Source organism: Pseudomonas sp. MF6755 (assembly GCF_016405635.1).
In the GTDB taxonomy this organism is placed as follows: domain Bacteria; phylum Pseudomonadota; class Gammaproteobacteria; order Pseudomonadales; family Pseudomonadaceae; genus Aquipseudomonas; species Aquipseudomonas haemolytica.
This window is the reverse complement of the sequence record NZ_JAEKDA010000011.1, coordinates 112,999-170,669: the sequence shown is the minus strand read 5'-3', so window position 1 is coordinate 170,669 and position 57,671 is coordinate 112,999. Positions and strand designations below refer to the sequence as shown.

The 57,671-nt window shown below is 61.0% G+C and carries 51 protein-coding genes (2 of these 51 only partly in view); 30 read left to right on the top strand and 21 right to left on the bottom strand.

Features of this window, described 5'->3' with window-relative positions; genetic code table 11:
* Positions 1-392, bottom strand: partial view of an orotate phosphoribosyltransferase gene (gene pyrE / locus JFT66_RS16620; RefSeq protein WP_003195489.1) — the 5' portion only. The gene continues 253 nt to the left of window position 1, outside the view; only the first 392 of its 645 coding nucleotides appear in the window; its start codon is at positions 390-392; its stop codon lies beyond the left edge, outside the window.
* 82 nt (positions 393-474) lie between these two features.
* Between pyrE and JFT66_RS16615 the strand changes: the two genes are divergently transcribed.
* Positions 475-1,254: an exodeoxyribonuclease III gene (locus JFT66_RS16615; RefSeq protein WP_003195493.1), complete on the top strand. Its 780-nt coding sequence runs from the start codon at positions 475-477 to the stop codon at positions 1,252-1,254.
* A 58-nt stretch (positions 1,255-1,312) separates the two neighbouring features.
* Here the strand turns inward: JFT66_RS16615 and JFT66_RS16610 are convergent, their stop codons facing one another.
* Both JFT66_RS16610 and rph read right to left on the bottom strand, forming a co-directional pair.
* Positions 1,313-1,681 (bottom strand): DUF4870 domain-containing protein, encoded by a 369-nt coding sequence (locus tag JFT66_RS16610; protein ID WP_198859653.1) that lies wholly within the window; start codon positions 1,679-1,681, stop codon positions 1,313-1,315.
* Between the two features lie 22 nt (positions 1,682-1,703).
* Positions 1,704-2,426: a ribonuclease PH gene (gene rph, locus JFT66_RS16605; RefSeq protein ID WP_016975928.1), complete on the bottom strand. Its 723-nt coding sequence runs from the start codon at positions 2,424-2,426 to the stop codon at positions 1,704-1,706.
* Between the two features lie 228 nt (positions 2,427-2,654).
* On the opposite strand from rph, the gene JFT66_RS16600 reads away from it, so the two are divergent.
* From JFT66_RS16600 to JFT66_RS16575, 6 genes are all read left to right on the top strand, one after another.
* Positions 2,655-3,518 (top strand): YicC/YloC family endoribonuclease, encoded by an 864-nt coding sequence (locus JFT66_RS16600; RefSeq protein ID WP_198859652.1) that lies wholly within the window; start codon positions 2,655-2,657, stop codon positions 3,516-3,518.
* Between the two features lie 10 nt (positions 3,519-3,528).
* Positions 3,529-4,149 (top strand): guanylate kinase, encoded by a 621-nt coding sequence (gmk, locus tag JFT66_RS16595; protein WP_034116420.1) that lies wholly within the window; start codon positions 3,529-3,531, stop codon positions 4,147-4,149.
* A gap of 167 nt (positions 4,150-4,316) precedes the next feature.
* On the top strand, positions 4,317-4,580 hold the full coding sequence (gene rpoZ, locus JFT66_RS16590; RefSeq protein ID WP_003176920.1) for a DNA-directed RNA polymerase subunit omega: 264 nt from the start codon (positions 4,317-4,319) through the stop codon (positions 4,578-4,580).
* Positions 4,581-4,640: 60 nt separating this feature from the next.
* The gene (gene spoT / locus JFT66_RS16585; RefSeq protein ID WP_034116421.1) at positions 4,641-6,746 is read left to right on the top strand and encodes a bifunctional GTP diphosphokinase/guanosine-3',5'-bis pyrophosphate 3'-pyrophosphohydrolase; all 2,106 of its coding nucleotides are present in this window, start codon (positions 4,641-4,643) and stop codon (positions 6,744-6,746) included.
* Between the two features lie 39 nt (positions 6,747-6,785).
* Positions 6,786-7,166 carry a RidA family protein gene (locus JFT66_RS16580; protein WP_034116422.1) on the top strand — a complete coding sequence of 127 codons (381 nt, stop codon included), beginning with the start codon at positions 6,786-6,788 and terminating at the stop codon, positions 7,164-7,166.
* A gap of 56 nt (positions 7,167-7,222) precedes the next feature.
* A complete protein-coding gene (locus tag JFT66_RS16575; RefSeq protein WP_153837353.1) occupies positions 7,223-7,963 on the top strand; it encodes a hypothetical protein in 741 nt (246 codons plus the stop codon).
* Positions 7,964-8,090: 127 nt separating this feature from the next.
* Here JFT66_RS16575 and JFT66_RS16570 read toward each other — a convergent pair whose 3' ends face one another.
* Positions 8,091-8,942 (bottom strand): SDR family oxidoreductase, encoded by an 852-nt coding sequence (locus JFT66_RS16570; protein ID WP_153837352.1) that lies wholly within the window; start codon positions 8,940-8,942, stop codon positions 8,091-8,093.
* Positions 8,943-9,130: 188 nt separating this feature from the next.
* On the opposite strand from JFT66_RS16570, the gene exbB reads away from it, so the two are divergent.
* From exbB to JFT66_RS16540, 6 genes are all read left to right on the top strand, one after another.
* Complete coding sequence (exbB, locus tag JFT66_RS16565) at positions 9,131-10,114, top strand: tonB-system energizer ExbB (protein WP_034116425.1); 984 nt, start codon at positions 9,131-9,133, stop codon at positions 10,112-10,114.
* Positions 10,115-10,120: 6 nt separating this feature from the next.
* Positions 10,121-10,546 carry a TonB system transport protein ExbD gene (gene exbD, locus JFT66_RS16560; RefSeq protein WP_003176926.1) on the top strand — a complete coding sequence of 142 codons (426 nt, stop codon included), beginning with the start codon at positions 10,121-10,123 and terminating at the stop codon, positions 10,544-10,546.
* The gene (locus JFT66_RS16555) at positions 10,543-11,292 is read left to right on the top strand and encodes an energy transducer TonB family protein (RefSeq protein ID WP_034116426.1); all 750 of its coding nucleotides are present in this window, start codon (positions 10,543-10,545) and stop codon (positions 11,290-11,292) included. The genes exbD and JFT66_RS16555 overlap by 4 nt, the downstream gene beginning before the upstream one ends.
* Before the next feature lie 159 nt (positions 11,293-11,451).
* Positions 11,452-12,372, top strand: a complete 921-nt coding sequence (locus JFT66_RS16550; RefSeq protein ID WP_032878710.1) for a hydrogen peroxide-inducible genes activator — start codon at positions 11,452-11,454, stop codon at positions 12,370-12,372.
* 22 nt (positions 12,373-12,394) lie between these two features.
* Positions 12,395-14,470 carry an ATP-dependent DNA helicase RecG gene (recG, locus tag JFT66_RS16545; RefSeq protein WP_034116427.1) on the top strand — a complete coding sequence of 692 codons (2,076 nt, stop codon included), beginning with the start codon at positions 12,395-12,397 and terminating at the stop codon, positions 14,468-14,470.
* Between the two features lie 77 nt (positions 14,471-14,547).
* Positions 14,548-15,948, top strand: a complete 1,401-nt coding sequence (locus JFT66_RS16540) for an aminoacyl-tRNA deacylase and HDOD domain-containing protein (protein WP_198859651.1) — start codon at positions 14,548-14,550, stop codon at positions 15,946-15,948.
* 132 nt (positions 15,949-16,080) lie between these two features.
* Here JFT66_RS16540 and JFT66_RS16535 read toward each other — a convergent pair whose 3' ends face one another.
* The 13 genes from JFT66_RS16535 to tagH form a co-directional block, all read right to left on the bottom strand.
* Entirely contained in the window at positions 16,081-16,455 is a 375-nt protein-coding gene (locus tag JFT66_RS16535) for a hypothetical protein (RefSeq protein WP_032803751.1), read from the bottom strand.
* 124 nt (positions 16,456-16,579) lie between these two features.
* Entirely contained in the window at positions 16,580-17,506 is a 927-nt protein-coding gene (tagQ, locus tag JFT66_RS16530) for a type VI secretion system-associated lipoprotein TagQ (protein WP_198859650.1), read from the bottom strand.
* Between the two features lie 84 nt (positions 17,507-17,590).
* Positions 17,591-19,303, bottom strand: a complete 1,713-nt coding sequence (locus JFT66_RS16525) for a formylglycine-generating enzyme family protein (protein WP_198859649.1) — start codon at positions 19,301-19,303, stop codon at positions 17,591-17,593.
* Positions 19,296-20,480 carry an FtsX-like permease family protein gene (locus JFT66_RS16520; protein ID WP_198859648.1) on the bottom strand — a complete coding sequence of 395 codons (1,185 nt, stop codon included), beginning with the start codon at positions 20,478-20,480 and terminating at the stop codon, positions 19,296-19,298. Before JFT66_RS16520 ends, JFT66_RS16525 begins: the two co-directional genes overlap by 8 nt.
* Positions 20,480-21,184, bottom strand: a complete 705-nt coding sequence (locus JFT66_RS16515; protein ID WP_198859647.1) for an ABC transporter ATP-binding protein — start codon at positions 21,182-21,184, stop codon at positions 20,480-20,482. Before JFT66_RS16515 ends, JFT66_RS16520 begins: the two co-directional genes overlap by 1 nt.
* Positions 21,184-24,162 (bottom strand): serine/threonine-protein kinase, encoded by a 2,979-nt coding sequence (locus JFT66_RS16510; protein ID WP_198859646.1) that lies wholly within the window; start codon positions 24,160-24,162, stop codon positions 21,184-21,186. The genes JFT66_RS16515 and JFT66_RS16510 overlap by 1 nt, the downstream gene beginning before the upstream one ends.
* Complete coding sequence (locus JFT66_RS16505; RefSeq protein ID WP_034116434.1) at positions 24,159-24,878, bottom strand: PP2C family protein-serine/threonine phosphatase; 720 nt, start codon at positions 24,876-24,878, stop codon at positions 24,159-24,161. Before JFT66_RS16505 ends, JFT66_RS16510 begins: the two co-directional genes overlap by 4 nt.
* Positions 24,879-25,532: a type VI secretion system-associated protein TagF gene (gene tagF / locus JFT66_RS16500; protein ID WP_034116435.1), complete on the bottom strand. Its 654-nt coding sequence runs from the start codon at positions 25,530-25,532 to the stop codon at positions 24,879-24,881. It abuts the gene before it with no gap.
* On the bottom strand, positions 25,529-29,029 hold the full coding sequence (gene tssM, locus JFT66_RS16495) for a type VI secretion system membrane subunit TssM (protein WP_198859645.1): 3,501 nt from the start codon (positions 29,027-29,029) through the stop codon (positions 25,529-25,531). The genes tagF and tssM overlap by 4 nt, the downstream gene beginning before the upstream one ends.
* A complete protein-coding gene (locus tag JFT66_RS16490) occupies positions 29,026-30,315 on the bottom strand; it encodes a DotU family type VI secretion system protein (protein WP_034116437.1) in 1,290 nt (429 codons plus the stop codon). The genes tssM and JFT66_RS16490 overlap by 4 nt, the downstream gene beginning before the upstream one ends.
* Positions 30,316-30,321: 6 nt before the next feature.
* Positions 30,322-31,656 carry a type VI secretion system baseplate subunit TssK gene (tssK, locus tag JFT66_RS16485; RefSeq protein ID WP_034116438.1) on the bottom strand — a complete coding sequence of 445 codons (1,335 nt, stop codon included), beginning with the start codon at positions 31,654-31,656 and terminating at the stop codon, positions 30,322-30,324.
* Positions 31,657-31,674: 18 nt separating this feature from the next.
* A complete protein-coding gene (gene tssJ, locus JFT66_RS16480) occupies positions 31,675-32,190 on the bottom strand; it encodes a type VI secretion system lipoprotein TssJ (RefSeq protein ID WP_034116439.1) in 516 nt (171 codons plus the stop codon).
* A 57-nt stretch (positions 32,191-32,247) separates the two neighbouring features.
* Complete coding sequence (gene tagH / locus JFT66_RS16475; RefSeq protein ID WP_034116440.1) at positions 32,248-33,585, bottom strand: type VI secretion system-associated FHA domain protein TagH; 1,338 nt, start codon at positions 33,583-33,585, stop codon at positions 32,248-32,250.
* Between the two features lie 392 nt (positions 33,586-33,977).
* Between tagH and tssA the strand changes: the two genes are divergently transcribed.
* The 15 genes from tssA (at position 33,978) to JFT66_RS29795 (ending at position 52,557) form a co-directional block, all read left to right on the top strand.
* Complete coding sequence (gene tssA, locus JFT66_RS16470; RefSeq protein ID WP_034116441.1) at positions 33,978-34,997, top strand: type VI secretion system protein TssA; 1,020 nt, start codon at positions 33,978-33,980, stop codon at positions 34,995-34,997.
* Positions 34,998-35,051: 54 nt separating this feature from the next.
* Complete coding sequence (tssB, locus tag JFT66_RS16465) at positions 35,052-35,558, top strand: type VI secretion system contractile sheath small subunit (RefSeq protein WP_010168268.1); 507 nt, start codon at positions 35,052-35,054, stop codon at positions 35,556-35,558.
* A 2-nt stretch (positions 35,559-35,560) separates the two neighbouring features.
* On the top strand, positions 35,561-37,057 hold the full coding sequence (gene tssC, locus JFT66_RS16460) for a type VI secretion system contractile sheath large subunit (RefSeq protein WP_034116442.1): 1,497 nt from the start codon (positions 35,561-35,563) through the stop codon (positions 37,055-37,057).
* A gap of 174 nt (positions 37,058-37,231) precedes the next feature.
* Complete coding sequence (locus tag JFT66_RS16455) at positions 37,232-37,720, top strand: Hcp family type VI secretion system effector (RefSeq protein WP_034116443.1); 489 nt, start codon at positions 37,232-37,234, stop codon at positions 37,718-37,720.
* 81 nt (positions 37,721-37,801) lie between these two features.
* Positions 37,802-38,242 (top strand): type VI secretion system amidase effector protein Tae4, encoded by a 441-nt coding sequence (locus JFT66_RS16450; RefSeq protein ID WP_153837344.1) that lies wholly within the window; start codon positions 37,802-37,804, stop codon positions 38,240-38,242.
* A complete protein-coding gene (locus JFT66_RS16445; protein WP_198859644.1) occupies positions 38,239-38,685 on the top strand; it encodes a hypothetical protein in 447 nt (148 codons plus the stop codon). Before JFT66_RS16450 ends, JFT66_RS16445 begins: the two co-directional genes overlap by 4 nt.
* Positions 38,679-39,194 (top strand): type VI secretion system baseplate subunit TssE, encoded by a 516-nt coding sequence (gene tssE / locus JFT66_RS16440; RefSeq protein WP_034116446.1) that lies wholly within the window; start codon positions 38,679-38,681, stop codon positions 39,192-39,194. The genes JFT66_RS16445 and tssE overlap by 7 nt, the downstream gene beginning before the upstream one ends.
* Positions 39,191-41,050 carry a type VI secretion system baseplate subunit TssF gene (gene tssF, locus JFT66_RS16435; RefSeq protein WP_034116447.1) on the top strand — a complete coding sequence of 620 codons (1,860 nt, stop codon included), beginning with the start codon at positions 39,191-39,193 and terminating at the stop codon, positions 41,048-41,050. Before tssE ends, tssF begins: the two co-directional genes overlap by 4 nt.
* Entirely contained in the window at positions 41,014-42,057 is a 1,044-nt protein-coding gene (tssG, locus tag JFT66_RS16430; protein WP_198859643.1) for a type VI secretion system baseplate subunit TssG, read from the top strand. The genes tssF and tssG overlap by 37 nt, the downstream gene beginning before the upstream one ends.
* A complete protein-coding gene (gene tssH, locus JFT66_RS16425) occupies positions 42,050-44,722 on the top strand; it encodes a type VI secretion system ATPase TssH (RefSeq protein WP_198859642.1) in 2,673 nt (890 codons plus the stop codon). Before tssG ends, tssH begins: the two co-directional genes overlap by 8 nt.
* 157 nt (positions 44,723-44,879) lie before the next feature.
* Positions 44,880-46,826 carry a type VI secretion system Vgr family protein gene (locus JFT66_RS16420; protein WP_034116450.1) on the top strand — a complete coding sequence of 649 codons (1,947 nt, stop codon included), beginning with the start codon at positions 44,880-44,882 and terminating at the stop codon, positions 46,824-46,826.
* Between the two features lie 15 nt (positions 46,827-46,841).
* Positions 46,842-47,276: a DcrB-related protein gene (locus JFT66_RS16415; RefSeq protein WP_034116451.1), complete on the top strand. Its 435-nt coding sequence runs from the start codon at positions 46,842-46,844 to the stop codon at positions 47,274-47,276.
* A 14-nt stretch (positions 47,277-47,290) separates the two neighbouring features.
* Positions 47,291-51,637 carry an RHS repeat-associated core domain-containing protein gene (locus tag JFT66_RS16410; protein WP_080752864.1) on the top strand — a complete coding sequence of 1,449 codons (4,347 nt, stop codon included), beginning with the start codon at positions 47,291-47,293 and terminating at the stop codon, positions 51,635-51,637.
* Positions 51,637-51,969, top strand: a complete 333-nt coding sequence (locus JFT66_RS16405) for a barstar family protein (protein WP_034116452.1) — start codon at positions 51,637-51,639, stop codon at positions 51,967-51,969. Before JFT66_RS16410 ends, JFT66_RS16405 begins: the two co-directional genes overlap by 1 nt.
* A 201-nt stretch (positions 51,970-52,170) precedes the next feature.
* Positions 52,171-52,557: a hypothetical protein gene (locus tag JFT66_RS29795; protein ID WP_233097108.1), complete on the top strand. Its 387-nt coding sequence runs from the start codon at positions 52,171-52,173 to the stop codon at positions 52,555-52,557.
* Positions 52,558-53,005: 448 nt separating this feature from the next.
* Here the strand turns inward: JFT66_RS29795 and JFT66_RS16395 are convergent, their stop codons facing one another.
* From JFT66_RS16395 to JFT66_RS16380, 4 genes are all read right to left on the bottom strand, one after another.
* Entirely contained in the window at positions 53,006-53,611 is a 606-nt protein-coding gene (locus JFT66_RS16395) for a type III secretion effector protein (protein ID WP_332875118.1), read from the bottom strand.
* Positions 53,612-54,415: 804 nt separating this feature from the next.
* Entirely contained in the window at positions 54,416-54,691 is a 276-nt protein-coding gene (locus JFT66_RS16390; RefSeq protein WP_003195589.1) for an HU family DNA-binding protein, read from the bottom strand.
* Positions 54,692-54,880: 189 nt separating this feature from the next.
* Positions 54,881-56,029 (bottom strand): NAD(P)/FAD-dependent oxidoreductase, encoded by a 1,149-nt coding sequence (locus JFT66_RS16385; RefSeq protein ID WP_034116454.1) that lies wholly within the window; start codon positions 56,027-56,029, stop codon positions 54,881-54,883.
* 36 nt (positions 56,030-56,065) lie between these two features.
* Positions 56,066-56,233, bottom strand: coding sequence for a rubredoxin (locus JFT66_RS16380; protein WP_003213373.1), 168 nt, complete (start codon positions 56,231-56,233; stop codon positions 56,066-56,068).
* A gap of 195 nt (positions 56,234-56,428) precedes the next feature.
* Between JFT66_RS16380 and JFT66_RS16375 the strand changes: the two genes are divergently transcribed.
* A complete protein-coding gene (locus tag JFT66_RS16375) occupies positions 56,429-56,992 on the top strand; it encodes a chorismate--pyruvate lyase family protein (RefSeq protein ID WP_034116455.1) in 564 nt (187 codons plus the stop codon).
* Positions 56,992-57,671 carry the 5' portion of a 4-hydroxybenzoate octaprenyltransferase gene (ubiA, locus tag JFT66_RS16370; RefSeq protein WP_198859641.1) on the top strand. The gene runs 211 nt beyond the window's last position, so the window shows 680 of its 891 coding nt (coding positions 1-680); the start codon lies at positions 56,992-56,994; its stop codon lies off the right edge, out of view. The genes JFT66_RS16375 and ubiA overlap by 1 nt, the downstream gene beginning before the upstream one ends.

The window sequence follows — 57,671 nt, the reverse complement described above, 5'->3', positions numbered from 1 at the left end:
GTGCCGGCGGTGATCACGTCATCGATGATCAGCACATCGCCAGTCAACGGAGCCCCGACCAAGCTACCGCCTTCACCGTGGGCCTTGGCTTCCTTGCGGTTGAAGCACCACGGCAGATCCTGCCCGTGATGCTCTGCCAACGCGACCGCTGTAGCCGCAGCCAGGGGAATACCCTTGTAGGCTGGGCCAAAGAGTACGTCGAAGGAAATACCGCTTTCAACGATGGCTGCCGCGTAGAAACGACCCAGCTGAGCCAGGGCCGAACCCGAGTTGAACAGGCCCGCATTGAAGAAGTACGGGCTGGTGCGCCCGGACTTGAGAGTGAACTCGCCGAAGCGTAAAACGCCGCGATCGATGGCAAAACGAATGAAATCGCGTTGATACGCCTGCATGAAAAAAGCCTCAGATACCACGGATTTAGCTAATTAGGTGGACGGCGTGTATCATACACGCACGCGATTTTTGGGGCCATTTATGCGGATCATCAGTGTGAACGTTAATGGTATTCAGGCTGCAGTCGAGCGTGGTTTGCTCAGTTGGCTGCAAGCACAGAATGCCGACGTCATCTGCCTGCAGGACACCCGCGCCTCCGCCTTTGAACTGGACGACCCAGCCTTCCAACTGGATGGCTACTTCCTTTATGCCTGCGATGCCGAAGTGCCCACCCAAGGTGGCGTGGCTTTGTACTCGCGGTTGCAACCCAAGGCGGTCATCAGCGGCCTCGGCTTCGAGACAGCCGACCGCTACGGGCGCTACCTGCAAGCCGATTTCGACAAGGTCAGCATCGCGACCTTGCTGCTCCCTTCGGGGCAGAACGGCGATGAAGACTTGAACCAGAAATTCAAGCTAATGGACGATTTCGCCCGTTACCTGGATAAACAGCGACGCAAACGTCGCGAGTACATTTACTGTGGCTCGCTGTACGTGGCGCAACAGAAGCTGGATATCAAGAACTGGCGCGACAGCCAGCAATCCCCGGGCTTCCTGGCGCCGGAACGGGCCTGGATGGACGAGATTGTCGGCAACATGGGCTATGTCGATGCCCTGCGCGAAGTCAGCCGTGAAGGCGACCAGTACAGCTGGTGGCCGGATAACGAACAGGCCGAGATGCTCAACCTGGGTTGGCGCTTCGACTACCAGCTACTGACGCCGGGCCTGCGCCGGTTCGTGCGCAGTGCACGCCTGCCGCGCCAGCCGCGTTTCTCGCAGCATGCGCCACTGATCGTGGACTACGACTGGACATTGACCATCTGAGGTCTTTCTCCAGATACAAAAAAACCGACAGCGATGTCGGTTTTTTGTGGCCGCCCGGTTACTTGACCAGGCGCCAGGTCCACGGATAACGATAGGCAATGCCTTTGTTGGCCTTGATCCCGGCGATAATCGTCAGTATCAGCGCCCCAATCACCAGCACGGTCATCAGCAAAAAGCCGATTATCACGAAGCCCAGCACCAGGCACACCAGCCAGGCGATTGCCACGGTGATCTGAAAATTCAGGGCCTCCTTGCCCTGATCATCAATGAGCGGGTCTACATCCTTCTTGAACTGCCACAGGATCAGCGGCCCCAACAAACTACCGAAAGGAAATACCAACCCCGCAAACGCCGCGAAGTGACACAACATTGCCAACTGGCGTACTTCCTTGGAGGGTGCCGGTACCGGCAACTGGCTGTCACTCATGGCGCTTCTCCTTGTTACCGGCTTAGTCAGCCAGTGCGGCGTTCTGCAGTTCGAAGATTTCTGTCATGCCTTTCTGGGCCAAGGCCAGCATCGCGTTCAGCTCAGCGGGCTGGAATGGCGCGCCTTCAGCCGTGCCCTGTACTTCGATGAAACCACCGGTGCTGGTCATGACTACGTTCAGGTCGGTCTCGGCGGCCGAGTCCTCCAGGTAGTCCAGGTCCAGCACAGGCTCGCCCTGGTACATGCCGACCGATACAGCGGCGATCATCTGCTTGAGCGGGTCGCCGCCTTTGAGGCCGCCGCGTTTCTTGATGACTTTCAGCGCGTCAACCAGGGCCACCATGGCACCGGTGATGGACGCGGTACGCGTACCGCCGTCGGCCTGGATCACGTCGCAGTCGACGTACAGGGTCACGTCGCCCAGCTTGGACATGTCCAGGGCGGCACGCAGGGAACGGCCAATCAGGCGCTGGATTTCCAGGGTACGCCCGCCTTGCTTGCCACGGCTGGCTTCACGCTGGTTACGCTCGCCAGTGGCGCGCGGCAGCATGCCGTATTCAGCGGTCAACCAGCCCTGGCCCTGACCCTTGAGGAAGCGCGGCACGCCATTTTCGACGCTGACGGTGCAGATCACCTTGGTATCGCCAAACTCGACCAGTACGGATCCCTCGGCGTGTTTGGTGTAGTTGCGGGTGATGCGGATCGAGCGGAGCTGATCGGCAGCGCGACCACTTGGACGTTTCATAGGGGATACCTGTACTGAGGACGAAAAACTGCCGAGCATTATAGAGCCGCCAGCTGATTCGGGGCACTTCTAAAAATTCGGTTACGAATGCGCGACTCGTCGCGCTTTGTGAGCGCCAGGGTTTGGGGCCTTGCGCCCCACTGCGCTACACTCCTGCGCCTTCGCAGCCTGTCGGCTTCAATTTACTCATCAGCCCGTATTTGCGGGACTGCATCGCGAGGTACCTCCATGGTGCACAGCATGACCGCCTTCGCCCGTGTCGAAAAAGCCGGGGCCCAAGGCACCCTCAGCTGGGAATTGCGCTCGGTCAACAGCCGTTACCTGGAGCCGCATCTGCGCCTGCCGGAGTCGTTCCGCGATCTCGAAGGCGCCGTGCGTGAAGCGCTGCGCCAAGGCATTTCCCGTGGCAAGCTGGAATGCACCCTGCGCTTTACCGAAGAAACCACCGGCAAGCCGCTGCAGGTCGACCGCGACCGCGCCGCGCAACTGGTCGCTGCCGCAGAAACCATCGCCGGCCTGATCAAGCAACCGGCCGCGCTGAACCCTCTGGAAGTGCTGGCCTGGCCTGGCGTGCTGGTGGCCGATGCGACCGACCCGCAAGCTCTGAACGCCGAAGCCCTCGCCCTGTTCAACCAGGGTTTGAAGGAGCTCAAGGCCGGCCGCGAGCGCGAAGGCGCCGAACTGGCGCGCCTGATCAACGAGCGCCTGACCTCAATCGAAGAAGACGTAGTCACCCTGCGCGAACTGGTGCCGCAAATGCTTGCCACCCAGCGCCAGAAGGTCCTCGACCGCTTCGCCGACATGAAGGCCGACCTTGACCCGACTCGCCTGGAACAGGAAATGGTCCTGCTCGCACAAAAGAGCGATGTGGCCGAAGAGCTCGACCGCCTGAGCACCCACATCCTTGAAGTACGTCGTGTGCTCAAGTCTGGCGGTGCCGCCGGTCGGCGCCTGGACTTCCTGATGCAGGAACTCAACCGCGAAGCCAATACACTGGGCTCCAAGGCGTTCGATCCGCGCAGCACCACGGCGGCGGTCAACCTCAAAGTGTTGATCGAGCAGATGCGCGAACAAGTACAGAATATTGAGTAAGGCAACCTCCATGACCCACAGCACCGGCACCCTTTACATCATTTCCGCCCCTTCGGGCGCGGGCAAGAGCAGCCTGGTCAAGGCCTTGACCGACGCTGACGAGCAGATCCGCATCTCGGTGTCCCACACCACTCGCGCCATGCGCCCGGGTGAAGTGAACGGCGTGCACTATCACTTCGTCGAGCGCACCGAGTTCGTCAAGATGATCGAGCATGGTGACTTCCTCGAGCGCGCCGAAGTCTTCGGCAACCTCTACGGCACCTCCCAAAGTCACCTGCAACAGACCCTGGACGAAGGTCACGACCTGATTCTGGAAATCGACTGGCAGGGCGCCGAACAAGTGCGCCAGCTGATGCCCAAGGCACGCTCGATCTTCATTCTGCCGCCATCGCTGGAAGCGTTGCACCAGCGCCTGACCAACCGCGGCCAGGACAGCGACGAGATCATCGAAGGTCGCATGCGTGAAGCCGTCAGCGAAATGAGCCACTATGTCGACTACGACTACCTGATCATCAATGATGATTTTGCTCAAGCCCTGGACGATTTGAAGGCGATTTTCCGCAGCAACCAGCTCCAGCAAAAGCGTCAACAGCAGCGTTTCGGCAAATTACTGGCCGAACTGCTCGGCTGACTGGCTCTTTCCAAAACGTCTGCAAGGGCCTTACATTGGCACTTGTAGCGGTTTTGCGAGAGCCTGCGAAAAATCAGCGCTTCCCTAAACGCTGGTGATTTTTTAAACTGCTCAGTCCGCTCGCCCAACCGGGCAGCGCGCATCTTGCATTCGCTCCGAGGAATACCATGGCCCGCGTAACCGTTGAAGACTGCCTAGAACACGTGGATAACCGCTTTGAGCTGGTCATGCTCTCTACCAAGCGTGCCCGTCAACTGGCCACTGGCGGCAAAGAGCCCCTGGTCCAGTGGGAAAACGACAAGCCTACCGTTGTAGCCCTGCGTGAAATCGCTGAAGGCCTGATGAGCTATGAGTTCATCGCCAACGCCGAAATCGTTGAAGACGAACCGCTGTTTGCAGCGTTCGAGGACGAGTCCAACGAGGCCGTCTAAGCCTATGCCTGGTCGACGTAGCACGGCGCGGGGTCACAATCTTCGGCAGGAGTTCATACTTTGCCGAGCATAGACGCCCTCGCCGATCGCTTATCGACCTACCTCGGCCCAGACCAGGTCAACCTGGTCCGCCGAGCGTATTTCTACGCCGAACAAGCCCACGACGGCCAACGCCGCCGTAGCGGCGAGGCGTATGTCACCCATCCTCTTGCGGTGGCCAATATCCTGGCCGACATGCACATGGACCATCAGAGCCTGATGGCCGCGATGCTGCATGACGTGATCGAAGACACCGGCATTGCCAAGGAAGCGCTCAGTGCGCAATTTGGCGAAACCGTGGCCGAACTGGTCGACGGGGTCAGCAAACTGACCCAGATGAACTTCGAGACCAAGGCCGAAGCCCAGGCGGAAAACTTCCAGAAAATGGCCATGGCCATGGCCCGCGACATCCGCGTGATCCTGGTCAAGCTGGCCGACCGGCTGCACAACATGCGCACGCTGGAAGTGCTCTCCGGCGAAAAGCGCCGGCGCATCGCCAAGGAAACCCTGGAAATCTACGCGCCCATCGCCAACCGGCTGGGCATGCACGCCATTCGTATCGAATTCGAAGACCTCGGCTTCAAGGCCATGCACCCGATGCGTTCGGCGCGCATCTACCAGGCGGTCAAGCGCGCCCGGGGCAACCGCAAGGAAATCGTCAACAAGATTGAAGAGTCCCTGAGCCATTGCCTGGCGATCGATGAGATCGAGGGTGAGGTCAGCGGCCGGCAGAAACACATCTACGGCATCTACAAGAAGATGCGCGGCAAGCGCCGGGCCTTCAACGAGATCATGGACGTTTACGCGTTCCGGATCATCGTCGACAAGGTCGACACCTGCTACCGCGTGCTGGGCGCTGTGCATAATTTGTACAAACCCCTGCCCGGCCGCTTCAAGGATTACATCGCGATTCCCAAGGCCAACGGCTACCAGTCGCTGCATACCACGCTGTTCGGTATGCATGGCGTGCCGATCGAGATCCAGATCCGCACCCGCGAAATGGAAGAAATGGCCAACAACGGCATCGCCGCCCATTGGCTGTACAAATCCAGCGGCGACGAGCAGCCCAAAGGCACCCATGCCCGCGCCCGCCAGTGGGTCAAGGGCGTGCTGGAAATGCAGCAACGTGCCGGCAACTCCCTGGAATTTATTGAAAGCGTGAAGATCGATCTGTTCCCGGACGAGGTCTACGTGTTCACGCCCAAAGGCCGCATCATGGAGCTGCCCAAAGGCTCCACCGCGGTCGATTTTGCCTACGCGGTGCACACCGACGTGGGCAACAGCTGCATCGCCTGTCGGATCAATCGTCGTCTCGCACCGCTGTCCGAACCGCTGCAAAGCGGCTCCACGGTCGAGATCGTCAGTGCTCCAGGCGCGCGTCCGAACCCGGCATGGCTCAATTTCGTGGTCACCGGCAAGGCACGCACGCATATTCGCCACGCCCTGAAACTGCAGCGTCGCTCCGAGTCGATCAGCTTGGGCGAACGCCTGCTGAACAAGGTGCTCAACGGCTTCGACAGCGCCCTGGACAAGATTGCGCAGGAGCGCGTGCAAGCGATGCTCCACGAGTACCGCCAGGAAACCATCGAAGACCTGCTGGAAGATATCGGCCTGGGCAACCGCATGGCCTACGTGGTCGCCCGCCGCCTACTGGGCGAAGGCGAACAACTGCCAAGCCCGGAAGGCCCGCTGGCAATTCGCGGCACCGAGGGCCTGGTGCTCAGCTACGCCAAATGCTGCACGCCGATCCCGGGCGACCCGATTGTCGGCCACTTGTCTGCGGGCAAAGGCATGGTGGTGCACCTGGACAACTGCCGCAACATCACCGAAATCCGCCACAACCCGGAAAAATGCATCCAGCTCTCGTGGGCCAAGGATGTTACCGGCGAGTTCAACGTCGAGCTACGGGTGGAGCTGGAGCACCAGCGCGGCCTGATCGCCCTGCTGGCCAGCAGCGTCAACGCTGCCGACGGCAATATCGAGAAAATCAGCATGGACGAACGCGATGGTCGCATCAGCGTGGTCCAACTGGTGGTCAGCGTGCACGACCGCGTACACCTGGCTCGCGTGATCAAGAAGCTGCGCGCCTTGACTGGGGTCATCCGCATCACCCGTATGCGTGCATAGCTCTTCAGATAACTCATCACCCATTACAAGGAGTCACTCATGACCAAGACAGTTATCACCAGCGATAAAGCCCCAGCCGCTATCGGCACTTACTCCCAAGCGATCAAGGCGGGCAACACCGTCTACATGTCCGGCCAGATCCCACTGGACCCACAGACCATGGAATTGGTTGAAGGCTTCGAAGCGCAAACCGTACAGGTCTTCGAAAACCTCAAGTCCGTGGCTGAAGCTGCTGGTGGTTCGTTCAAAGACATCGTCAAGCTGAACATCTTCCTCACCGACCTGAGCCACTTCGCCAAGGTCAACGAGATCATGGGCAAGTACTTCGAACAACCCTACCCAGCCCGCGCCGCCATCGGCGTTGCCGCCCTGCCAAAGGGCGCACAGGTTGAGATGGACGCCATTCTGGTCATCGAGTAAAACACCCGGCGCAGCTCCAACAGGCTGCGCCGACTTCGTTTCAGAAGGATTTCGTAATGCGCAAAGCGCTTGTAGCCTCTTCGTTGCTCGCCCTGTTGCTGGGCGGCTGTGCCAGCAACCCCGCCGACCTGGATGTGAGCGGCACCTGGATCAACCAGGCCGCCATCGACGCGGCAGCCAAGGGCGGCCCTTTGCGTGAAGCCCTGCAATCCTATGGCCCCAACCTTGAGTGGGAGGTCAACACCAAGGCTGCGCAGGCACGCTACTACAACGGTTTTGAAGTGGCCGAAGGCAAGCTGACCGGTGAAAATTCCGGCGCCTGGAGCGTCGACTTCTATGGCAGCGCCGCGACCGAACTCAAGCGCAAAGGCAAACAACTGCTGCAAGTGGCCAACGACAATGAGCCGGAGCAACTGTTTGCCCGCGCCAAAGAGCCCGCACCCGAAGGCGCGCCAATAGGTGCCAATTTCGAACGGGCGCTGTACGCGGCCTACATGGGCGGCGACTGGAAGATCACCGACGGCACCGGCAACGGCGCCACCGTGCAGTTCCAGGCCGATGGCAAGGTCGCGGGCCTGCCTGGCGCCGACCGCTACTCACTGTGCCTGGCAGGCGATTGCGCCTCCATGAGCGGTGGCTACGACAGCATCTGGCTGCAACTGAACGGCCAGGGCAACCCGTGGATCTTCGCGCGTAAGGGCGGGCAACTGGAGATCTTTCAGGCAATCAATACCGCGCGGGCGGATGAAGTGCCTCAGTTCACGCCGGGACCGCGCCAATGGCTGCTTGAAAAGTAATAACAGCTTCACCTGAATCTAAATGTGGGAGGGGGCTTGCTCCCGATAGCGGTGAGTCAGCCAAAGAAAATATGGGCTGATGTAATGCTATCGGGAGCAAGCCCCCTCCCACATTTTTGACCGCGTTTCAGCCTTTCAGGATCGCGGCGTAGCCTTCCCGGTAAGTCGGATACTTCGGCGCCCAACCAAGGGACTTAGCCCTGGCATTACTGCATTGCTTGCTGCCCGCACGCCGCACGCTGGCGTCATCGGCCCATTCGGTCACACCCAGGTACTCGCGCAACCAGGCGACCACCTCGGCCAGTGGCGCAGGCGCATCGTCGACACCGATATAGACCTTGTCCAATGCACCGCCCTGCTCTACATGCCGCAGTAAAAAGGCCAGCAGTCCGGCCGCGTCATCCGCGTGAATCCGGTTGCCATATAAAGGCGGGTCAATCGCTACGCGATAGCCTTGGCGCACCTGGGTCAGCAGCCATTCACGCCCTGGCCCGTAAATCCCGGTCAGCCGCACGACAGTGGCGGGGATACCGCTATTGAGCGCCACTTGCTCGGCTTCCAGCATCACCTGCCCGGAATAACCCTTCGCTTGCGTCTCTGACGTTTCGTCGACCCACTCGCCGTTCTGCTGCCCATATACGCTGCTGCTGGATACAAACAGCAGGTGTTTCGGCTCCTGGCCGTAGTCCTTCAACCACTCCAGTACATGCTGTAACCCTTGCACGTAAGCGGCACGATAACCGGCTTCGTCGTGGTCGGTAGCAGCGGCGCAATAGACCAGGTAATCCACCCCGCCGATTGGCCACGTCTCTGGGCAGTCCTTTTTGAACAGGTCGCCGGCGATGCCGATCACTCCATCGGGCAGCCGCGAAATATCGCGACGCAGGCCGTGCACCTCCCATCCCGAGGCCAGCAATTGGCTAGCCAGCCGACTACCCACATCGCCGCAACCGGCAATCACAACAGAAGGCACAGACATCATAAAACTCCGTTCTCAAAGGTCTAGATTAGCCTTCGCAGATGACGATCGGCCAGAAAAAGGACAAATAAAGTAACTGTATTACTTCTGTTAACAAGAATTACTTGCAATAATAACCGCCCATTTGTCCTCGACCCTTCAGAGTCTGGCAGGACGATCACTCATTTTTTCTCTTAGGTCCGGCCAGCATGACACGTAATACAAACCCCGCTTCGCCAACCAAGCTTCACAGCCCATCCCGCGCCTGGCGTGCGATTGCTGCGATGCTGTTCAGCGTACTGCTGGCACCGACCGCCGCATTCGCTGATGCCACCGCACCCGCCACTCCGGCGACTGCCGAGCAGAACGCTGCGGCCCCAGCTGCGCCTGCCGTCGCACCCGCCGCCACCGACCCGGCCCAAGCGGCAGGCGATGCCGCACCTGCCGATGAAACCGGCGTAGTGCTGGAAGAAGACAACACGCTGGGCATGGCCCACGACCTGTCGCCATGGGGCATGTACCAGAACGCCGACGTGGTGGTGAAAGCCGTGATGATCGGCCTGGCCATCGCCTCGATCATCACCTGGACCATCTGGATCGCCAAAGGCTTCGAGCTGTTGGGCGCCAAGCGTCGCCTGCGGGCTGAAATCGTCCACCTGAAAAAAGCCACCACCCTCAAGGAAGCGAGCGAAACCGCCACCAAGAAGGGCACCCTGGCCAACACCCTGGTACACGACGCGCTCGAAGAAATGCGCCTGTCGGCCAATACCCGCGAAAAAGAAGGCATCAAGGAGCGCGTGGCCTTCCGCCTCGAGCGCCTGGTTGCCGCCTGCGGCCGTAACATGAGCAGCGGCACCGGCGTGCTCGCCACCATCGGCTCCACCGCACCCTTCGTCGGCCTGTTCGGCACCGTATGGGGCATCATGAACAGCTTCATCGGCATCGCCAAAACCCAGACCACCAACCTCGCCGTCGTTGCCCCCGGCATCGCCGAAGCCCTGCTGGCTACCGCCCTGGGCCTGGTTGCCGCGATTCCTGCGGTGGTGATCTACAACGTCTTCGCCCGCTCCATTGCCGGCTACAAGGCCCAGGTTTCGGATGCATCGGCAGAAGTGCTGTTGCTGGTCAGCCGTGACCTCGATCACCTGCCTACCGAGCGCAGCTCGCAACCGCACATGGTGAAAGTGGGGTAATCGGCCATGGGCCTGCATTTGAATCAAGGCGACGACGAACTCGTCGAGAACCACGAAATCAACGTCACGCCGTTTATCGACGTGATGCTGGTGCTGTTGATCATCTTCATGGTGGCGGCACCGTTGGCCACCGTGGATATCAAGGTGGACCTGCCGGCATCCAGCGCCAAGCCTGCGCCGCGGCCGGAGAAGCCGATCTTCCTCAGCGTCAAGGCAGACCAACGCCTGTTCCTGGGCGAAGAAGAAGTCAAGACTGAAAGCCTGGGCCCGGTGCTCGACGCCAAGACCCAAGGCAAGAAAGACACGACGATCTTCTTCCAGGCCGACAAAGGCGTGGACTACGGCGACCTGATGAGCGTGATGGATGCCCTGCGGGCAGCCGGCTACCTCAAGGTGGGCCTGGTCGGACTTGAGACGGCAGCCAAGAAATGATCACGACGCGCCACAAACTGACGCGTTATGGCACCAGCCTCGCCGTCGTGCTGGGCGTGCATGCCGTCGCGATCATCATCGCGCTCCAGTGGTCCGCGCCGCAGGTGATCCAGCTGCCACCCGCCGCCATGGTCATCGACCTGGCGCCGATGCCAGCACCGCCGCCTCCGGCACCGCCCAAGGTGATTACGCCGCCGCAGCCGCCTGCACCGGTGGAAGAGCTGCCTCTGCCGAAATTGGCCGAGGCGCCCAAGCCAACGATCCAGGTGCCCAAGCCGGTCAAGCCCAAGCCTAAGCCGCAACCGCCCAAGCCGGTGGAGAAGAAGCCCGAACCGCCCAAGGAGAAACCTTCCGAGGAGCCACCGAGCGAAACCCCACCAACCAACGCACCAGCGGAAAAATCGGCCCAGCCTGCGCCCGGCCCATCGGCACAACAGGTCGCGGCCCAGGCATCCTGGCAAAGCACCCTGCTGGCGCACCTGCAGAAGTACAAGAAGTACCCGCCTGGCGCCCAACGCAGCGGCAAGGAAGGCATGAACCGCTTGCGCTTTGTGGTCGATGCCGAAGGTAATGTGCTGTCCTACGAGTTGGAGGGCCGCTCCGGCAACGCCGACCTGGACCGTGCGACCCTGGAGATGATCCGCAAGGCTCAGCCACTGCCCAAGCCTCCGGCCGACCTGCTGAAAAACGGTAGCGTCGAACTCGTCGCACCATTCGTCTACAACATCGACAAGCGGCGCCGCTAGATCCATCAATGTGGGAGGGACTTGCTCCCTCCCACATTCGCTTTCATCGCATCAGTAAAAATCCCGGTATTCCCCGCTCAATCCCCAGCAAAGTTCTGATAACGTGCGTCTATCGATTGCAGCCGGTATGCTTGGCCCGCAACCTCATGGACGCCCGCTATGACTCTTACAGAATTACGCTACATCGTGACCCTCGCCCAAGAACAGCACTTCGGCCACGCGGCCGAGCGTTGCCATGTCAGCCAGCCGACGCTGTCGGTGGGTGTGAAAAAGCTTGAAGACGAACTCGGTGTGCTGATTTTCGAGCGCAGCAAGAGCGCCGTGCGCCTCACCCCAGTGGGCGAAGGGATCGTTGCCCAGGCCCAGAAGGTTCTGGAGCAAGCGCAAAGCATTCGCGAGCTGGCCCAGGCCGGCAAGAACCAGCTGACCGCACCGCTCAAAGTCGGCGCGATCTACACCGTCGGCCCGTACCTGTTCCCGCACTTGATTCCGCAACTGCACCGCGTCGCGCCGCAGATGCCGCTGTATATCGAAGAAAACTTCACACACGTGCTGCGCGACAAACTGCGCAACGGCGAGCTGGACGCGATCATCATCGCCCTGCCATTCAACGAGGCGGACGTGCTGACCCTGCCGCTCTACGACGAGCCGTTCTACGTGCTGATGCCGGCCTCCCACCCGTGGACCAAGAAGGACACCATCGACGCCGGCCTGCTCAATGACAAGAGCCTGCTGCTGCTCGGCGAGGGCCACTGCTTCCGCGACCAGGTACTGGAAGCCTGCCCGACCCTGACCAAGGGCAACGACGGTGCCAAGCACACCACGGTGGAATCCAGCTCCCTGGAAACCATTCGCCATATGGTCGCCTCCGGCCTGGGTATTTCGATCCTGCCGCTGTCGGCAGTGGACAGTCATCACTACGCCCAAGGCGTGATCGAAGTGCGCCCACTCACACCACCGGTGCCGTTCCGTACCGTGGCGATCGCCTGGCGCGCCAGCTTCCCACGCCCCAAAGCGATTGAGATCCTTGCCGACTCGATCCGCCTGTGTTCGGTGGCCAAGCCGCCCGCTGCGAGCTAAGCAACTGTATGACAGAGCTACTATGACTGAACTGTCGCAGGTGTCGGTGACGGCACTCAAGGGTGTCGGTGAAGCCATGGCCGAAAAGCTGGCCAAGGTCGGCCTGGAAAACCTACAGGACGTGCTGTTCCACCTGCCCCTGCGCTATCAGGACCGCACCCGCGTGGTGCCCATCGGCCACTTGCGTCCTGGGCAGGACGCCGTGATCGAAGGCACCGTCAGCGGCGCTGACGTGGTGATGGGCAAGCGCCGCAGCCTGGTGGTGCGCCTGCAGGATGGCACCGGCGGCTTGAGCCTGCGCTTCTACCATTTCAGCAACGCGCAGAAAGAAGGCCTCAAGCGTGGCACCCGCGTGCGCTGCTACGGCGAGGCGCGCCCTGGCGCATCGGGCCTGGAAATCTACCACCCGGAATACCGCGCCATTACCGGCGACGAACCACCACCGGTAGACACCACCCTCACACCGATCTACCCGCTGACCGAGGGCCTGACCCAGCAACGCCTGCGCCAGTTGTGCATGCAGACCCTGACCATGCTCGGCCCGCAAAGCCTGCCCGATTGGCTGCCCCTGGAACTGGCTCGCGACTATCAACTGGCGCCCCTGGCCGATGCGATTCGCTACCTGCATCACCCGCCCGCCGATGCCGACGTGGACGAGCTCGCCCTCGGCCATCACTGGGCCCAGCATCGCCTGGCCTTCGAAGAACTGCTGACTCACCAACTGTCGCAGCAACGCCTGCGTGAGAGCATGCGCTCCCTGCGCGCCCCGGCCATGCCCAAGGCCACACGGCTGCCCGCGCAATACCTGGCCAACCTCGGCTTTGCGCCGACGGGTGCCCAGCAACGGGTGGGCAATGAAATCGCCTACGACCTTAGCCAGCAAGAGCCGATGCTACGGCTGATCCAGGGCGACGTGGGTGCAGGCAAGACCGTGGTCGCCGCCCTTGCCGCCTTGCAAGCACTGGAGGCTGGTTACCAGGTGGCGCTGATGGCGCCGACGGAAATCCTCGCCGAACAACATTTCATCACCTTCAAGCGCTGGCTCGAGCCATTGGGCCTGGAAGTGGCGTGGCTGGCGGGCAAACTCAAGGGCAAGACCCGTGCAAGCGCCCTGGAGCAGATCGCCGCAGGCGCACCAATGGTGGTGGGCACCCATGCGCTGTTCCAGGACGAAGTGCAGTTCAAGAACCTCGCCCTGGTGATCATCGACGAACAGCACCGCTTCGGCGTACAACAGCGCCTGGCCCTGCGCCAGAAAGGCGTGGGCGGGCGCATGAATCCGCACCAGCTGATCATGACCGCCACGCCCATCCCACGCACCCTGGCCATGAGCGCCTACGCCGACCTCGACACCTCGATCCTCGACGAACTGCCGCCCGGGCGTACGCCGGTCAACACCGTGCTGGTCACCGACACCCGGCGCGTCGAAGTGATCGAGCGCGTGCGCGGCGCCTGTGCCGAAGGCCGTCAGGCGTACTGGGTGTGCACCTTGATCGAAGAGTCCGAAGAGCTGACCTGCCAGGCGGCCGAAACCACGTATGAAGACCTCACCAGTGCCCTGGGCGAGCTCAAGGTCGGGCTGATCCATGGCCGCATGAAACCGGCGGAGAAAGCCGCGGTGATGGCCGAGTTCAAGGCCGGCAACCTGCAATTGCTGGTGGCTACCACGGTGATCGAAGTCGGCGTAGACGTGCCCAACGCCAGCCTGATGATCATCGAAAACCCCGAGCGCCTGGGCCTGGCGCAACTGCACCAACTGCGTGGCCGGGTCGGCCGGGGCAGTGCCGCCAGCCACTGCGTGCTGCTGTATCACCCGCCGTTGTCGCAGATCGGTCGCCAGCGCCTGGGCATCATGCGCGAAACCAACGACGGTTTTGTCATCGCCGAAAAAGACCTTGAGCTGCGCGGCCCAGGCGAAATGCTCGGCACGCGCCAGACCGGGCTGTTGCAATTCAAGGTCGCCGACTTGATGCGTGACGCCGACCTGTTGCCTGCGGTACGCGACGCAGCCCAGGCCCTGCTCGAACGCTGGCCCGATCACGTCAGCCCCTTGCTCGACCGCTGGCTGCGGCACGGGCAGCAATACGGCCAAGTGTGACGCCTGACGCACTTATCCGACCAACACCTGTATCAAGCTGGTTATACTCCAATGAATGTAAGAAATTGGATCAGGCCATGTCAGAAGTCGCCCTCGCCACAGCCCCACTGACCGCCCCGCCGGTCATTCGGGCGCTGCTCGCCAAGCTCGCCATCCCCTACACGGAAGTCACCGAACAACCTGGCCTGAACCCTGCGCGAAAGGTCCAGGCGGTGTTGCTTGAGGATGCGGTTGGCGCACTCATGGTGCTGTTCCCCCAAAGCCAGTTGCTCGACCTCAACCGCCTCGCCGAACTCACGGGTCGCCGCCTCACGGCCGTAGCCCCTGAGCGCATCGAACGCATGCTCGGCAAGCATGACCTGAGCCTGCTGCCGGGCCTGCCGCCACTCACCAGTTCGCCGTGCCTGTATGAAGGCAGCCTGCTCAATGAGCCGAGCCTGCTGGTGCATTCGGGCGAAGCCGGGCTGTTGCTGGAAATGTCCAGCGACGCCTTCAAGAGCATGCTCACCAAGGCCAGCGCCGCGCAGTTCGGCGAACCGCTGAGCAATATCCGCCCGAACCTCGACCGCCCCAATGATGACCGCGAGGAAATCACCCAGGCGATGCAGGCGTTCACCGCTCGCCGTATCCAGCAACGCCTGGAAGCGACCATCGAGATTCCGCCGCTGGCCGACACGGCGCAGAAGATCATCAAGCTACGCGTCGACCCCAACGCCACCATCGATGACATCACCGGCGTGGTGGAAACCGACCCCGCCCTCGCCGCTCAGGTGGTGAGCTGGGCCGCGTCGCCCTACTACGCCTCGCCGGGCAAGATCCGCTCAGTGGAAGACGCAATCGTGCGTGTACTGGGCTTTGATCTGGTGATCAATCTCGCGCTGGGCCTGGCATTGGGCAAAACCCTGAGCCTGCCCAAGGACCGCCCGCATCAGTCCACGCCGTACTGGCACCAGTCGATCTACACCGCTGCCGTGATCGAAGGCCTGACCCGCGCCATGCCCCGCGCCCAGCGTCCGGAAGCCGGACTGACCTATTTGGCCGGCCTGCTGCACAACTTCGGTTACCTGCTGCTGGCCCACGTATTCCCGCCGCACTTCTCGCTGATCTGCCGGCACCTGGAGGTCAACCCACACCTGTGCCACAGCTACGTCGAACAGCACTTGCTGGGTATCAGCCGCGAGCAGATCGGTGCCTGGCTGATGCGCTACTGGGACATGCCGGACGAACTGTCCACTGCCCTGCGTTTCCAGCACGACCCGACCTATGACGGGCAATATGCCGAGTACCCGAACCTGGTGTGCCTGGCGGTAGGCTTGCTGCGCAGCCGCGGGATCGGTTCCGGACCGGATGAGGCGATTCCCGACGTACTCCTTGAGCGGCTGGGGTTGAGCCGTGACAAGGCTGAGGAAGTCGTCGGCAAAGTGCTGGACGCCGAGGTCTTGTTGCGCGAGCTGGCGTCCCAGTTCAGCCAAGGGTAAATCGGCCGCCTGTCACACCGCATTCGCGAGCAAGCCCGCTCCCACATTAGTCCGAGTTCCAACTTTGGAATATGGTCGAATGTGGGAGCGGGCTTGCTCGCGAAGAACTCACCGCGGTCTACCTGAAAAACCCTACTTCTTTTTCTTCGGTTTCAAATACTTGGTCAACCCCTGGAACCAGATCACCAGCGCCGGGTTGCCCTTGATCTGGATCGACTTGTCCTGGATGCCCGTCATGAACGCCAGTTGCTTGTTCTTCGCCTGCATCGTGGCGAAGCCGTAGGCGGCATCCTTGAAGGCAATCGCAAAGGCAGGCTCAGGATGGACACCTGAACGGCTGGTAATGCGCTGGTCTTTGACAATGAAGTGACGGGCGACTTTGCCGTCGAGGGTCTGCAGCTGGAACGCCAGGTCTTTGTCACCCAGTTGCTGCTGGAAGGCGGGGTTGGTGCGGCTGGCTTTGCCCATCATCAGGCCAAGCACCCACAGGAGAAGACGAAATTTCATGCACACGGCCTCGGTGTATTTATTGGAGTGGCCGCAGCAGTGTAACGATTTGCAAACAGAACGCCACCGATCTCGCGCTTTAGACGCAGATCGGCGGGCGTTTAACGCTTATAGCAACAAGTGCTTAGACGTTAGGGCAAGGCACTGGCGCCCAGTCGACCAGGTTGGGGTTGGTGCAATTGAGCTTGAGCTGCGAATCACCAGCGTTGGCCACTTGCTTGCTTTCAGCCTGCTTGGCCTGGGCCGTCTGGAAGGTTTTCTCGGTGGTGACCGCTTCTTTCGGCACGGTTGGCAGCACCAGCTTTTTCGGTGGCTTGGTGCCCGCGCCTTTCTTCTTGGCCGCAGGCACAACAGGAGCCACATCGGCCTGGGCCACGGTGACCACGTCGGCACGCTGCACGCCGACTTGTTGCAGGTCTTTTTCGTAGGCCTGGGTGTAGTTGTTCAGGTCTTCGCTGGCTTTGCCGTTGACCGCAACGATCAAGTCATTGGACTCCTTCAGGCCCGAAACGATTTCCGCCAGGCGCTTGCGGCCTTCGGTGTCGTTGACGGTCTTGGCCTTGCGATCAGCCACCAGCTTGGTGAACGCGCTCTGGTAGCACTGTTGCGACGCCTTGGCGTAGGCAGTGCTGCGGTCGATGTCGGAGGCGCTTTTGTTCACGTCAGCGGCATAGGAGGCGATGCGCTGGTTGTCATCGGCGATCTGCTTCTGACGTTCGGTGTAGTAACCCGTCGCGCCGCCGGCCAGGGCGCCACCCGCCGCACCGATGGCGGCATTACGGCCACGGTTTTCCTTGTCGCCGGTCAGGGCGCCCAGCAACGCGCCGCCGGCCGCACCGATGGCGGCACCGGTCACCACCGACTTGGTCATGTTCGAATCGGTGGCACGCAGGTGCTGTACCGGCTCGTAGCAGTTGGGGTAGTACTCGACCTTGGTGCTCGACGCGACCTTGGACGCAGGCGACGTGGCGCAGCCAGTCAACACGGTGCTGAAACCGGCTGCGATCAGCAGCAGGTGACGCTTGGAAACCGCCTTACGGGAAAAAAGCATAGGTGTGATCTCTGTTAAGTTTGACTTGCCCAGCACGGCCCACCGCCGCCTGAGTCCCTTCCAAGCTCGCTAGACAGCCAACGATCAAGACCGCTGACCGCTCGCTGCGAGCAATTCCTTCAAGATCGTTGCCGGGTCGGCCCGCTGTTGCTTGCGGTAGTTGCCGACATGACGAACGAACAGTGTCGCGCGCGTCACCAGGCTCTTGCCGAGCACTGGCTTGCGATCCAACTCTTCCTTGATCCGTTGAAACTGCGCCTGGATCACCGCATCGGTGTAGCGCGTGCCAGTGGCCAGGTTGTCGATATAGATCGCCACCGCGCCATCAAGGGCGCTGCGCCCATTGGTAATGGCGGTGGCGAACAACTGCGCGCTGGCTTCGTCCTTGCTGTCCACGGCCTGCTGGCGACTCTTCTGCAGGTTGGCCAGGCGGATGTTGTAGTTGCTGATGGTCTCGGCCACCAACGCCGCCGACTGGATCAGGTTGCCCGCCGCTTCTTCGCGCTGCTGGGCGATCAGCGAAACGTTGCGCTTGAGCTCTTCGTTGACCAGGCCCAGCTCGGCTTGAAGCTTGGGGTCGACGCTGGCGGCGATGATGCTGTCCAGGCGCTTGGTCGGGTCCTGGGCGTCGTCGATGGCGTCGGTCAGTGAGGACAGGCGGCCTTCCTTCTGCCACTGGGCGAACAACTCCTTGTAGCGCGAGCGCGGCGCCGACAACGCGCCAATCGCCACGCGAAAGCCGGTGGTCTCGTTGCTTTGCTCGGTGCCATCGGCAGCAAACAGCGGGTATTCGCGGCGCATGCCGGTGAACAGCGTGCCCTCGCCTTCCAGGTAGTTGCCGCCCTTGACCACAAAGCCGCCGTAGGTGCCCTGGCGCCGGCCGGCGTGGACCAGTTGGAAGGATTCCTGGACCATTTCCGCCGCGTTGCCGATCACGTCGAACAGGCCGATGGGGTTGGGCAACTTGGTGCCGATAGGCATCAGCCGCGCCGCCTGGCCGGTGCCGCCGGCCACCTGGTTGAACACCGCGTAATCGGCCAGCGGGCCATCGCTTTCACTGCCCTCGGTGCGGCGCGGGTACAGACGGCCTTCCAGGTCCTGGCGACTCACCGCCTGGCCACCGCGTGCGGCGTACTCCCACTCCACTTCAGTGGGTAGGCGCACAAAGCCCAGGCCACCGTCTTCGGCCGACGAGCCGCGCCCGCTCACCGGCAGCAACTCGCGGTGGTATTTCATCAGCCAGGCGCTGTACACCGCCGAAAAACGCTCGGCTTCAAAGCGTGACAGTTTCACTTTAGGCAAACGCCCGGCCATGCCGGAAGGCGCGTCGCAGGCCGGTGCCGGTTCACCGCTGGCCAGGGACTGCGCCTGGGCCATCACCTGGGCGTATTGGCGGGCAGTCACTTCGTACTTGCCGATGAAGTACAGCATGGGCTTGAGCGGAGTCTTGGCGTCGGTCTTCGGCATCAGCGGCGCGATGACTTTATTCCAGTCTTTGGGCAAGTCCTTGAGGGTGAACTGGCCGTTGATGAAATCGCGGCGGTAACCGGAAATAAACGATTGCTGGTAACCGGCTTCGCCTTCGGCAAAGGGGTAGCCAAGGCTGATTTCGCGGTCATCCAACGTGCCTTGGGCCAGCACATAGGCGTAGCGGAACACCATGTTGCCGTCGCAGGGCAGCGGCAGGCTGACGTCGTCCGGCAACGGCTTGGGGTTGTCGAGCTTGTCGCTTGCCTCATCGGCCCAGGCCAGCGAGGCCAGGCTCAGCGCCACACAGGCGCCCAATAACTTATACATCTCTGATTCCTTCAGAAGCCTGGATTCGCGCCACCCGCCAACCGCCACCGGCCGCCGCCACAATGCTGACGCCGAGCACAGCCACCAGGGCCAGGCCGTAGTGACGCGCCAACAGGTGGCTGGCGTATTCACCCGGCACCTGCATGAATAACTTATTCACAGCTGCCTCGGCCAGGCCATACAGCCCACCACTGAGCACGGCGGCAAAGCCCGCGCTGAACAGCGCCTGCAGCAGCACAAACAGCAACAGCGCGCCGGTGGAAAACCCCAGCAGGCGCAACACCGACAATTCCCGGCGCTTGCGCGCCACCGCCGCCAGGGTTGCGGCGAAGATCGCCGCAAACGCCCCTGCCAGGGCCAACCCGGCGATGATCCAGAACACAATCGACAGGTTGCGGCTCAACGACTGCACCTGGGCGATGGTGTTCGCCTGGGTCGACACCAGCAGATTCTGCCCGGCAAAAAACACCCGCAGCGGCTCTACATCGGTGAGGTTGCGCGCATACAAGCGAAACGCCGGGTACACCCGCTGTTCGCTGCTACCGACCTCACCCCCCGCCCAGCCCAACACCGGTACTGCGCGGCCATCGCGGTAATCTTCCGCGGCTTCCAACAGGCCAAGGTCGGCAAACAAGCCGTCACGGGCGAAGGCTGCCAACGGCAACACCGCCAGCACCTGCAACCGCGTGCGCTGGGCTTCGACCTGCCCGGCCACTTGCCGCGCAAAGCGGGTTTCCAGCCAGTCACCGGGCCTTGCCGCAAGCTTCTCGGCGGCGGTATGGCTCAGCACGATCTGGTCCAGGCCCCGTGGCATCGGCAAACCTGCCAACAACGGATCACCCGCTGCGGTCGGCAGCATTTCCACGGTCAACGCGCCCACCTGGGCCGTCGCGGCAATCTGGCGTGTACGCGGCAAGGCAAACGCCACATCGCTGCGCTGACCCAGTTGCTCGATAAACGCCGCGCTGAATCGACCACCGCCCAACGGGATAATTTCACGGGTGGAGGGGTCGGTCTCCAAGCGTTCGGTCAAACTGCTAACCAGTCCAAACTTCAGGCCAAATAACACCAGCAACGGCGCGATAACCGATACCAGCGCCAGCACCGAACAGGCCGACAACCATCCGTCGTTGCGGTAATCCTGCCAGGCGAGCGATGTAATCAGGCCGATGCGCATCAGCACACCTCCCCGAGGGTCGCGGTGACGCCGCCGTCAGGGTCGCGCCGGCAACTGATGCGCCGTACCTGCAAGCCACTGGCGCGGGCCAGGGGTTCGTCATGGGTGGCGATCACACAGGCCGCACGGTGTTCGCGGGCCTGAGTCAGCAGCGCCTGCATCACCCGCTCGGCGTTGAACGGGTCGAGGGATGCGGTCGGCTCATCCGCCAGTACCAGTTGCGGTGCATGGGCCAAGGCGCGGGCACAGCTCACACGCTGGCGCTGGCCCACCGACAACGCGGCCGGGCGCTTGGCCAACTGATCGCTGATCTGCAACTGCTCGGCCAGGCGCGCCACGCGGCCGTCGTCCTGCAAACCCAGCAGTTGCCGGGACAGGGCGATATTGCCGCGCACATCAAGGAACCCCAGCAAGCCACCGGTTTGCGGCACATAGCCCAGGTGCCGGCTGCGCAGCGCGGCCAGGGCGGACTGCCGGTCGGCACGCCACAGCGCGCCGATGTCCTGCTGGTTGAAGTCAAACTGCTCGACTTGATCGGGCGCCAATACCAGGGCCAGCACATCCAGCAAGGTGCTTTTGCCGCAACCGCTGGGGCCGACAATCGCCAGTTGCTCACCTGCGCCCAGCTGCAACGCCGGAATCACCAGGCTATAGCGCTGGCTACCGACGCCCCGGCTCTTGTGCACCGCGTTCAGGCTCAGCATTACGGCAACGTCGACAGTGGCACGCGATACAACGCATCGCCCGGTTCGGCATCGCCGAAACGGACCCAGTTGGCCACGTCGTTATGGAAGGTTTCATACAGGCGGATTTTCGAATCCAGCTCGTCGATAAAGTCCTCCTGCTCGGCCACGCTCAACGACAGCCACAAATCCTGGGTCATGTTCAGCGACTTGCTGCGGTACGGCAGGCCCTCCAGGTATTCGCCGAGCAAGCCGCCGTCGGCCAGGTTGCCGCCCTTGCGCAGGGCTTGCGGGTCACGGCTCATATAGGCCGAGGCGCTGGCGATTTCCTGGAAGAAATCCTTGGGTGAGCTTTGGGTCTTGCGCGCCGCATCCACAATCAACTTCAGCGACTGCTGCAAGTCGTTGAGTTGCAGCTTGGTCAGCATCACGCACACCTGAAACGCCGGCAGCGCCGGGTTGGTGAGGTCGCGGTCGGCGGTCCAGGCGCTGACCAATTGCGGTGCCTGGCTGGCGCTTTTGCGCCCGAGGAAGTCCATGTGCATCGCATAGCCGACCGCTGCGGATTTGTCCGCCAGGCTGGGCGCCGAACTGAGCAGCGGCACCGGTTGCGGCGTGTTACTGCGCACCTGATGCACCAGGTTGGCGAACACCGTGCCGATCTCATCGACGCGCTCGCCCAGCTTGCGTACATCACCACCCGGCACCGGCGTGTACAGGTCGCCGATCTGCGGGTTGGCGTCGGCGGTGAGGATGCGGTATTGGCTCTCGGCACCGGCATGGGTTTTCTTGCCGGCGTCGGTGCGCAGGTGCAGTGCGTAGATCTTGATCTGCTTGCCCAGCGCGGCCTGGCGCACTTCGGCTTCGTTCATCTGGGTGGCGGCAAACGGGTCGTTCTTGCGCAGCGCGCCCGCGTCGGTGACCAGCAAGATGATGCGGCCACCGTAGCCAGACCAATCCATGCCATCCACCGCCTGCATCACCCCGGCAAATGCGTCTTCGTTGAAAGAGTGGCTGGACACCGTGGAGGCTTTGACCTGGCGCGCCATATCGAGAAAGCGTTGCGGGTCACGACCTTGGTCGAGGCTGATCAGGGTCTTGGCGACGTACTCCAGGCCCGGGGTTTTCTTGATGCTGCTGCGAAAACCCACCAGGCCGAAGCTGACACTGTCCAGCTCGCCGCGTTCGGCAATTCGGGTTTGCAGTTCGTGGACCACATCGCGCACTTGGTCGATATAGGGCTGCATCGACACAGTGGTGTCGACCACTAGCACCACGGCAGTGCGGAAAGCGTCGGCGTTGGCGCTGATCACCGGCGTGGCTGGTTTGGCCACCGCGCTGCTGCCCGGGTCGATGGAGGCGATGTTGAGCAACTGCACCGGTTGGCCGTTTTCGTCGAAGCTCTCTTTGGAATCGAAGATTGGCAGCAGGTAGAACTGGTTCTGCGGCACTGCGCTGGCAGTCGGCTCCAGGGCCAGCACTTGCTGGTTGTCCTCACGGTTGTTCTGCGCCTTGGCCAACACGCTTTTCGCGGCGGCGGGATCGGCCAGCAACTTTTCCACTTCGGCCGATTGGCGCAGGAACATCACCGGCGCCCGACCCGAGCGCTCGGTGAACTTGAGCACCAGGCTTTGTTTCCAGTCGCTGACCTGAGAAGCCGGCAGCCAACCGTCGCTGCGACCATCGGTGGCAGCGCCAACGCGCACCCACGAGCTGCCATCGACATCCTTGCGCTGGTACACGTAGAGCACGGAAAACGCCGGCAGCGCTTTGCCAGGCGCAGTGCCCGCGTCCGTTGAAAGCTTGGCGCCGGGCTTACTGAGTACGCGCTGGAACAGGGTCTTCTTGCCCGCCATCAGCAAGGGTCGCTGGCCGCCGTCCACTTCAGCGACGCCCACAGGTGGCGTCACCTTCGGCACTACGGCAGCCGGTGGCTGGGCCGGTGCATCGGTGCCGCTCAACCACCAGTAACTGGCGCCACCAATGGCCAAGGCCACCGCGACCGCCACAGCGGCCAATGCCAACACCGGCCCACGGCGCTGCTCGGACGGGGCATTGTGCTGCGTCGGCGTGACTACCGGCTGTCGCACTACCGGCTGCGGCTGCGGTTTATCGGTCGGGATGTCGATGGTGACAGGCGTCATGCCCGCCAGGTCAAAGCTCAGCGGAATAGGCAGCGGTCGTACCAGCGTGGCGTCCGATTCATCCTTCGGCAGCTGGTCCAACGCCACCAGCAACGCCGCCGCATCCGGGAAGCGTTCCGCCGGGTCCTTGGCCAGCAACTTGCGCAGCACGCCCTGATAACGCCCGTGGTGCACCGGCAGTTCCGGCAACGGCTCGGTCAGGTGCGCCAACGCAGTGGAGAGCGCATCAGTGCCGCTATAGGGCAGCTTGCCGACAAGGATTTCGTACAGCACCACACCTAGCGCGTAGAGGTCTGCGCGCCCGTCGATCTCCTGGCCCCGCGCCTGCTCCGGGCTCATGTAGCTCGGCGTGCCCACGGCAAACCCGGCCTGGGTGAATTGGGTGCGGTCGTCCAGCGACTTGGCGATACCAAAGTCCGAGAGCACCGCCGTGCCATCGGCGCGGAACAGAATGTTTGCCGGCTTGACGTCGCGGTGCACCAACCCTTGGGCATGGGCATAGCCCAGAGCCGAGGCAATCTGGCGGATCAGCGCCACGCCCTGCTCCGGCGTCAGGCCGGCGGCAATACGTTCCTTGAGCGTGCCATTGGGCAGGTATTCCATGGCCATGTAATACAGCTCACCGACGTTGCCGATGTCATGGATGGTCACCGTGTGCGGGTGCGACAAGCGCGCCAGGGTCTTGCCCTCGCGCAGGAAGCGTTCGCAGAATGTCGGGTCGGCCGCCAGCGCCGCCGCCATCACTTTCAATGCCACCTTGCGCTCCAGCGAGCGCTGGGTCGCCAGGTACACGCTGGCCATGGCGCCTTCGCCAATCTCGCCTTCGATGTCATAACCCGGGATGACAATGTTCATGACGAGACCTTCACGACGAGGGTGGTGATATTGTCCGGTGCACCGCGATTGAGCCCCAGGTGCACGAGGCTGCGCACGATTTCATCCGGCGCGTCATGGCTGAGCACTTCACGGATTTCATGGTCTTCGACGGTCTTGTTCAGGCCATCGCTGCACAACAGGTAGCTGTCGCCGGGTGCGATCAATAGATCCACCGACGCAACTTCCAGCTGGGCTTCCACGCCAACAGCGCGGGTGACGATATTGGCGCGCGGGTGTGTGCGGGCATCCGCTTCACTGAGCAGGCCGCTGTCTTGCAGGTCTTGCACGTAGCTATGGTCGCGGGAAATGCTGTCCAATACACCGTCGCGCAGGCGATACAAGCGACTGTCACCGGCCCACAGGCACACACCGCGCAAGCCGCGTGCGGCGAATACCACCACGGTGCTGCCCATCATGGTCACGCCACGGTGGGCGGTTTCTTCGCGTACGGCCGCGTTGACGCGCAGCAGGTCGTTACGCAGCGCCGCCGAGTATTCGTCGAGGGAGCGGCCCAGCGGCACGTTGCGCAGGCTGTCGACGATCAAGCTGCTGACATAGTCCCCCGCCGCGTGCCCGCCCATGCCATCGGCCACCACCCACAGGCGGTTTTCCGGCAGGTCCAGGCAGGCGTCTTCATTGACCTGGCGAACCATGCCCACATGGCTTTTGCTCGCGGATTTGTACGTCGCCCCCATCTACACCACACCTTCTTGTCCGAGCAAAAACTGCGCAAAATCGTCGGCGGCAGGCAAACCCTGACACCGTAATAAACCAGGGGAAATACGCTGCGAACCCCGGCCCCACCACAAACTCGCGCCCTCGCAAGCCTGTTCGGCCAGTGCGGTCATACGCTGATGGGGCACGGTGGCGGATACGCGTTGCAGGCCGGCGAAACGGCTGTCCACCGCACGCGGCTCAGTCGCTGGCAAACCCAGGTTGTCGAGGCCTGCGTTGAAGCTTTCGAAGGTGGCGCCGGTATCCAGGGTGCTGAGCAATAGCTCTTCGGCCTGCTCGAACCAAGTGTCCGGCCCGCCCACCAAGGAGGCGGGATTGGTGTCGTGATCCAGCAAGCTGACCACCGCCAACGGAAAATACCGACCGACCCGGTCAATGCTCGGCATCACCACACCCGCCGCCGCGTCTGGCCCGCATACGCCCGGCGCCAGTACAAAGCGCCACAACGGGCTGACCAGGTACACGTTGAGCCAGTCACCGCCCAGGCTGTTCTGGCTGGCGAGCAAACCCGCCGCCAGCCAGCTGTCCCACGGGCCGATAAAGCTCTGGGGCAAGGCGCGGCTGACAAAGTCGCCGCGGCTGGCCAACTTGCCGTAGAAGCCCAGGGTCGTCATAGCCGCTCCGGCAGGCTGAAGCCGCTGAGCACACGGCTCTTGAACGGGTTGAAGGCACTGTTGGCGCGCAACTCGTAGGCGATGCTGGCACCGTCGACCCGCAGGCGCAGGTTGAAGCGGTCCGGCGAGTTGCCGGCGGTGAGATCCGATTGCTCCAGCAGGCGGAACCAGGCCCACGGGCCATCCAAAGTGATACCGGAGCGACCACTGGCCGACGGCGGCATGATGGAAATACGCACCACGCCAATGCTGCCGGGGTTCGGCCATTGCATCGCCACCGGGCGGCTCGGGCCGTGGTCGTAGCTCAATTGCTGGCCGTCGAGGTCGAGCAGGAACTGAGTGATGGTCGGGTCCATCGACACCGGCTTGAGCTCGAAACGCACAATGGGCTGGGTGCCACCGGATCTAAAGAACGCATCCCGAATCGTCGCTGCACGCTGGAAGGTTTGCAGCACGCCCGGGGCAATCCCAAGCTTCTGCGCCGCGCCCGGCTGCCAGCGCCAAGTCTGTGCCGACGTGTCTACATAGGGCTGCAGGTATTTGCGGAAGTAGTTGTCCATCACCCCGCCCACACCGAAGAACTGGCCAAAGTCATCCAGGGTCGCGTCCCGCGCACTGCCCGGCGACATCGGGTAACGACCGGCCAACGACTGGCGATACACGTTGACCACTTCACTGACCCAGGCCGCATTCAGTTGGTTACGCACCCCACCCATCATGCTGTTGGTGGTGGAGTTGACCACCGACTTGACCATGCCTTGCACCAGCGGCGGCTGGCGCTCGGCATTCAGGCTAACCCGCGTGGCCGCAGCCGACGCCTGGTTCTTGGCCTCACCTAGCAGCGCATCGCCGCTGGCGCCGACCATGGCACTGACCTGCACATACAGCGCATTCATGTCCGACAGCAGGCCGTCGATGGCCGCCGGTTCGCCTTCGTTTTTACTGACGATGCTGTTGAGTTCGGCAAAGTGCGCGGTCACTGGATCATCCGCCGCCACCGGGGCATTCGCCGTCGGTTGCTGCTCGCCGAGCAAGCTTCCCAGGCGCTCCTTGAGCTTGTCAACGCCGCCTTCCACCGGCACACCTTTGGCGGCCAATTGGCGCTCTTCGGCTTGCAGATCGGTTTCCTTGGCGACCGCCACCAGCAACTTCTTCAAGGGCGAGGTCGGGCCGGAGATCACCCGCAGTACATCAGCGGCCTGGGCCACACTGGTAATCGGCACGAAGTCGATATCGGCGAGCAGCGCATCCCACTGGCGCTGATAATCCTGGAAATACAGACGGCGCACATCCGCAGCCAGGCTCACCACATTCTGCTGATCGGCCTGTTCGTGGCCCAGCACCCATTGCTCTTCAGCCAGCGTGCCGGTCTGGTTCAGGCTGCTCAGCAGGAACGCCTGGCGATAGCCCTTGGCGGTGAAGAAACCACTTAATGGCTCGCCCAATGGCTTGCCGCTTTTGCGGCTGAACACCAGCGCGGCGTCACGGCCAGCGGCTTCGTTGAGGCGAAAGTCCGGGACGCCCTCGGGCAGCTTCTGGCGTTTGACCCGGTCATACACGCGCTGGGCCACCGGCAGTTGCTGCAACTGACGACGCAAGTCATCGATCAGGCGTGGGTCCAGGCGGGCGCTCGGCGGGTGCCGCTCGAACAGCGCCTGCAAGTGCCCGGCCAGTGCCTGGCGTTGGTCGGCCGGCAGGTCACGGGGCAGGTTGCGGTCCCAGTCCAGGGCGATCCAGGCCTTGATAAAGTCCGGGTCGTAATGCTCGCTGTCGGCGAGCATCAGGTAAGCCTTGAGACCCTCGTAGAGGAAGTCGGAGTTACCGCCACCGTGCAGTTGTTCTTCGATGCGCGTCACCAGGCGTGGCGCGAAGACGGCGATCAACAGCTTGCGGTAGACGCTGGCAGACTCGGCTTCGAGCATATCGCCTTGATACAGCCCCAATCCTTCGGACCAGCTGGGTGAATCCCCCGCGAGGTTCTTCACCGCGTTGAGCAACGGCAGCACGGCGAGCACTTCGCGCTGGGCCGGGCTCAGGTTCTGCACAGTCTGGCCCAGGGGCGCGACCTTCTGATCGACCTGGGCGATATAGGCCTGGTTGGCGCGATAACTCACCCACCACAAGCTGCTGACCACCACCACCAACGCGACGGTGGCAGCCAGTACGCCACGGGCGATCCACTTGCGGCGCCGTTCGACTTTCGGGTTCACCCCCACCAAGCCACGCTCGGCAAAGGCCACGGCGGTGAAGAGTTTCTCGATGAAGTAACTGCGCCCGGTGCCGCTCTGGCGCGCCAAGTGCTGGCGGTCCAGGTTCATGCTCTGGGCCATGGCGCCGATCAGGCGGTCAATCGGGCTGCCTTCCTGGGTGCCGCTGGTGAAATACACGCCGCGCAACAACACGCGTTCTTCAAAGGCATTGGGTTTGAATACGCCTTCGAGGAAGCTTTGCAGGCAGTCCTTCAATGCGCCGAACTGCTGTGGGAAGCCGTAGATGAGGTCGCGCCGCGCCGGGTCGCGTTCCTGTTGCAGGCGCTCCACCAAGCGCTCGTTGAGGCGCTGTTCCAGCCCGGCGAATTCGCTTTGCAGATGCGCCAGCGGGCTTTCGCTGTGCTTGCCGTCGTCCAGGGCGAAGGTCATGCCCCACACCTGGGCGCGTTCTTCCTTGCTCAGGTTGTCGAAGAACTCCATGAAGCCCGGCACCAGGTCGAGCTTGGTGAGCATCAGGTAGATAGGGAAACGCACGCCCAGTTGGGTGTACAGCTCCTGGATCCGCAGGCGAATCGCGGCGGCATGGGCCGCGCGTTCGGCGTCTGTGCCGAGCAGCAAATCCGAGAGGCTGATGGCGATAAACGCGCCATCGATGGGGCGACGCGAACGCTGCTTTTTCAGCAGGTCGAGAAAGCCCAGCCACGCAGCTTTATCCACCGTGGAGTTGCTGTCCTGGGTGGTGTAGCGGCCAGCGGTGTCGAGCAACACCGCTTGATCGGTAAACCACCAGTCGCAATTGCGCGTACCACCGACACCTCGCACCGCACCGGCGCCCAACTGCGCCGCCAGCGGGAAATGCAGCCCGGAATTGACCAATGCCGTGGTCTTGCCCGAACCCGGTGGGCCGATGATCACGTACCACGGCAGTTCGTAGAGGTTGCGCCGCTCATCGCCGCCCAGCTTGGCTTTTTTCAGCAGCGTCAGGGCTTCGTCCATGCGCTGGCGCAGGGTCGACAACTCTTCGGCGGTGGCAACACTGTTGGGATCGGCCGGGGTTTCGGCCGCCAGGCTGCGCATCACTTCGGCGGCCTGGCGGCGGGCCTGGATGATGCGGAACACGCGGTAAGCGAGCCACAGCGCAAACACCAGGACGATCAGTGCCCAGCGTCGCCCTTCGGGTACCAATACATCGAGCAACGGCCCGACAAACCAGATAATCAGGCTCAGGGCAATCAAGCCCAGCACGGGGATCACCCAGCGAATCATGAAACTGAAAAACGCCTTCACTCGACGCCCTCCGCCAATACGGTGATTTCAACCCGACGATTGCGGGCACGGCCTTCGGCAGTACTGTTGGTCGCCAACGGCTCGGTATCGCTGCGGCCTTCGGCGCTGAAACGATCGCCTTGGCCAGTCTTGGCCGCGAGCATCTCCAGCACCGACTTGGCACGGGCTTCGGACAGCGCCCAGTTCGACGGGAAGCGCAGTGTGGCAATCGGGCGGTTGTCGCTGTGCCCGGTCACGCGCACCTGGCCCTTGACCTTGCGAATGGCGTCAGCGATGCGCAGCATCAGCGGCTGGTAGTCATCGACGATGCTGGAACTGGCGGAAGCGAACAGTTCATCGCCACGAATGGTCACCACCGAGCGGTCAACCTTGTCTTCCACAGCCACGCGACCGGCTTTGATGTCTTCGGCCAGGAAGCCGGCCAGGCGCGGCCGCTCGATGACTTTCGGTTGCGCCACCGGACGGTCAATAGCCTGCACCGGGATCTCGCCCAGGGCATGGATATTCTTGAACACCGGCTCGGCGTCCGAGGCCAGCTTCATGCGTAGGCCGAACAGCAACGCCAGCAGCAGCGCCAGGCCAATCGCCACGGCGATCCACGGCGGCATGAATTGCGCCAAGCGATCACGGGCCACAGTCACGCCACGCCAGTGCGGCGACAGCTCACGCTCGTGGTCACCACGGGCACTGCGAATGGCCGCGGCGGTACGCTCGCGCAAGGCTTCCAACTGGCTACGCCCGTCAGTCATCACGCGGTAGCGGCCTTCAAAACCCAGGCACATGCACAGGTACAGCAGCTCCAGCAGATACAGGCGCTCCCGTGGGCTTTGCAGGCAGTGGTCGAGCAACTGGAAAACCTTTTCACCGCCCCAGGCTTCGTTGTGCACGGTGATCAGCAGGCTTTGTTTACCCCAGTCACTGGTGCTACCCCACGGCGTGCTCAACACCGCTTCATCCAGGGCGGTGCACAGCGCGTAACGGGCCAGCAGCACTTCGTTGCGCGCCACACCGGCCGCTTCGGCGCGTTCTTCGAACTGGCGCAGATAGGCCAACAACTGCGCACGCAGGCTGGCCGGTGCCGGGTGGGCGATGGTGTTGCGCAGCCGCGTCAGCAACGCCAGTAAAGGGCCGGCGGCGCTTTCCAGCGGGTTCAGGCCGTGGCTTTTGCCGGTGAGGATCGGCGCAGCCGGCATCGACAGCGGCGTCGGCTCTGCGCGTGCAGGTTCCGGCGCACGGCCACCCGGGCGCGGCATGAACTGGGTGCGGTCATCGTCATTGGGATGCATCGCGGATTATCCTCGGATCGCCCAGAAGGCCAGGTTCAAGCCCGGGAACTGCCCGGCGATGTGGAAGGCAAAACCGCCGGAATTGCTCAACTGCTGCCAGTGCTCGCTGCCCCGATCCAGCTCGTAATAGGTGCTGCCCGCGTGGTACGGCAGTTGGCGCGGCGCCACCGGCAACGGCAGCAGGCCAATGCCCGGCAGTTGCAGGTTGACCATGTCGCGGATGTGCTCCACTGAGCCGACCTTGCTCTGCTGGCCGAAGCGCGCACGCAGGGTTTCGCCGGGCACATCGGCACGCACCACGAGGATGAAACTGGCGCTGTCGAGCAGGGTTTTGTCGGCCAGCATGGCCACGTGGATGCCGTAGGCTTTCTCTACAATCGGGATCGGCGTGGCCTTGCTGTCGATCAGCATCGACAACGCTTCACGCAGGGCAGCCATCACGGGAATGAAGCTCAGGGCCAGGTCGTCATGTTGGTATTGCGGGTATTCCTGGGGGCGCCGGCCTGAAGTCGAAAAGGTGGAAAATTCACCGGCCAGGCTCACCAGCTCACTGAAGAAGCGCTCCGGGTGCAGTGGGCTCAACTGGCTGAAATGCTGGATCAGCGGCTGGGCGCGATTGACCAGTTGCAACAGCATGAAGTCGGCAATCTCCGAAGCGCCGCCAGCGCCCGAAGCCACCACGCGACCGGCCAGGGCTTCGCCACGCTGGTGCAACAAGCCGAGCAACTCACTGCGAAAGGCCGTCAATGGTTTGCTCGCGGCCACGTCCAGCACCGGCGGGATATACGTGTCATCGAGGACCAGCGCACGGTCGGCGCGTTTTTCCTTGATGCGTACCAGGCCGATAGCGGCGTAGTCGCTGATGCCGTCCTGCGCTGTCAGCAGGCGCAGCGCTCGCGAACCCACGGCCACTGGCGCACGGTTTTCGAATGGCGCGTTGTCGTCGCGCACTTCGCGCACCTGGCTCACATAACGCGCCGCCTCCAGGGCTTCGCCCTCGTCGACCGTGTCACGGGCGCCGGCGCGCTTGAGCGGCAGGGCCAGGTACACCAGGCCGTCGCGCAGGCTGTCGTCGATATTCAACGGGCTCGGCGCCAGGTCATCCTGGGGGATATTGAACGGTGTGCCGTCAGGCAACAGGCCCCGGGCCGACACAATCGCCAGCTTGCCCTGGGCCAGCAGGCCCTGGTCGATCAGCAACTCGGAAAAGCCCCAGGCGCCGGCCGACAACGGACGGCTGCGGGCGTCGATCAGGTTTTCCAGGTAACGGTCATGCTGCTGGAAGTGCTGCGTTCCGATGAACATGCCTTCCGACCAGACCACGCGATTGTTCCAGGACATGGGGGCTCCGATTGCTTGTTATTGGGCTGGGCTGGATGGGGCAACCACGACGTCGGCGCGCACGGCACGCACATCGAGGCTGATCTGGTGTTCGCTGGCTTGGCGCGGCGGCACGTTGATGACGGTGCGCCATTGCGCACGGTCCAACTCGCGATAGCCCACCAGCAAGCCGATCTGACGCGTGGCCGGGTTGAGGTCGCGCTGGATGCTCAGTTGCTGGCCGGGTTGGATCATCACTTCATCCTGGTCCAGCAGGTCAAGGCCGAGGGTCGATTGCGCCCGGTCAGCCAGGGCAAAATAATCGGAGCGCGCAAAGGTGGCGGCGTTTTTCAGCTCGAAAATACGCACCCGTACCGGCGCAGCCTGGCCATTGGCGCCGGGGTTAAGCCCGGCAATCGCGTGAAAGTGCAACTCGACGACAGCGGTGTTGGTGCTGGCCTCGGCTTCAGCCGCCGCTTGGGGTTTGACGGCGTCGTTGGCACACGCCGTCAGCAGCAGCGCGGTAGCGGCTGCGAGTAAAAACCTGGGAATCATCCTGCGTCCTCAATGACGTACTTAGCTATCCGTTTTATCCATTAGTGCAACGCGTGTTTAGCGTCGCTGTCGTGCGCTGTGTTCTTCGTAGGCCCGGCTGAATTCGCGGCCGAACAGGTCCTGGAAATCCTCCTGGGCCTCGCGGGAAATATTGCTGTAAAGCTCGGTGAACTGCTGCCAGTACTGGGCCTGGCGCGAGCCGTTGAAAATACTTGAGAGACCACCGGGCTTGCCCATGCGCTCTTCCAACTGCGCCGGCTCAAAGCGCATGAGCAAGTGCTTGATCGCCGCTTCCACGCCGGCCATGACCGCCAACTGGTGGGCGCGCAGGTCATCGAAACTGTCACGCACGGCGATGTCCGGCGCCATAAACGCCTGGTTGCCATGGCGAAGCAACAGCAGTAACGCTTCGTCGGCATTCGGGGCAAATTTCAACGGATTGTTTTCGGCGGGTCGGATCATCGTCTGCTGCATGCGGAACTCGCCCTTGAGGCTGGCCCGGGCACGTAATACGTCGATCAGGCCCTCGACCATCAATCGGTAGCTGCGGCCGATGCTTTCCATCTGGGCGCAGGCGTCTGCCTTGTCCAGGCGTAGCTGATCGAGGCCGGCGCCACGCAGGAAGGCTTGCAAGAGATCGGGTTGTGGCTCGGCGTCGGCCACGGGGAGCGCAACAGGCTCGACCACTGGTGGTGACGGGATAATCGGTGCGGGCGCGGGAACAGCATGATTGGCGACCGGCGCGGGTGCGTCGCCAAACGGGTCCCAGTCTTCGGGAATAACCGAACCTTGCACCTGCGGTTTTTCAGGCGCGGGTACAGGTACAGTAACCGGGGCCGGCGGGCGGAAATCGTGTTGTTCGCTCGGCACATGGTCCGCCACGGTAGGCGGCGGCACGGCGGTGGGGCTGAGGAAGTCGAACAGGTCCGGCAGAGTCTCCATCGACGAGGCCCCATGGAACTGCGGCGCGATCATCGGCGTTGGCGCGGGCGTGCTCGCCACGGCGCCCATCAGCGCTTCAAAACTGTTCGGCGAATCACCGGCAAACGGCTGGCTGTCGACGGCCTGCACGTTGAAGTCGATACGTGCCTGGATTTCATAATCGCCGATGCGGATCAACTCGCCATCTTGCAACGGCTCGCTGTTACCCCTGCGCAAACGGATACCGGCATTAACCAGCTCCACCCCGTTTGTACTGTTATCGGTTAAGTAATAACGGCCATCTTTGTATTGAATAACGCAATGTTGGGAGGAGACGAGACGCTCAGGGTCAGGCAATACCCAGTCATTGTCCGAACTGCGGCCAATAGCCATCACGCCCTGATCCATGGACTTTTCGGGGCATTGCCCAGGGGTAATCTTGTGATAACTAGTGATAGTCAAACACAGCGACATCTTGCCTCCTTGCTGATACATCGCGCGCGGTGGATCCAAAGGCAACGCGTCCCTGGATATCCCCGCAAGGTCGTGCGAACGACCATCAAAATCTGTTTTTACCAGCATGATCGCTGATCTTAACTGGCTTCCATGACAAAAATCCTTTGTTGGGACGCTGTTCGACCCATCAGTCGCGCAGGTTGTTAAACACCACACATCTGTCACAGAGGGCGAATAGCTTACCTTGACAACGCATAACTACTACACCAAAAATGCACAACTTCTTGAACATCATTGATGGCACGGTAGTGGCACTCTGCCTATATGCTCAAGAAAACATGCAAAGTTGTTCGCGCAACTAATGCATGCATTGCCCGCCCTCCAGCGGGCTGATAAGGAGATCAAATACAGTGGATGTGCCGTTGCTGCTCACCGCCGTTTCCGCGACTTCGCCCTGTGGCGAAGACATGGAATATGACGCGCAATTTCTGCAATTGGAACGTGACGCCAAGGGCCAACCCGAGCGCAGCATGGGCGATTCGATCCTGCCCGCTGAACCGCCGGAATGGCGCAGCATCCAGCAGCAAAGCCTCGACTTGTTGCAGCGTAGCAAAGACCTGCGCATCACCCATTTTCTGCTGCAAAGCTCCCTCGCCCTCCAGGGTGTGGCCGGGCTGGCCGAAGTCCTTACGCTGATCAACGCCCTGCTGCGCGAATACTGGGCTGACCTGCACCCACGCCTGGATGCCGACGACGATAACGACCCTACCGTGCGCATCAACGCCCTCACCGGCTTGACCTGCGACACGAACATTCGTCTGCTGCGCGAAAGCATTCTCACGCGCTCGCGCACCTTCGGCCCCGTGAGCCTGCGCGCTGCGCTCAACGCCAGCGGCTTGCAGAGTTTCGCCGATGAGCAACTGGGCAACCAGCAACTCAATGCCGCGTTCCTCGACAGCGACCCCGAACACCTGCAAGTCACCCGCGACGCCCTGATTGCGGCGCGTACAGCCTGCGAAGCCATCGAACAACAGGTCAATGACCAGGTCGGTTCCGCCCAGGGCGTGGACCTCAGCGCCTTGAAGCAGCCGCTCAAGCAGGCCCTGCAAATACTCAATCAAGCGGTGCCAGGCACCGACAGCAGCAGCGATCCCGAGGCCGTCAGTGAAGACAATGCCCCCTCGGTCGATTACGCCGCCGCACCCGCAGCCCCGCGCCCGACGGGCGACATCGCCACGCGCGATGACGTGCTGCGCAGCCTCGACAAGATCCTTGCGTACTACACCCGGCACGAGCCTTCGAGCCCGCTGCCGGTGTTGTTGAACCGAGCGAAGAATCTGGTGCACGCCGACTTCGCGGCCATCGTGCGCAATCTGATTCCCGACGGCATGTCCCAATTTGAAAACCTGCGCGGCCCGGACAGCGAGTAAGCCGCCGGACCGTGCAGTAACAACACCGTCGCTCAAGCGACCAGGAGCAGCAACGTGGCGAAGCAAAGTTCTCAGAAATTCATCGCGCGCAACCGCGCGCCTCGAGTGCAGATCGAGTACGACGTCGAGCTCTACGGCGCCGAGAAAAAGGTCCAGCTGCCCTTCGTGATGGGTGTGATGGCCGACCTCGCCGGCAAGCCCGCCGAGCCTCTGGCACCCGTGGCCGACCGCAAGTTCCTTGAAGTGGACGTCGACAACTTCGACTCGCGCCTCAAGGCCATGCAGCCGCGCGTGGCGTTCCACGTACCTAATGAGCTGACAGGCGAAGGCAACCTGAGCCTGGACATCACCTTCGAAAGCATGGACGACTTCAGCCCGGCCGCCGTGGCGCGCAAAGTCGACTCCTTGAACAAGCTGCTCGAAGCACGCACTCAGTTGGCCAACCTGCTGACCTACATGGACGGCAAGACCGGCGCTGAAGAAATCATCATGAAGGCAATCAAGGACCCGGCACTGCTTCAGGCACTTGCCAGCGCGCCTAAGCCTGCAGGGGACCAGTAATCATGACTGACAATACCGTGCGCGAAGGCGCCCAGAACCTGGGCGCCACCGAAGAAACCAGCGAGTTCGCGAACCTGCTGCTGCAAGAATTCAAGCCCAAGACCGAGCGTGCCCGCGAAGCGGTGGAAACCGCAGTGCGCACCCTGGCTGAACAAGCCCTGGCGCAAACCGACCTGGTGTCCAACGACGCGATCAAGTCGATCGAATCGATCATCGCCGCCATCGACGCCAAGCTCACCGCCCAGGTCAACCAGATCATCCACCACCAGGATTTCCAGCAGCTGGAAAGCGCCTGGCGTGGCCTGCACTACCTGGTCAACAACACCGAGAGCGATGAGCAACTGAAGATTCGCGTGCTCAACATTTCCAAGCCGGAGCTGCACAAGACCCTGAAGAAATTCAAGGGCACCGCGTGGGACCAGAGCCCGATCTTCAAGAAGATGTACGAAGAAGAATACGGTCAGTTCGGCGGCGAACCCTACGGCTGCCTGGTGGGCGATTACTACTTCGACCAGTCGCCACCCGACGTAGAACTATTGGGCGAGCTGTCGAAAGTCTGCGCCGCCATGCACTCGCCCTTCATCGCTGCGGCTTCGCCGACCGTGATGGGCATGGGCTCCTGGCAGGAACTGTCGAACCCGCGCGACCTGACCAAGATCTTCACCACCCCGGAATACGCCGGCTGGCGCTCGCTGCGTGAATCGGAAGACTCGCGCTATATCGGCCTGACCATGCCGCGCTTCCTGGCGCGCCTGCCGTATGGCGCCAAGACCGACCCGGTGGAAGCCTTCGCCTTCGAAGAAAACACCGACGGCGCCGACAGCTCCAAGTACACCTGGGCCAACGCCGCGTACGCAATGGCGGTGAACATCAACCGTTCGTTCAAGCACTACGGCTGGTGCTCGCGCATCCGTGGTATCGAGTCCGGCGGTGAAGTGGAAAACCTGCCGGCCCACACATTCCCTACCGACGACGGTGGTGTGGACATGAAGTGCCCGACCGAAATCGCCATCAGCGACCGCCGTGAAGCGGAACTGGCGAAGAACGGTTTCATGCCGCTGCTGCACAAGAAAAACACCGACTTCGCCGCGTTCATCGGCGCGCAGTCGTTGCAGAAACCGGCCGAATACGACGACCCGGACGCCACCGCCAACGCCAACCTGGCGGCGCGCCTGCCGTACCTGTTCGCCACCTGCCGTTTCGCCCACTACTTGAAGTGCATCGTGCGCGACAAGATCGGTTCCTTCAAAGAGAAGGACGAGATGCAGCGCTGGTTGCAGGACTGGATCCTCAACTACGTCGACGGCGACCCGGCGCACTCCACTGAAACCACCAAGGCCCAGCACCCGTTGGCGGCTGCCGAAGTGATCGTGGAGGAAGTCGAAGGCAACCCGGGGTATTACAACTCCAAGTTCTACCTGCGCCCGCACTACCAGCTCGAAGGGCTGACGGTGTCGTTGCGACTGGTATCGAAGCTGCCTTCAGCAAAAAGCGCCTAAATAACCGGACTGGCTCGCTCCCTGTAGGAGCGAGCTTGCTCGCGAAAAACTTGAAGGCGCTGCGTTCATCCAGGATGCCCGCGTCACCGTTGACGACCTTCGCGAGCAAGCTCGCTCCTACAGGGGTCGGCGGCGTTAACAAATACAGTGGCTCAGACCACACAGGGAGAAAACATGGCTGTTGATATTTTCATCAAGATCGGCGACATCAAGGGCGAGTCCATGGACAAGGCCCACAAGGACGAAATCGACGTGTTGAACTGGAGCTGGGGCATGGCCCAGTCCGGCAACATGCACGTCGGCGGTGGCGGCGGCGCGGGCAAGGTGAATATCCAGGACCTGTCGCTGACCAAGTACGTCGACAAGGCTTCGCCCAACCTGATGATGCACTGCGCCAGCGGCAAGCACATCGACAAGGTCAAGCTGACCGTGCGCAAGGCCGGTGGCGAAAGCCAGGTCGAGTACATGGTGATCAACCTGGAAGAAGTGCTGGTCACGTCCCTGAGCACCGGCGGCTCGGGCACCGATGATCGCCTGACCGAAAACGTCACCCTGAACTTTGCCCAAGTGATGGTCGACTACCAGCCGCAGAAAGCCGACGGCACCAAAGACGGCGGCCCAATCAAGTTCGGCTGGAATATCCGTTCCAACACCAAGCGTTGATACGAAGACCCCTGGCGCCACGCGCCGGGGTTTTTTGGTGCTTGCTCGAGTTTCGACCTTCTCCTTTTCGGTATCTGAGTCATGGCCAAACCTTCGTTTATTAATTTGTGGGCAAACTACCCCACAACATCAACACCCTGTGATGGTCCTTGGGACAATCAATGCGCCATCCGTATGAGCATCACGCTTAACGCCGAAAAAACCATCAAGGTAAACAAATCGACCTATAGCGAACCCAAGTGCGCGCATGACCACGCCCGAGGCGCGGAGTCATTGGCTAACTGGCTGTGGCGTCATCATCTCGGTCGCCCAACCATTCTTACGGGCAGCGCCGAGGACCGCCGTACGCTTTACCAAAAGACTGGAATTATTTTCTTCAAAGATTGTTTCGCCCGGATGGGCCAATCTCTGGAAGCACGTACCGGCGACCATATTGATCTATGGAATCGAGGCTCAGTGACGGGTGATTTTGCCGACCAGGCGCACCGATCCCGGCAGGTCTGGTTCTGGGAGTTGAAATGATCAAACCCACCCTGCAATGCATACTGTCCGTGAGCATGCTGTTGAGCCTGAATGCCTGTGCGGAGCAAGCTGAACAAATCGACGCCACCCAATCAAACCCCGAGGTGGTGGTTGGAGGTCAACGACTGACCTTGGAAAATCATGCACAACGCTGTGCATTGCGTAAGCCCGACCAGAGCCTGTTGACTCTGGATATGCCTTGGCCTTGCCATTTGAGCATCGACCGCAAGGGCCAGCCAAGGGTCGAGAACTTTAACAATGCACAGATCATCATTGTGCAGCACTTTGCACCAGAACCTGCACCGAGCCAGGAGTGTCGCTCTCAGTATCAAGCCATCAGACATATTGAGGGTCGCTTGGAGGCGTCTATGGTTGCCCACGGCGGTCGTTGTTTGCTTGGCGCTATGGACCAGAAAAATTTCGTGGCACTCTTTACGTGGTAACCGAAATCGCCACCCGCGACCGTCTGCAACCGTCCCTGCTGGACCGGTTGACCGACGACGACCCGACCAACCCCAAGGAAAGCGCCGACAAACGCGTGCTGTCCCTGACCCAATTGAAAGCCTCGGTGCTACGTGACCTGGCGTGGCTGCTCAACACCACGTCGTTGCTGGATGCCGATGCCACGCTGCACACCCCGGCCGGCACCTCGGTGGTCAATTACGGCCTGCCGGCGCTGGCGGGCAACAGCGTTTCCAGCGTCGACATCAAGGCCCTGGAAGCCCTGATCTACCAGGCCATCGCCACCTTCGAACCGCGCATCCTGCGTCACACCCTGCGGGTCAAAGCCCGCGTCGGCCATGGTGAGATGAATCACAACGCCCTGAGTTTCGAGATCGAAGGCGACCTGTGGGCGCAGCCGGTGCCATTGCGCCTGTTGCTGCAGACCGACCTCGACCTGGAATCCGGCCATGTGCGTGTGGTCAACGCCGACCAGCGGAGGCGCCCATGAACCCGCGCCTGCTGGAGCTGTACAACCAGGAACTGCACCATGTGCGCGAAAGCGCCGCCGAGTTCGCCAAGGAATATCCGAAGATCGCCAGTCGGCTGACCCTGTCCGGTATGGACTGCGCCGACCCGTACGTCGAACGCTTGCTTGAAGGCTTTGCCTACCTCACCGCCCGCGTACAGCTCAAACTCGACGCCGAGTACCCGACCTTCACCCACAACCTGCTGGAAATCGCCTACCCGCACTACCTGGCACCGACGCCGTCGATGACCGTGGTGCAATTGCAGACCGACCCTGACGAGGGCTCCCTGGCCGGCGGTTTCCCGCTGCCTCGCGACACGGTCTTGCGTGCTGCCCTGGGCCGCGAAACCCAGACCTGCTGCGAGTATCGCACCGCGCACCCGGTGACGTTGTGGCCGTTGCAGGTCAGTAATGCCGAGTACTTCGGCAACCCCGCCGCCGTGCTCGGGCGTCTGGCCGCCAGTGAGCCGAAAGCCAAGGCCGGTCTGCGCCTGACCCTGCGTACCGGCGCCGAATTGAAATTCAACAGCCTCGACCTGGATACCCTGCCGCTGTACTTGAGCGGCGCCGATGAGCAACCGTTCCGCCTCTACGAACAACTGCTGGGCAACGCCTGCGCGGTGTTTGCGCGCAAACCCGGTGGCGATTGGGTCGAGCGCCTGCCCCAGGACGCGTTGCGCTCGCGGGGTTTCGACGATGCCGACGCAGCCATGCCGGTGGTGGCGCGGGCGTTCCAGGGCTATCGCTTGTTGCAGGAATACTTCGCCCTGCCCCATCGTTTCCTGTTCGTCGAGTTCGCCGGGCTGGGCCGGGCGGTCAAGCGCTGCGACGGCCAGGAGCTGGAGCTGATCGTGCTGTTCGACCGTCATGAACCGAGCCTGGAGGGCAGCGTCGGCGCGGCGCAGTTCCTGCCGTTCTGCACGCCGGCGATCAACCTGTTCCCCAAGCGCGTGGACCGCATTCACTTGTCAGACCGCGTCAACGAACACCATGTGATCGCCGACCGCACGCGCCCGATGGATTTCGAGATTCACTCATTGAGCGGTATCACCGGCCACGGCACCGGGCCGGAGCAGCCGTTTTTGCCGTTCTATGCAGTGCGTGATCCGTCGCGCTATGGCCGCGACCAGGCTTACTACACCCTGCGCCGCGAACCACGGGTATTGTCCAGCGACCAGCGCCGCAACGGCCCACGCTCCACCTATGTGGGCAGCGAAACCTTCGTCAGCCTGGTGGACAGCCGCCAGGCGCCCTACGGCCACGACTTGCGCCAGTTGGGCGTCACGGCACTGTGCACCAACCGCGACTTGCCGCTGTTCATGAGCGTGGGCAATGGCAAGACCGACTTCACCCTGGCCGACAGCGCCCCGGTATTGTCCGTGCGCTGCGTCGCCGGCCCGAGCCGCCCGCGTGCCAGCCACGCCCATGACGCCAAGGCCTGGCGCCTGATCAGCCAGTTGTCGCTTAACTACCTATCCTTGAGCGAACAGGGCCAGGGTGCCGGCGCCCTGCGTGAACTGCTGCGCCTGTACGGCGACAGCAACGACGCCGCCCTGCAATTACAGATCGAGGGCCTGCGCGAAGTCAGCAGCAAGGCCGTGACTCGGCGCTTGCCGATGCCCGGCCCGATTGTGTTTGGCCGTGGTTTGGAAATCACGCTGGAGTTCGATGAAAACGCGTTTCGCGGTACCGGTGTGTTCCTGCTCGGTGCGGTGCTGGAGCGCTTCCTGGCACGCTACGTGTCGATCAACAGTTTTACCGAGACGGTGATCCGTACCACCGAACGCGGCGAGATCATGCGATGGAAAGCCAAGCCCGGACGACGTCCGACCCTGTGAGTACCCTGGATGCGATGCATCAGGAGCCCTGGGAATATGACTTTTTCCAGGCGCTGCGGCGTATCGAGTGCGAATCGCCGCAGTTGCCGCGCCTGGGCCATTCCCTGCGTCTGGCGGATGACCCGTTGCGCCTCGGGCAACAGGCCGACTGCACCTTCGCCCCGGCCACCTTGGCTGCCGTCGATCCCGGTGGCGACGGCAAGCCGGCACGGCTCGAACAATTCTTCTTCGGCCTGGGCGGCCCCAATGGCCCGCTGCCGTTGCATATCACCGAATACGTACGCGAGCGTCAGCGCAACAACGCCGACAGCACCAGCAAGCAATTCCTGGACGTGTTCCACCACCGCCTGCTGAGCCTGTTCTACCGGGCCTGGGCCGAGGCGCGGCCGACGGTCAGCCACGACCGCCCGGACGATGACTACTGGTCGGCACGCCTCGCCGCCTTGAGTGGTCGCGGCATGCCAAGCCTGCAGAATCAGGGGCTCATCCCGGATACCGCAAAGCTGCATTACAGCGGCCATCTGTCGGCGCAAACCCGCTATCCGGATGGCTTGAAGGCGATCCTCGGCGAATATTTCGGCCTGCCGGTAGCCATCGAGGAGTATGTCGGCCAATGGCTGGAACTTCCCGAGCGCAGCCGCGTGGGTATCAGCGCCAACCAGCTGGGCGTGGACTTTTGCCTGGGCAGCCATGTGTGGGACCGCCAGCATAAATTCCGTATCTGCCTGGGGCCGCTCACGCTGGACGACTACATGAGCATGTTGCCCGGCCAGCAGCCTTTCAACGAGCTGGTGGCGTGGGTGGCCGAGTACCTGGGCCATGAATTGGACTGGGACCTGAACCTGGTTTTGCAACAACCCGAAGTACCGGCGCTGCAACTCAATGGCCAGTTCCGCCTGGGCTTCAACACCTGGCTCGGCCAACCTGGGCATGACGCCAACGACCTAATCCTGGCCCGGCATTACGCCGACCACGCCACCACCTCAAGGAATCCAGAGCATGGGTGAAATCAGTCGCGCCGCACTGTTCGGCAAACTCAACAGCGTGGCCTACAAAGCCATCGAAGCCGCCACCGTGTTCTGCAAGTTGCGGGGCAACCCGTACGTAGAACTGGCCCACTGGTTTCACCAGTTGCTGCAACTGCAGGACTCGGACCTGCACCGCATCATCCGCCATTTCAACGTCGAGCCGGCGCGCCTGGCCCGTGACCTCACAGAAGCCCTGGACCGCCTGCCGCGTGGCTCCACCTCAATCACCGACCTGTCCTCCCATGTGGAGGAAGCGGTAGAGCGCGGCTGGGTCTACGGCAGCCTGATGTTCGGCGAAAGCCAGGTGCGCACCGGCTACCTGGTGCTGGGCATTCTCAAGACGCCAAGCCTGCGCCATGCGCTGCTGGGGTTGTCGGCCGAGTTCGACAAGATCAAGGCCGAAGCCTTGAGCGAGCGCTTTGACGAATACGTCGGTGACTCGCCGGAAAACGCACTGACGGCCAGCGACGGTTTCAATGCCGGCGCCGTGCCGGGCGAAGCCAGCGGTGCGATGGCGCCGAGCGCGATGGGCAAGCAGGAGGCCCTCAAGCGCTTCACCGTCGACCTGACCGAACAGGCGCGCAGCGGCAAGCTCGACCCCATCGTCGGCCGTGACGAAGAGATCCGCCAACTGGTGGATATCCTGATGCGTCGGCGCCAGAACAACCCGATCCTCACCGGTGAAGCCGGGGTGGGCAAGACTGCCGTGGTCGAGGGTTTCGCCCTGCGCATCGTCGCCGGTGACGTGCCGCCAGCCTTGAAAGATGTGGAACTGCGCAGCCTCGACGTGGGCCTGCTGCAAGCCGGCGCGAGCATGAAAGGTGAGTTCGAACAGCGCCTGCGCCAGGTCATCGAAGACGTGCAGGCCTCGCCCAAGCCGATCATCCTGTTTATCGACGAAGCCCATACCCTGGTGGGTGCCGGTGGTGCTGCCGGCACGGGTGACGCGGCCAACCTGCTCAAGCCTGCTCTTGCCCGTGGCACCTTGCGTACCGTGGCGGCTACCACTTGGGCCGAATACAAAAAACACATCGAGAAAGACCCGGCCCTGACCCGTCGCTTCCAGGTGGTGCAGGTTGCCGAACCCTCGGAAGACAAGGCGCTGCTGATGATGCGCGGCGTGGCCTCGACCATGGAAAAACACCACCAGGTGCAGATCCTCGATGAAGCGCTGGAAGCCTCGGTGAAGCTGTCCCACCGCTACATCCCGGCACGCCAGTTGCCGGACAAATCCGTAAGCCTGCTCGACACCGCCTGCGCCCGCGTCGCCATCAGCCTGCACGCGGTGCCGGCCGAAGTGGACGACAGCCGCCGTCGCATCGAGGCCCTGGAAACCGAGCTGCAAATCATCGCCCGCGAACATGCCATCGGCATTTCGATTGGTGCACGCCAAACCAATAGCGAAGCGCTTTTGAGCGCTGAGCGTGAGCGTCTTGCAACGCTGGAAAGCCGCTGGGCCGAAGAGAAAATGCTGGTGGACGAACTGCTCGCCACACGTGCGACCTTGCGTGAACAAGCCGGCGTGGTAGACAGCTCCACCGATAACAACGAGAGCAACGAGCTGCGCGCCCAACTGGTCGACCTGCAACAGCGCCTCACCGCCCTGCAAGGCGAAACCCCGCTGATCCTGCCGACCGTGGATTACCAGGCCGTGGCCTCGGTGGTCGCCGATTGGACTGGCATCCCGGTGGGTCGCATGGCGCGCAACGAACTGGAGACCGTGCTCAACCTCGACCAGCACCTGAAGAAACGCATCATCGGCCAAGACCACGCCCTGCAGATGATCGCCAAGCGTATCCAGACTTCCCGCGCCGGCCTCGACAACCCGAGCAAGCCGATTGGCGTGTTCATGCTCGCCGGCACCTCGGGTGTGGGCAAGACCGAAACCGCCCTGGCCCTGGCCGAAGCCATGTATGGCGGCGAGCAGAACGTGATCACCATCAACATGAGCGAATTCCAGGAAGCCCATACCGTGTCGACCCTCAAGGGTGCGCCACCGGGCTATATCGGCTACGGCGAAGGCGGCGTACTGACCGAAGCCGTGCGGCGCAAACCCTACAGTGTGGTGTTGTTGGACGAGGTGGAAAAAGCCCACCCGGACGTGCATGAGATCTTCTTCCAAGTGTTCGACAAGGGCGTGATGGAGGACGGCGAAGGTCGCGTGATCGACTTCAAGAACACCTTGATCCTGCTGACCACCAACGCGGGTACCGAGCTGATTTCCCAGGTGTGCAAAGACCCGGCAAACATCCCCGAGCCGGAAGAAATCGCCAAGGCCCTGCGCCAGCCGCTGCTGGAGATTTTCCCGCCAGCGTTACTGGGGCGCCTGGTGACGATTCCTTACTACCCGCTCAGCGACGACATGCTCAAGGCGATCACGCGCCTGCAATTGAACCGCATCAAGAAGCGCGTGGAGAGCACCCACAAAGTGGCCTTCGACTACGACGACGCGGTGGTCGACCTGATCGTCTCGCGCTGCACCGAGACCGAAAGCGGCGGACGCATGATCGACACCATCCTCACCAACAGCCTGCTGCCGGACATGAGCCGTGAATTCCTCACGCGCATGCTCGAAGGCAAGGCGCTGGCGGGCGTGCGGATCAGCAGTCGGGATAACGAATTGCACTACGACTTCAGCGATTAACCTGAAGGAACACAGCTCAAATGTGGGAGGGGGCTTGCTCCCGATAGCGGTGCACCAGCCACCTAATATGTCAACTGACACACTGCTATCGGGGGCAAGCCCCCTCCCACATTTGAATTCGGTTTCGTCAGTTATTAAGCAATTTACGGGTTAACCGATGCTATTCAACCAAGCCTCACGCCTGGCCAAGATCACCAGCCCCCTCGGGCCGGATGTGCTGTTGCTCAATGAAATGGGCGGCGGTGAAGAACTGGGCCGGCTGTTCAACTACGAGCTGCAACTGACGTCCCTGGACGCCAACATCGATCTCAACCAGTTGCTCGGCAAGCCGATGAGCGTGGGCCTGCAACTGGCGGACGGCAGCGAGCGGCACTTCCACGGCATCGTCGCCCGTTGCAGCCAGAACATCGACCAAGGGCAGTTCGCCAGTTACCAGGTGACGCTGCGCCCGTGGCTGTGGCTGCTCAGCCGCACGTCCGACTGCCGGATTTTCCAGAACCTGAGCATCCCGCAGATCATCAAGCAGGTGTTCCGCGACCTGGGGTTTTCCGACTTCGAAGACGCCCTGAGCCGGCCGTACCGCGAGTGGGAATACTGCGTGCAGTACCGCGAGACGAGTTTTGATTTCGTCAGCCGCCTGATGGAACAGGAAGGCATCTACTACTTCTTCCGCCATGAACAGGACCGCCATGTGCTGGTGCTGGCCGACGCCTATGGCGCCCACACCACGGTGCCAGGCTACGCGTCGATCCCCTACTACCCCAAGGACGAGCAACAGCGCGAACGCGACCATATGCACAACTGGCACCTGGCGCAGGAGGTGCAGCCGGGTTCGCTGGAGCTCAACGACTACGACTTCCAGCGCCCCAGCGCCAGCATCGACGTACGCTCGGCCATGCCGCGCCCGCACACCGCCGGCGACTACCCGCTGTACGACTACCCTGGCACCTACGTGCAAAGCGCCGACGGCGAACACTACGCGCGCACGCGCATCGAAGCGCTGCAAACCCTGCATGAGCAGATCGAGTTTGCCGGCAATGCGCGGGGCCTGGGCTCAGGCCATCTGTTCAGCCTCACCGGCTTCAGCCGCCAGGACCAGAACCGCGAATACCTGATCGTCGGCTGCCGCTACTACATCGTTCAGGAAAGCCTGGAAAGCGGCGGTGGCTCCGGTTCGGCGCAGTTCGAAAGCAGCCTGACCTGCATCGACGCCCAACAGAGTTTCCGCCCGCTGGCCAACACCCACCGGCCCATCGTCAAAGGCCCGCAGACTGCCTTGGTGGTCGGCCCCAAAGGCGAGGAAATCTGGACCGACCAATACGGCCGCGTGAAGGTGCATTTCTATTGGGACCGTCACGACCAATCCAATGAGAACAGCTCGTGCTGGATTCGCGTGTCGCAGTCCTGGGCCGGCAAGAACTGGGGCTCGATGCAGATCCCACGGATCGGCCAGGAAGTGATCGTCAGCTTCCTCGAAGGCGACCCCGACCGTCCGATCATCACCGGCCGCGTGTACAACGCCGAGCAGACCGTGCCCTACGATTTGCCGGAAAACGCGACCCAGAGCGGCATGAAAAGCCGTTCGAGCAAGGGCGGCACGCCGGCCAACTTCAATGAAATCCGCATGGAGGACAAGAAGGGGCTGGAGCAGCTGTATATCCATGCCGAACGCAATCAGGACATCGTGGTGGAGGTGGATGAAAGCCACTCGGTGGGGCGTGACCGCAACAAGAGCATTGGGCATAACGAGACGGTGACGATTGGGAATAACCGGCTGCGGGTGGTGCGCAACAACGACACCGTGATCGTCGGTGGCGCCAAGTCCGATAGCGCCGCCACGCACTACACCATCGAAGCCGGCGAGAGCATTCGCCTGGTGTGCGGCGACAGTGTGATCGAGCTCAAGGCAGGCGGGGACATCAACCTGACCTGTGGCTCGTTCAACCTGTTTTCCACCGGCAGCAGCAAGATCCAGACGAAGGGCAAACTGGATATCAACCTGGGCAGTGACAAGGGCACCTCCCCCGGCGCCCAAGGTGTGCAAGGCACGATCAAGTCCGCCGTCGAATCAAAATTTCCCGGCACGCCCGGCGCTGGTCAATAACGAGATTTCTTCACCATGAATTACCTGATTAACGAAGCTCAATTCACCCTGCCCGACGCTGAGGTACAAGACACCTCGATCAATATCCTCAAGTTCGCCAAGCTGGGCACCACGCTGGTCGTGAGCCGCAGCCCGCTGGCGGATGGCGAAAGCCTGCAAAGCAATTTCGAAGGCCAACTGAAAAAACTCGAGCAACAGGTCAAGGACCTTCGCTATTCCCCGGCCCAGGCCGTCAAGGTCGGGCCGGCGCAAGACATCGACGCCTTTGAAGTGCAGAACCGCTTCAACAAAGGCACCGACAACATCTACCAGTATCAACTGGCAATGCAGATACCCGGCACCCGCCGCTTGATTGCCCTGAGCTACGTCAAGACCCAGCCCTTGGGCCCTGCGGAGGCGGCTCATTGGACAACGCTCAAAAACACGCTCAATTTTTCTGCTACGCCCTGAGTCGAGCCTGAACAATGAGTGAAGACCTCTGGGCGGCCCGCGAAGGCGACGCGCTGCTACACACCTCGGTAATGGCCGATATTCTCGGCGGTGTACTGGAAGTGGCTGCCTATGCGGCGCTCACTACCGTGGGCTGCCTGGCCGTTGCCGGGGCGGTTTTCCTTGCGACCGGTGCAACCATCGCCACAGGCGGCGTCGCGCTGGTGTTGGTCGTGGGGGCGGTCGTCGGGATCACCGCAGGGCTTACAGGGGCCGACCTGAAAATATCCAGTTGGTGCGAGTCCGCCGCCAACTGGGTGTTCCCGCCGGTGATCGACGCCTTCATCACCAGCGGTTCGGACAACGTCTTCATCAATGGCAAAAAAGCCGCCCGCGCCGCTGGCAAGATGACGGCTGTACCCGTCGCGCCCAGCGAGCCGCCGGCACCCAGCTTCCTGGACATGGCAGGCGAGTTTTTCTCACAGATGTGGCGCCCGACCGTCGCCTCCCCCGCTCCCGGCACAGAGCCTTGCCCACTGGACACCGTGGCATGCACCAAGCACCCACCGATGCCGCTGCAGTTCATTGCCGAGGGTTCCAGCTCGGTGTTTATCAATGGGCAGCCTGCAGCGCGCAGCGGTGATCGCAGTACCTGTGACGCGAAGATTGGTACGGCCGAAGGGCTGATTTCGCCGGATGTTCGCATCGGCGGCGAGACCATTGTCGTTCAGGAGATTCGCAGCGGGAAAACGCCCGGGGTGGGTCTGGCGATTGCCGTGGTGATGGCGTTGCGGGGCAACCTGAAATGTTTCTGGACCAAGCTGCCGTGCATGATCGGCAGTGCGCTGGTGGGAGGGGCGATCTCTTATGGGACTGCCAAGGTTACCTCGGCACTCAAGAGCGCCATGAATGGTTCGCCCAATCCGGTGCACAGCGCGACGGGGGCCAAGGTCCTGGGCGAAGAGGAGGAGCTGGACTTCATCCTGCCCGGGCTGCTCAACATCGTATGGCAGCGCTTTTACAGCAGCCTCGATGCTCGCCAGCATGGGCTTTTTGGTGCGGGATGGAGTGTCGGCTATGAAGTGGCGGTAGAGACTGATGCCGATGAAAACCTGACTTATATCGATGAGCAAGGGCGCCGTCTGGAGATAGGTTACATCCCCTTGTCCGGCGGAGCATTCGATCCGGGCGAAGGCCTTGCGGTCAGGCGCAGTGGCGACGGCGCGGTATTGATCGAGAGTATCGACGGCCTGTATCGGCTCTTCGAAACCGACCCGCTGAACAGCTCGCGGATGCGTTTGCAACTGTTGGGTGATCGTAACGAAGGGCGGATCTTCCTTGACTATGACAGTCAGGGGCGACTGTATCGCCTGCGCGACACCCATGACTTGATGCATGTTGAACTGAACTACTCGGCTGAACACCCAAGGCGCGTGAGCCACATCGAACGGCGTTACCTGCGCCAGGACCATTTCGATGCGCGTAGCGACGTGCTCGTCAGTTATCGCTATGACAGCAATGGCGATCTTGCCGAGGTCTTGGACGCACAAGGCACAATCCTTCGACGCTTTGCCTACGACAGCGGCAGGCGCATGGCCGAGCACCAATTGCCGAGTGGTTTGCGCTGCTTTTACCAATGGGCTGAAGTACCTGGGCCAGACGGCCCGGAATGGCGCGTCAGTCGGTACTGGACCGACGCGGGCGATGAATACAGCTTCGATTACGATCTGGACGCCGGCATTACCCGGGTGACCGATGGCTTGATGCGGGTCAGCACGCGGCATTGGAACCCGCAGTTCCAGATCACTCGCTACGTCGATAACCTGGGCCATGCATGGCAATTCGATTGGAACGAAAACCGTCAATTGGTGGGCGCGATCGACCCGAAAAACGGCCAGTGGCACTTCAACTATGACGAGCCGGGAAACCTGAGTGCCGTGATCGACCCACTGGGCAGGGCTCGCGGCACGCAGTGGCTGGAGCACTGGGCATTGCCTCAGGTGGAAACCGATCCTGCGGGCAACAGTTGGCGCTATCGCTACGACCAGCGTGGCAACTGCATCGAGGAAGTCGACCCACTGGGCAACCGTACCCGTTACGTCTATGACGGTTTCGGTCAGCCGGTGCAAATCATCGATGCCACAGAAAAAACCAGAACGCTGCATTGGAACGAATGGAGCCAGCTGGTCGAAGAAGTGGATTGCTCAGGTTATCCGACACGTTATCAGTACGACGCGTTTGGCAATCTGGTGGTGCAGACCAATGCCGAAGGCGAATCGGTGCGCTACCGGTACGGCCCTCAGGGGCTGCTCTTGGAGTGCCAGCTACCAGATGGTCGCGTGGAACAGTTTCAACGTAGCACCAGCGGTTATCTGACGGCCTATATCGACCCTGCTGGTAGCACCACGCGCTATGCCTATGACGTACGCGGCCTGGTCAAACAACGCTGGGATGCACATAACCGCACGGTCTTGTTCGATCACGATGCCTACGGGCGACTGCGCAAGTTGACCAACGAGAACGGTGAAAGCTATCGCTTCGAATGGGACGCAGCCGACCGCATGGTGCAGCAGCAGGATCTGGATCAAAGCCGGCGCTGTTACACCTATGATCCGCTGGATGATGTGGTAGCCGTGGACCATCTGCCGGGAACGGAAGGCGAACCGGTAGCCCCGTTGTCACACCAGTTCCAGCGAGATCCAGTTGGACGCCTGGTCAGCAAAGTCACCGAGGACGGCACCACCGTCTACGAGCACGATATGAACGACCAGCTGGTCGGTGTCACGCTCACGGCGCGTGATGGTAGTGAGCAATCACTCGGTTTCAGCTATGACGCCCTCGGCCAGCTCCTTGAGGAACAAAGCTCGGCAGGAACTGTGCAGCATCGGTACGACGAACTGGGGAACCTGATTCAAACCGGTTTGCCCGACGGTCGATGGCTGAACCGCCTGTACTACGGCAGCGGCCATCTGCATCAGTTGAATCTCGATGGAAAGGTCATCAGCGACTTCGAACGCGACCGCTTGCATCGTGAAGTACAACGTACTCAGGGCCAACTCAAGACGAGTACTGCCTATGATCGAAGTGGGAGGGTCCGCGCGCGTCAGCGCCGCAGCATCGACCAGCCGTGGCAGTTGCCGCCTTTGGTCGAGACCGATTACAGCTACGACCCCAGCGACAATCTGATCGGCCGTCGTCGAACTGACCGTCAAGAGCACCTGGGCTACGACAGTACGGGCCGTATTCTTGCGAGCCATCAGGTGGGGCACAGCGAAACCTACGCTTACGATGCTGCAGCCAATTTGCTCGACAACCCAGTCCAAGGGGGCTTGGTGCGGCATAACCGGCTGCTCACGTATCAGGACAAACGTTACAAGTACGACGCCCTTGGGCGAATGATTGAAAAGCGCAGTGCCGTTCGTGGTTTGCAGCGTTTTGTTTACGACGCCGAAAGTCGGCTTGTGGAAGTGCGCAATGAAAACGGCAGCGTGGTCAGGATGACCTATGACCCACTGGGGCGACGCATCGCAAAAACCGAGCATGCCGCCGATGGTCACCCACTCGGCGTGACTCGATTCACCTGGGATGGCTTACGCCTGTTGCAGGAACATAAACATAGCCAGACTAGCCTCTACATTTACCAAGACTATGGCTACGAACCCCTTGCCCGCGTTGACGGGACTGGGCCATTGCAGAAAATCCGCTACTACCATAACGACCTCAACGGCTTGCCGGAGCAGCTCACCGAGGCTGATGGTCATGATGTTTGGCATGCGACTTATCAGGTGTGGGGTAATACGCAAGAGGAAGTGCGCGAAGCGTATTTTCTTGAAGAGCAGAACCTGCGTTTTCAGGGGCAGTATCTGGACCGGGAGACGGGGCTGCATTTCAATACGTTGAGGTTCTATGATCCAGATGTAGGGCGGTTCACGACGCCGGATCCGATCAGCTTGGCGGGGGGCCTCAACGCTTACGCTTATGCGTCCAACCCACAAGGCTATATAGACCCGCTGGGTTTAAAATGCTCCAGTTTTGCTAAGAATCCTAAGCAAGCCCACGCCCAGATTAAAAGCAAATGGGGACATACGATGTCAAAACAGGAGATGAAAGAGCTGCAGAATACTATCAATAGGATCAAGCTAAGGCAGCCTCGTTATTCTAACGACGGCACACCTTTCAGTAACTCACATACCATTGGTAATCCCAACAGCCAACGATTAAATACAGGAAGTGGGCCCTACCAAGAGTGGACGGTAAAAACACCGACCGTTGGAAACAATGGTGCTAGGCGCATTGTAGTGGATAAGAAAACCGGACAAGCCTATTACTCCCACGATCACTACGACTCATTCATGGAAATCGATCTTGGAGGCTGGAAGTAATGAACATTAAAACAACCGTTGAGCTGGATTTTTCCACAATAAAAGAAGTCGATGAGCTTTATCAGACTCTTGCAGAAAAGTTCGGATTCCCTACCGGCTACGGCAAAAACGTCGATGCAATCATTGATTGTCTTTTTGGTTTACGCTACCCCGAAGAAGGCATGACAAAGTTAAGCATTGATACGAATGAAAAAATAATAATCCAGACAAAAAACATTAGCGGCGCCCAGCAGAACCTGAGAGATACGCTGATATTTATTGTTGAATTCGTAAACTACAAATGCGCATTCAAAGAAACGCCCGCGTCTATCCTGTTACTGCTTGGGCGCTAAAGCCTCATTCAAAAATGGGCATACACCGAATCAGCGCACCTATTAAAAATCATCAAAGATGCACGCATTAGCTAAAGGTTCAAAAGAGTGAAAACAAGCTGTCGCGGATAACAGAATGGCGATGGCAAATGGAGAAAAATTTCAGGTAAAAGTTAAATCAAGCTCAGACGCGAAGGTTTTTTGAAAGAGTCACAAGGCAACATGAACCGTTATATAGCTCATACTCAAAGTGCTCGTGCCGACGGCGTTGCAAAATACCCGAAAGGCTACGAACAACATATAGCCCCAGAGGGCGGCTTTGGGGACACGCCTCATATCAAGTGGTACAACAATGGAGGGGACGGTCATATTTTTATGACGCCCCAAACCAACATGAAAAATAGTTACACCTTTAATAAACTCAATAAAATTGAATTGAGCCCGGATAAAAACAAGGAACACATACACTCACTTATGCTAAAAGCTACATTATCGGGAGAGATAATCGAAACCTTCGACTCACTTGCAGATCTGAGAGCTCATCTGAGCTCAGATCTCTACTACATTGCACACAACCTCGTTGTACGCAAAGGAAAAAATTATATTTAAAGGGGAGCTATATAAAGCAACACTAAATGACCTTCTCGACTTTCTTGGCGAATCTATAAAACATAAAGACTGAAGAGAACTATTAATCTCTCCCGTTAAAGCGTATCCCAATAGCAAAGTTTTTTACTGTACAAAAGATGCGCTTTATATGTACGCAGCAGAGTAAAATGGAACAACGTCATGTAGATTTATGGTCCTCAGAAATATAAAATAAATCTGCCACCTTTACCTTCGCTCGGAACTCAGAAAGGAAGCGCTAGACCCCACCTCCGCCCTAAATAAGATTTTGTGGGAAGGGGACGAATTTATTTAATCCGATAAGTTACGAAGCAACGCCGCATATGGGAACAAATTCACTGGATGCTTTTCAAGAACGGAAAGGAAGGGCAAGGGGGGGGGCAGATTTATCTAACTAAAATAGATCTACCCCTTGCTTAAAGTTTTACTTTTATCCTGCCTTTTGATTCTGAATAATTTTCAGCAATTCTACCTTTTTATCGATATAAGCCTGGCGCTTTTCAATATTATCCATCCGAGATTGCTCAGTTGGTGCTTCTGATGATTCAGGAGCAACATACGGTTTGTAGACAATTCCGAAACGCTCAGCGAGTTCTGGCATTTGCTTTTCTATTTCATTCAGCGTCTTCTCAAGATTGGTCAAGCGCCCTTCTGTATCAGTAGGCGCATCATCGCTCGGCTTCACCGCCTTCGCGTCGGCCCCTAAACCGAGAAAAATAAACAGGTTGGACGTTGCCTCATTTTTTATTTCAGCGCCTTTAAGCCGAGCATCCATTTTTTGCGCTTCTGTCGCGTTAGGATCCACGGTTCCTATCGTGCCATCTGCGTTCACTACTGGCGCTCCAGGCATTTCAGAGTGTGCTGTAAGTTTGCTCTGGAAGTAACTGGACGCGAATTGATTTCCCACAGTGAAGGGGCTGGCGACCATGTTGTTTGCCCCGGCGGTTATAAAAGCATTACGTATAGTATCGACTACTGATGGAGGTGCTGCTGGTAAGCTCTGTGGCTGGCTGACAATATTTTGCGCGGCATTCACGCTACTGCTCGGACTGTTCGGCGCAGCCGTTGGCTTAGGTGCAGGTGCGCTAGGCGCCTTGGATGTGCCAGGCGCATTAGTTGTAGGCGACTTAGTCTTGCTAGACGCCTTAGACGTGCTAGACGCCTTAGAAGTGCTAGACGTCGTGGACCCGCCAGATGTCTTTGACCCGCCAGATGTCCTGGACCCGCCAGACGTCCTGGACCCACCCGACGTCCTGGATGAGCCAAAAAAGTTAAATTTGCCGCCGCCACTCCCCCCTCTGGCTTTTAGTTGCTCGGGCTCTCCCGGGCCCAGCCTATCAACAACAGCATCATCTGCTCGCTTGTTTTTTGCATTGATCTCCTCAGGCGTTGCTGCAGGGTATTTGAATACCTTCTCGTTAGCCAAACTGGCTTCAGGTGCAACGCTCGAACTGTCTGCCGCTGCTCCAGCATCCCCTGGAGCCGATGAAGCAACTGCTTGCGTCTTTTTTTCCTGGGGTAACGGGTTGGAATAGGGAGTAATAGGCTGATCAACTTTCATATATACACCTCTAAAAATGAGTTTAGAGAGCGTTCCCTGCTGTCTCGCGCTATAGGTGACAATTGCTTAGATATGGTTCCAAATCGAATGAACAATTTACATAACCCAACCTACTTTCGACTTGATACAGCCCCTACAGTGACTGTTCACAACAATGCAATAGGCAACTACTTTTATTCCGCGAGCAATCTTTTTCGCACCCAACAAAAATGGGCACCCGACCTAGTCGGCATGCCCATTCTTTTACCGCCCGCCTTCCTTCGAGACGGCCTCGCTTACTTACGGGTTGACGCTGTCTTTGAGCGACTTGCCCGGCTTGAATGCTACGGTGTTGCTGGCCTTGATTTTCACCGGCTCACCGGTTTGCGGGTTCTTGCCGGTACGGGCGCCGCGGTGGCGTTGCAGGAAGGTGCCGAAGCCCACCAGGGTGACGCTGTCCTTGCGATGCAGGGCGCCGGTGATTTCTTCGAGAACGGCGTTGAGGACGCGGTTAGCCTGTTCTTTGGTGAGGTCTGCTTTTTCAGCGATGGCGGCTGCGAGATCTGGTTTACGCATATAAAGCCTCTTTGACGGTTTTTTGTTGTTATGTCCGTGCTGCTCTCTGGTGGAGCAGCGCCCAAGGCGCCGCAGGCTCTACTCTGCGGCAGACGGGAGTGAGGATGGCACGCCCTCAGACGCCGCGCCAGTCTCGCGGCGACCTTTCTCGAGGTAAGAACATGCTGATTCCGACAGAACGACCGGTATTTACGCCAGCAAAGGTGGAAGTTCTTTGTTCAAGGCCAGTTTTTCCATGACAGCGCTGCCGGTCAGCGCGTAGCCCAGCAGGTGGCCGCTGGCGTCACGGCACAGGGCCTTGATGTCGGCGCCCTGCCCTTCGACGCTCCATACGCCTTCAGTGCCCCGTGGGGCAGGTGATACCACCAGCGGGCAGATCGGGGTTTTCACCGTGATCGGCATCGGCCCATAGCTCACCGCCGTAGCATTGCCGGCCAGGGTTTGGGCGAGGGCGCGGGCGCAACTCATCAGCGGCATCACGTACAGCAGGTTCAGGCCATCGACTTCGGCGCAGTCGCCCAAGGCGTAGATATTGGCGTGGGAGGTCTTGAGGTGGCGATCCACCATGATCCCGCGATTGATTTGCAGGCCGGCCGCCGCGGCCAGGTCTACGCGAGGGCGCAGGCCGATGGCGGAGACCACCAGGTCGCAGTGGATCACTTCACCGTCCGACAGGTGGGCTTCCAGGCCGTCAGCCGTGCGTTGCAGGCGATTGAGCACCGGGCCCAAGTGGAAACGCGCGCCGATGCCTTCCAGCCCGGCTTGCACCGCTGCGGCCGCCGCCGGGTGCAGCAGGGTCGGCATGACTTGTTCGCACGGCGCGACCAGGTCGATTTCATAGCCGCCGAGGATCAGGTCGTTGGCAAATTCGCAGCCGATCAAGCCAGCGCCGAGCAGCAGCACGCGTCGCTTGCCGGCAGCAGCGGCACGGAAGCGCGCGTAGTCTTCGAGGTCATTGATCGGGAAAATCAGTTCCGCGGCATCGCCTTCGACCGGTACACGCACGGTTTCTGCGCCCCAGGCCAGGACCAGGTCGCGGTAGGCCACCGCTTCCTCGCCGATCCACAGGCGCTTGTGGCCCGGGTCGATGCCGCTGATGCGCGTGTGGGTGCGCACCTCGGCCTTGAGTTGCTCGGCCATGGCGCCGGGTTCAGCCATGCTCAGGCCATCGGCTTCCTTGTTCTTGCCAAAGCCGGTGGAGAGCATGGGCTTGGAGTAGGAGCGCCCGTCATCCGCGGTGATCAGTAGCAATGGGGTCTCGCTGTCGAGCTTGCGAAACTCCCGGGCCACGTTGTAACCGGCCAATCCTGTGCCGATGATCACGACAGGTGCGTTCATTCCTTTCTCCTTGTAGTACGTGTCTTAAACTAAGAATTAACCGATTTCGATCATTTCGAAATCCATTTTGCCTACACCGCAGTCCGGGCATAGCCAGTCTTCAGGGACGTCTTGCCACAGGGTGCCCGGCGCGATTCCGTCATCCGGCCAACCGTCTTTTTCGTCATAGATCAGGCCGCAGACTACACATTGCCACTTCTTCATTACTTGCTTCCTCAGGGTCCAGGCGTCTTGGCCGGCGGTCGATGGATCCAGCGTTGCCGCACGGCTCAGGGCGTTTTGTACTGATCGGGGCCGGCAGATGCAAGCACGATCGACGCAAACGGCCGGTTTGGCGCGGCAAAAGATCAGGGGTCATGGTAAGCTCGCCGCCTCTTTTGCTGCCAATACTGACTCACCGTGCCGCATTCAATCGCCCGTCCTGATGCTTGCCAATGGCTGACCCAGAGCCTTCTGATTCCTGCGCCCACACCCTTGACCGTCAATTGGCTGTTTGACGAAGGTTCGCTGACACGACGGCTGACGTGGCTGTCCAACGACGGTTTCAGCGTGACGCCGCTATTCGAAGGCTGGCAGCCGCTGCGCGACGATGAATGCGCCGCCTTGGAGCTGGCCCCCGCCAGTATCGGCTGGGTGCGCGAAGTGTATTTGCGCGGGCATGGCCAGCCGTGGGTGTTCGCCCGCAGCGTGGCGGCCCGCAGTGCGTTGCAGGGCGACGGGCTGCACATGGACGAGCTCGGCAGCCGTTCGTTGGGCGAGTTGCTGTTCTGCGACCGCGCCTTTACCCGCCAGGCTATCGAGGTGTGTCACTACCCTCGCCCATGGCTGCCGACAGCCGACCAAACCGATAATTTGTGGGCGCGCCGCTCACGCTTCGACCGCGGGTCGCTGAGCGTACTGGTAGCGGAAGTCTTCCTGCCGAGTTTCTGGCACGCGCTGCATGACCATCCGGAGAACTGCTGATGTACCAACGTCTGCTCAAGTCCTTGAACCGCGTGAACCCCAGGGCCTGGGATTTCATTCAGTTGACGCGCATGGACAAGCCCATCGGCATCTACCTGCTGCTGTGGCCGACGCTGTGGGCACTGTGGATCGCCGGCAAGGGTTCGCCGTCCCTGCTTAATATTGTGATTTTCGTACTCGGCGTGGTGCTGACCCGGGCCGGTGGCTGTGTGATCAATGATTGGGCCGACCGCAAGGTGGATGGCCATGTGAAGCGCACCGAGCAACGCCCACTGGTGAGCGGCAAGATCAGCTCGAAAGAAGCATTGGTGTTTTTTGCCGTGCTGATGGGTATCAGTTTCCTGCTGGTGCTGCTGACCAACGCCACCACTATCTTGCTGTCCCTGGGCGGCCTGGCGCTGGCGGCCAGCTACCCGTTCATGAAGCGCTATACCTATTACCCGCAGGTGGTATTGGGAGCGGCGTTTTCCTGGGGCATGCCGATGGCGTTTACCGCTGAGACCGGCCATTTACCTGCCACGGCGTGGCTGCTGTATATCGCCAATCTGTTATGGACCGTGGGCTACGACACTTATTACGCGATGACGGACCGTGATGACGACTTGAAGATCGGGGTGAAGTCCACCGCCATTCTATTTGGCGATGCTGATCGCGTGATCATCCTCACGCTGCAAGGGCT

Excerpts from the sequence above, each read along its gene's own strand:
- JFT66_RS16615 (WP_003195493.1), top strand. The coding sequence starts at position 475 with ATGCGGATCATCAGTGTGAACGTTAATGGTATTCAGGCTGCAGTCGAG.
- JFT66_RS16610 (WP_198859653.1), bottom strand. The coding sequence starts at position 1,681 with ATGAGTGACAGCCAGTTGCCGGTACCGGCACCCTCCAAGGAAGTACGC.
- rph (WP_016975928.1), bottom strand. The coding sequence starts at position 2,426 with ATGAAACGTCCAAGTGGTCGCGCTGCCGATCAGCTCCGCTCGATCCGC.
- JFT66_RS16600 (WP_198859652.1), top strand. The coding sequence starts at position 2,655 with ATGGTGCACAGCATGACCGCCTTCGCCCGTGTCGAAAAAGCCGGGGCC.
- gmk (WP_034116420.1), top strand. The coding sequence starts at position 3,529 with ATGACCCACAGCACCGGCACCCTTTACATCATTTCCGCCCCTTCGGGC.
- rpoZ (WP_003176920.1), top strand. The coding sequence starts at position 4,317 with ATGGCCCGCGTAACCGTTGAAGACTGCCTAGAACACGTGGATAACCGC.
- JFT66_RS16580 (WP_034116422.1), top strand. The coding sequence starts at position 6,786 with ATGACCAAGACAGTTATCACCAGCGATAAAGCCCCAGCCGCTATCGGC.
- JFT66_RS16575 (WP_153837353.1), top strand. The coding sequence starts at position 7,223 with ATGCGCAAAGCGCTTGTAGCCTCTTCGTTGCTCGCCCTGTTGCTGGGC.
- JFT66_RS16570 (WP_153837352.1), bottom strand. The coding sequence starts at position 8,942 with ATGTCTGTGCCTTCTGTTGTGATTGCCGGTTGCGGCGATGTGGGTAGT.
- exbB (WP_034116425.1), top strand. The coding sequence starts at position 9,131 with ATGACACGTAATACAAACCCCGCTTCGCCAACCAAGCTTCACAGCCCA.
- exbD (WP_003176926.1), top strand. The coding sequence starts at position 10,121 with ATGGGCCTGCATTTGAATCAAGGCGACGACGAACTCGTCGAGAACCAC.
- JFT66_RS16555 (WP_034116426.1), top strand. The coding sequence starts at position 10,543 with ATGATCACGACGCGCCACAAACTGACGCGTTATGGCACCAGCCTCGCC.
- JFT66_RS16550 (WP_032878710.1), top strand. The coding sequence starts at position 11,452 with ATGACTCTTACAGAATTACGCTACATCGTGACCCTCGCCCAAGAACAG.
- recG (WP_034116427.1), top strand. The coding sequence starts at position 12,395 with ATGACTGAACTGTCGCAGGTGTCGGTGACGGCACTCAAGGGTGTCGGT.
- JFT66_RS16540 (WP_198859651.1), top strand. The coding sequence starts at position 14,548 with ATGTCAGAAGTCGCCCTCGCCACAGCCCCACTGACCGCCCCGCCGGTC.
- JFT66_RS16535 (WP_032803751.1), bottom strand. The coding sequence starts at position 16,455 with ATGAAATTTCGTCTTCTCCTGTGGGTGCTTGGCCTGATGATGGGCAAA.
- tagQ (WP_198859650.1), bottom strand. The coding sequence starts at position 17,506 with ATGCTTTTTTCCCGTAAGGCGGTTTCCAAGCGTCACCTGCTGCTGATC.
- JFT66_RS16525 (WP_198859649.1), bottom strand. The coding sequence starts at position 19,303 with ATGTATAAGTTATTGGGCGCCTGTGTGGCGCTGAGCCTGGCCTCGCTG.
- JFT66_RS16520 (WP_198859648.1), bottom strand. The coding sequence starts at position 20,480 with ATGCGCATCGGCCTGATTACATCGCTCGCCTGGCAGGATTACCGCAAC.
- JFT66_RS16515 (WP_198859647.1), bottom strand. The coding sequence starts at position 21,184 with ATGCTGAGCCTGAACGCGGTGCACAAGAGCCGGGGCGTCGGTAGCCAG.
- JFT66_RS16510 (WP_198859646.1), bottom strand. The coding sequence starts at position 24,162 with ATGAACATTGTCATCCCGGGTTATGACATCGAAGGCGAGATTGGCGAA.
- JFT66_RS16505 (WP_034116434.1), bottom strand. The coding sequence starts at position 24,878 with ATGGGGGCGACGTACAAATCCGCGAGCAAAAGCCATGTGGGCATGGTT.
- tagF (WP_034116435.1), bottom strand. The coding sequence starts at position 25,532 with ATGACGACCCTGGGCTTCTACGGCAAGTTGGCCAGCCGCGGCGACTTT.
- JFT66_RS16490 (WP_034116437.1), bottom strand. The coding sequence starts at position 30,315 with ATGCATCCCAATGACGATGACCGCACCCAGTTCATGCCGCGCCCGGGT.
- tssK (WP_034116438.1), bottom strand. The coding sequence starts at position 31,656 with ATGTCCTGGAACAATCGCGTGGTCTGGTCGGAAGGCATGTTCATCGGA.
- tssJ (WP_034116439.1), bottom strand. The coding sequence starts at position 32,190 with ATGATTCCCAGGTTTTTACTCGCAGCCGCTACCGCGCTGCTGCTGACG.
- tagH (WP_034116440.1), bottom strand. The coding sequence starts at position 33,585 with ATGTCGCTGTGTTTGACTATCACTAGTTATCACAAGATTACCCCTGGG.
- tssC (WP_034116442.1), top strand. The coding sequence starts at position 35,561 with ATGACTGACAATACCGTGCGCGAAGGCGCCCAGAACCTGGGCGCCACC.
- JFT66_RS16455 (WP_034116443.1), top strand. The coding sequence starts at position 37,232 with ATGGCTGTTGATATTTTCATCAAGATCGGCGACATCAAGGGCGAGTCC.
- JFT66_RS16450 (WP_153837344.1), top strand. The coding sequence starts at position 37,802 with ATGGCCAAACCTTCGTTTATTAATTTGTGGGCAAACTACCCCACAACA.
- JFT66_RS16445 (WP_198859644.1), top strand. The coding sequence starts at position 38,239 with ATGATCAAACCCACCCTGCAATGCATACTGTCCGTGAGCATGCTGTTG.
- tssF (WP_034116447.1), top strand. The coding sequence starts at position 39,191 with ATGAACCCGCGCCTGCTGGAGCTGTACAACCAGGAACTGCACCATGTG.
- tssG (WP_198859643.1), top strand. The coding sequence starts at position 41,014 with ATGGAAAGCCAAGCCCGGACGACGTCCGACCCTGTGAGTACCCTGGAT.
- tssH (WP_198859642.1), top strand. The coding sequence starts at position 42,050 with ATGGGTGAAATCAGTCGCGCCGCACTGTTCGGCAAACTCAACAGCGTG.
- JFT66_RS16420 (WP_034116450.1), top strand. The coding sequence starts at position 44,880 with ATGCTATTCAACCAAGCCTCACGCCTGGCCAAGATCACCAGCCCCCTC.
- JFT66_RS16415 (WP_034116451.1), top strand. The coding sequence starts at position 46,842 with ATGAATTACCTGATTAACGAAGCTCAATTCACCCTGCCCGACGCTGAG.
- JFT66_RS16410 (WP_080752864.1), top strand. The coding sequence starts at position 47,291 with ATGAGTGAAGACCTCTGGGCGGCCCGCGAAGGCGACGCGCTGCTACAC.
- JFT66_RS16405 (WP_034116452.1), top strand. The coding sequence starts at position 51,637 with ATGAACATTAAAACAACCGTTGAGCTGGATTTTTCCACAATAAAAGAA.
- JFT66_RS29795 (WP_233097108.1), top strand. The coding sequence starts at position 52,171 with ATGAACCGTTATATAGCTCATACTCAAAGTGCTCGTGCCGACGGCGTT.
- JFT66_RS16390 (WP_003195589.1), bottom strand. The coding sequence starts at position 54,691 with ATGCGTAAACCAGATCTCGCAGCCGCCATCGCTGAAAAAGCAGACCTC.
- JFT66_RS16385 (WP_034116454.1), bottom strand. The coding sequence starts at position 56,029 with ATGAACGCACCTGTCGTGATCATCGGCACAGGATTGGCCGGTTACAAC.
- JFT66_RS16380 (WP_003213373.1), bottom strand. The coding sequence starts at position 56,233 with ATGAAGAAGTGGCAATGTGTAGTCTGCGGCCTGATCTATGACGAAAAA.